This window comes from Pseudomonas sp. R3.Fl, from assembly GCF_023516765.1.
In the GTDB taxonomy this organism is placed as follows: Bacteria; Pseudomonadota; Gammaproteobacteria; order Pseudomonadales; family Pseudomonadaceae; genus Pseudomonas; species Pseudomonas citronellolis.
This window is the reverse complement of sequence record NZ_JAMGSO010000001.1, coordinates 3,817,501-3,872,607: the sequence shown is the minus strand read 5'-3', so window position 1 is coordinate 3,872,607 and position 55,107 is coordinate 3,817,501. Positions and strand designations below refer to the sequence as shown.

The 55,107-nt window shown below is 67.7% G+C and carries 50 protein-coding genes and 2 rRNA genes (2 of these 52 cut by a window edge); 23 read left to right on the top strand and 29 right to left on the bottom strand.

Features of this window, described 5'->3' with window-relative positions:
* The 3 genes in view from M8R19_RS17050 to M8R19_RS17040 are tightly spaced (at most 57 nt apart) and all read left to right on the top strand, a layout consistent with a single transcriptional unit that may run on beyond the window.
* Window positions 1-2,130: the 3' portion of a phosphomannomutase/phosphoglucomutase gene (locus M8R19_RS17050; protein ID WP_249918397.1), read on the top strand. The gene continues 477 nt to the left of window position 1, outside the view; the window shows 2,130 of its 2,607 coding nt (coding positions 478-2,607); its start codon lies off the left edge, out of view; its stop codon occupies window positions 2,128-2,130.
* A gap of 25 nt (window positions 2,131-2,155) precedes the next feature.
* Complete coding sequence (gene argB / locus M8R19_RS17045) at window positions 2,156-3,064, top strand: acetylglutamate kinase (RefSeq protein WP_043315009.1); 909 nt, start codon at window positions 2,156-2,158, stop codon at window positions 3,062-3,064.
* A 57-nt stretch (window positions 3,065-3,121) separates the two neighbouring features.
* Entirely contained in the window at window positions 3,122-3,565 is a 444-nt protein-coding gene (locus M8R19_RS17040; RefSeq protein WP_249918396.1) for an acyl-CoA thioesterase, read from the top strand.
* Window positions 3,566-3,569: 4 nt separating this feature from the next.
* On the opposite strand, the gene M8R19_RS17035 is transcribed toward M8R19_RS17040, so the two are convergent.
* Together M8R19_RS17035 and pyrE are read right to left on the bottom strand one after the other, a co-directional pair.
* Window positions 3,570-4,208: a DUF4124 domain-containing protein gene (locus M8R19_RS17035; RefSeq protein WP_249918395.1), complete on the bottom strand. Its 639-nt coding sequence runs from the start codon at window positions 4,206-4,208 to the stop codon at window positions 3,570-3,572.
* A 19-nt stretch (window positions 4,209-4,227) separates the two neighbouring features.
* The gene (pyrE, locus tag M8R19_RS17030; RefSeq protein WP_249918394.1) at window positions 4,228-4,869 is read right to left on the bottom strand and encodes an orotate phosphoribosyltransferase; all 642 of its coding nucleotides are present in this window, start codon (window positions 4,867-4,869) and stop codon (window positions 4,228-4,230) included.
* Between the two features lie 81 nt (window positions 4,870-4,950).
* On the opposite strand from pyrE, the gene crc reads away from it, so the two are divergent.
* On the top strand, window positions 4,951-5,730 hold the full coding sequence (gene crc, locus M8R19_RS17025; RefSeq protein ID WP_009614136.1) for a catabolite repression control protein Crc: 780 nt from the start codon (window positions 4,951-4,953) through the stop codon (window positions 5,728-5,730).
* A gap of 276 nt (window positions 5,731-6,006) precedes the next feature.
* Here crc and M8R19_RS17020 read toward each other — a convergent pair whose 3' ends face one another.
* Both M8R19_RS17020 and rph read right to left on the bottom strand, forming a co-directional pair.
* Window positions 6,007-6,369: a DUF4870 domain-containing protein gene (locus M8R19_RS17020; protein ID WP_116425190.1), complete on the bottom strand. Its 363-nt coding sequence runs from the start codon at window positions 6,367-6,369 to the stop codon at window positions 6,007-6,009.
* 16 nt (window positions 6,370-6,385) lie between these two features.
* Window positions 6,386-7,105, bottom strand: coding sequence for a ribonuclease PH (gene rph, locus M8R19_RS17015; protein ID WP_116425191.1), 720 nt, complete (start codon window positions 7,103-7,105; stop codon window positions 6,386-6,388).
* 164 nt (window positions 7,106-7,269) lie between these two features.
* Between rph and M8R19_RS17010 the strand changes: the two genes are divergently transcribed.
* From M8R19_RS17010 to M8R19_RS16985, 6 genes are all read left to right on the top strand, one after another.
* The gene (locus M8R19_RS17010; RefSeq protein ID WP_249918393.1) at window positions 7,270-8,133 is read left to right on the top strand and encodes a YicC/YloC family endoribonuclease; all 864 of its coding nucleotides are present in this window, start codon (window positions 7,270-7,272) and stop codon (window positions 8,131-8,133) included.
* 41 nt (window positions 8,134-8,174) lie between these two features.
* Window positions 8,175-8,795: a guanylate kinase gene (gene gmk, locus M8R19_RS17005; protein ID WP_009614143.1), complete on the top strand. Its 621-nt coding sequence runs from the start codon at window positions 8,175-8,177 to the stop codon at window positions 8,793-8,795.
* 89 nt (window positions 8,796-8,884) lie between these two features.
* Window positions 8,885-9,151, top strand: coding sequence for a DNA-directed RNA polymerase subunit omega (gene rpoZ, locus M8R19_RS17000; RefSeq protein WP_009614145.1), 267 nt, complete (start codon window positions 8,885-8,887; stop codon window positions 9,149-9,151).
* 54 nt (window positions 9,152-9,205) lie between these two features.
* Window positions 9,206-11,317: a bifunctional GTP diphosphokinase/guanosine-3',5'-bis pyrophosphate 3'-pyrophosphohydrolase gene (gene spoT / locus M8R19_RS16995; RefSeq protein WP_043268111.1), complete on the top strand. Its 2,112-nt coding sequence runs from the start codon at window positions 9,206-9,208 to the stop codon at window positions 11,315-11,317.
* A 24-nt stretch (window positions 11,318-11,341) separates the two neighbouring features.
* Window positions 11,342-11,722: a deaminase RidA gene (gene ridA / locus M8R19_RS16990; RefSeq protein WP_009614149.1), complete on the top strand. Its 381-nt coding sequence runs from the start codon at window positions 11,342-11,344 to the stop codon at window positions 11,720-11,722.
* Window positions 11,723-11,793: 71 nt separating this feature from the next.
* A complete protein-coding gene (locus M8R19_RS16985; RefSeq protein WP_064584880.1) occupies window positions 11,794-12,525 on the top strand; it encodes a hypothetical protein in 732 nt (243 codons plus the stop codon).
* A gap of 28 nt (window positions 12,526-12,553) precedes the next feature.
* Here the strand turns inward: M8R19_RS16985 and M8R19_RS16980 are convergent, their stop codons facing one another.
* From M8R19_RS16980 to M8R19_RS16970, 3 genes are all read right to left on the bottom strand, one after another.
* Entirely contained in the window at window positions 12,554-13,177 is a 624-nt protein-coding gene (locus M8R19_RS16980) for a LysE family translocator (protein WP_249918392.1), read from the bottom strand.
* 67 nt (window positions 13,178-13,244) lie between these two features.
* Window positions 13,245-14,045, bottom strand: a complete 801-nt coding sequence (locus M8R19_RS16975; RefSeq protein WP_249918391.1) for a helix-turn-helix transcriptional regulator — start codon at window positions 14,043-14,045, stop codon at window positions 13,245-13,247.
* A gap of 1 nt (window position 14,046) precedes the next feature.
* Window positions 14,047-14,904: an NAD-dependent epimerase/dehydratase family protein gene (locus tag M8R19_RS16970; protein WP_249918390.1), complete on the bottom strand. Its 858-nt coding sequence runs from the start codon at window positions 14,902-14,904 to the stop codon at window positions 14,047-14,049.
* A gap of 94 nt (window positions 14,905-14,998) precedes the next feature.
* Here M8R19_RS16970 and M8R19_RS16965 point away from each other — a divergent pair, with 94 nt between their 5' ends.
* From M8R19_RS16965 to M8R19_RS16955, 3 genes are all read left to right on the top strand, one after another.
* Window positions 14,999-15,931, top strand: a complete 933-nt coding sequence (locus tag M8R19_RS16965) for a hydrogen peroxide-inducible genes activator (RefSeq protein WP_009614159.1) — start codon at window positions 14,999-15,001, stop codon at window positions 15,929-15,931.
* Window positions 15,928-18,003 carry an ATP-dependent DNA helicase RecG gene (gene recG, locus M8R19_RS16960; RefSeq protein ID WP_249918389.1) on the top strand — a complete coding sequence of 692 codons (2,076 nt, stop codon included), beginning with the start codon at window positions 15,928-15,930 and terminating at the stop codon, window positions 18,001-18,003. Before M8R19_RS16965 ends, recG begins: the two co-directional genes overlap by 4 nt.
* A 93-nt stretch (window positions 18,004-18,096) precedes the next feature.
* The gene (locus M8R19_RS16955) at window positions 18,097-19,497 is read left to right on the top strand and encodes an aminoacyl-tRNA deacylase and HDOD domain-containing protein (protein ID WP_249918388.1); all 1,401 of its coding nucleotides are present in this window, start codon (window positions 18,097-18,099) and stop codon (window positions 19,495-19,497) included.
* 626 nt (window positions 19,498-20,123) lie between these two features.
* On the opposite strand, the gene M8R19_RS16950 is transcribed toward M8R19_RS16955, so the two are convergent.
* The 10 genes from M8R19_RS16950 to glcD all read right to left on the bottom strand — a co-directional run bounded on the left by M8R19_RS16950 (window position 20,124) and on the right by glcD (window position 29,744).
* A complete protein-coding gene (locus M8R19_RS16950; protein WP_043268101.1) occupies window positions 20,124-20,528 on the bottom strand; it encodes a helicase in 405 nt (134 codons plus the stop codon).
* A gap of 136 nt (window positions 20,529-20,664) precedes the next feature.
* Window positions 20,665-20,937 (bottom strand): HU family DNA-binding protein, encoded by a 273-nt coding sequence (locus tag M8R19_RS16945; protein ID WP_009614168.1) that lies wholly within the window; start codon window positions 20,935-20,937, stop codon window positions 20,665-20,667.
* 197 nt (window positions 20,938-21,134) lie between these two features.
* On the bottom strand, window positions 21,135-22,289 hold the full coding sequence (locus M8R19_RS16940) for an NAD(P)/FAD-dependent oxidoreductase (RefSeq protein WP_249918387.1): 1,155 nt from the start codon (window positions 22,287-22,289) through the stop codon (window positions 21,135-21,137).
* A 71-nt stretch (window positions 22,290-22,360) separates the two neighbouring features.
* Window positions 22,361-22,528: a rubredoxin gene (locus tag M8R19_RS16935; protein WP_009614171.1), complete on the bottom strand. Its 168-nt coding sequence runs from the start codon at window positions 22,526-22,528 to the stop codon at window positions 22,361-22,363.
* A gap of 174 nt (window positions 22,529-22,702) precedes the next feature.
* A complete protein-coding gene (locus M8R19_RS16930; protein WP_009614173.1) occupies window positions 22,703-22,870 on the bottom strand; it encodes a rubredoxin in 168 nt (55 codons plus the stop codon).
* A gap of 441 nt (window positions 22,871-23,311) precedes the next feature.
* A complete protein-coding gene (locus M8R19_RS16925) occupies window positions 23,312-25,489 on the bottom strand; it encodes a malate synthase G (RefSeq protein ID WP_249918386.1) in 2,178 nt (725 codons plus the stop codon).
* A 30-nt stretch (window positions 25,490-25,519) separates the two neighbouring features.
* Window positions 25,520-25,921, bottom strand: a complete 402-nt coding sequence (locus M8R19_RS16920; RefSeq protein ID WP_009614175.1) for a heme-binding protein — start codon at window positions 25,919-25,921, stop codon at window positions 25,520-25,522.
* 4 nt (window positions 25,922-25,925) lie between these two features.
* A complete protein-coding gene (gene glcF, locus M8R19_RS16915; protein ID WP_116425199.1) occupies window positions 25,926-27,152 on the bottom strand; it encodes a glycolate oxidase subunit GlcF in 1,227 nt (408 codons plus the stop codon).
* 13 nt (window positions 27,153-27,165) lie between these two features.
* The gene (glcE, locus tag M8R19_RS16910; protein ID WP_249918385.1) at window positions 27,166-28,245 is read right to left on the bottom strand and encodes a glycolate oxidase subunit GlcE; all 1,080 of its coding nucleotides are present in this window, start codon (window positions 28,243-28,245) and stop codon (window positions 27,166-27,168) included.
* Complete coding sequence (gene glcD / locus M8R19_RS16905) at window positions 28,245-29,744, bottom strand: glycolate oxidase subunit GlcD (RefSeq protein WP_249918384.1); 1,500 nt, start codon at window positions 29,742-29,744, stop codon at window positions 28,245-28,247. Before glcD ends, glcE begins: the two co-directional genes overlap by 1 nt.
* A 251-nt stretch (window positions 29,745-29,995) precedes the next feature.
* On the opposite strand from glcD, the gene glcC reads away from it, so the two are divergent.
* The 3 genes from glcC to ubiA all read left to right on the top strand — a co-directional run bounded on the left by glcC (window position 29,996) and on the right by ubiA (window position 32,331).
* Complete coding sequence (gene glcC / locus M8R19_RS16900; RefSeq protein WP_249918383.1) at window positions 29,996-30,769, top strand: transcriptional regulator GlcC; 774 nt, start codon at window positions 29,996-29,998, stop codon at window positions 30,767-30,769.
* A gap of 112 nt (window positions 30,770-30,881) precedes the next feature.
* Window positions 30,882-31,412 (top strand): chorismate lyase, encoded by a 531-nt coding sequence (locus M8R19_RS16895; RefSeq protein ID WP_083426820.1) that lies wholly within the window; start codon window positions 30,882-30,884, stop codon window positions 31,410-31,412.
* Window positions 31,413-31,440: 28 nt separating this feature from the next.
* The gene (gene ubiA / locus M8R19_RS16890) at window positions 31,441-32,331 is read left to right on the top strand and encodes a 4-hydroxybenzoate octaprenyltransferase (RefSeq protein ID WP_074983279.1); all 891 of its coding nucleotides are present in this window, start codon (window positions 31,441-31,443) and stop codon (window positions 32,329-32,331) included.
* Between the two features lie 204 nt (window positions 32,332-32,535).
* Here ubiA and M8R19_RS16885 read toward each other — a convergent pair whose 3' ends face one another.
* The gene (locus tag M8R19_RS16885; protein ID WP_074983281.1) at window positions 32,536-32,901 is read right to left on the bottom strand and encodes a COG4315 family predicted lipoprotein; all 366 of its coding nucleotides are present in this window, start codon (window positions 32,899-32,901) and stop codon (window positions 32,536-32,538) included.
* A 246-nt stretch (window positions 32,902-33,147) separates the two neighbouring features.
* Between M8R19_RS16885 and phoB the strand changes: the two genes are divergently transcribed.
* From phoB to M8R19_RS16855, 6 genes are all read left to right on the top strand, one after another.
* Window positions 33,148-33,837, top strand: coding sequence for a phosphate regulon transcriptional regulator PhoB (gene phoB, locus M8R19_RS16880; protein ID WP_009614187.1), 690 nt, complete (start codon window positions 33,148-33,150; stop codon window positions 33,835-33,837).
* Window positions 33,838-33,876: 39 nt separating this feature from the next.
* A complete protein-coding gene (gene phoR, locus M8R19_RS16875; protein WP_249918382.1) occupies window positions 33,877-35,172 on the top strand; it encodes a phosphate regulon sensor histidine kinase PhoR in 1,296 nt (431 codons plus the stop codon).
* A gap of 70 nt (window positions 35,173-35,242) precedes the next feature.
* Window positions 35,243-36,583 (top strand): hemolysin family protein, encoded by a 1,341-nt coding sequence (locus M8R19_RS16870; RefSeq protein WP_074983286.1) that lies wholly within the window; start codon window positions 35,243-35,245, stop codon window positions 36,581-36,583.
* A gap of 578 nt (window positions 36,584-37,161) precedes the next feature.
* Window positions 37,162-38,475 carry a C4-dicarboxylate transporter DctA gene (locus M8R19_RS16865; RefSeq protein ID WP_249918381.1) on the top strand — a complete coding sequence of 438 codons (1,314 nt, stop codon included), beginning with the start codon at window positions 37,162-37,164 and terminating at the stop codon, window positions 38,473-38,475.
* A 65-nt stretch (window positions 38,476-38,540) separates the two neighbouring features.
* Window positions 38,541-39,242 (top strand): FadR/GntR family transcriptional regulator, encoded by a 702-nt coding sequence (locus M8R19_RS16860; protein WP_249918380.1) that lies wholly within the window; start codon window positions 38,541-38,543, stop codon window positions 39,240-39,242.
* Window positions 39,239-39,943, top strand: a complete 705-nt coding sequence (locus M8R19_RS16855) for a GntR family transcriptional regulator (RefSeq protein WP_116425206.1) — start codon at window positions 39,239-39,241, stop codon at window positions 39,941-39,943. Before M8R19_RS16860 ends, M8R19_RS16855 begins: the two co-directional genes overlap by 4 nt.
* On the opposite strand, the gene M8R19_RS16850 is transcribed toward M8R19_RS16855, so the two are convergent.
* The 4 genes from M8R19_RS16850 to M8R19_RS16835 all read right to left on the bottom strand — a co-directional run bounded on the left by M8R19_RS16850 (window position 39,933) and on the right by M8R19_RS16835 (window position 44,427).
* Window positions 39,933-40,829 (bottom strand): peptidoglycan DD-metalloendopeptidase family protein, encoded by an 897-nt coding sequence (locus tag M8R19_RS16850; protein ID WP_074983298.1) that lies wholly within the window; start codon window positions 40,827-40,829, stop codon window positions 39,933-39,935. The two genes, M8R19_RS16855 and M8R19_RS16850, sit on opposite strands and share 11 nt — an antisense overlap.
* A 92-nt stretch (window positions 40,830-40,921) precedes the next feature.
* Window positions 40,922-41,827 carry a response regulator gene (locus tag M8R19_RS16845; RefSeq protein ID WP_249918379.1) on the bottom strand — a complete coding sequence of 302 codons (906 nt, stop codon included), beginning with the start codon at window positions 41,825-41,827 and terminating at the stop codon, window positions 40,922-40,924.
* Between the two features lie 89 nt (window positions 41,828-41,916).
* A complete protein-coding gene (locus M8R19_RS16840; RefSeq protein ID WP_249918378.1) occupies window positions 41,917-43,227 on the bottom strand; it encodes an MFS transporter in 1,311 nt (436 codons plus the stop codon).
* Window positions 43,228-43,251: 24 nt separating this feature from the next.
* Window positions 43,252-44,427: a M20 aminoacylase family protein gene (locus M8R19_RS16835; protein WP_116425209.1), complete on the bottom strand. Its 1,176-nt coding sequence runs from the start codon at window positions 44,425-44,427 to the stop codon at window positions 43,252-43,254.
* Window positions 44,428-44,583: 156 nt separating this feature from the next.
* On the opposite strand from M8R19_RS16835, the gene M8R19_RS16830 reads away from it, so the two are divergent.
* On the top strand, window positions 44,584-45,534 hold the full coding sequence (locus M8R19_RS16830) for a LysR family transcriptional regulator (RefSeq protein ID WP_074983308.1): 951 nt from the start codon (window positions 44,584-44,586) through the stop codon (window positions 45,532-45,534).
* A 268-nt stretch (window positions 45,535-45,802) separates the two neighbouring features.
* Here M8R19_RS16830 and phoU read toward each other — a convergent pair whose 3' ends face one another.
* From phoU to M8R19_RS16795, 7 genes are all read right to left on the bottom strand, one after another.
* A complete protein-coding gene (gene phoU, locus M8R19_RS16825; protein ID WP_009614205.1) occupies window positions 45,803-46,531 on the bottom strand; it encodes a phosphate signaling complex protein PhoU in 729 nt (242 codons plus the stop codon).
* 74 nt (window positions 46,532-46,605) lie between these two features.
* Window positions 46,606-47,442, bottom strand: coding sequence for a phosphate ABC transporter ATP-binding protein PstB (gene pstB, locus M8R19_RS16820; protein ID WP_009614208.1), 837 nt, complete (start codon window positions 47,440-47,442; stop codon window positions 46,606-46,608).
* A 55-nt stretch (window positions 47,443-47,497) separates the two neighbouring features.
* A complete protein-coding gene (gene pstA, locus M8R19_RS16815; RefSeq protein WP_249918377.1) occupies window positions 47,498-49,174 on the bottom strand; it encodes a phosphate ABC transporter permease PstA in 1,677 nt (558 codons plus the stop codon).
* A gap of 26 nt (window positions 49,175-49,200) precedes the next feature.
* Window positions 49,201-51,177, bottom strand: coding sequence for an ABC transporter permease subunit (locus tag M8R19_RS16810; RefSeq protein ID WP_502943066.1), 1,977 nt, complete (start codon window positions 51,175-51,177; stop codon window positions 49,201-49,203).
* 440 nt (window positions 51,178-51,617) lie between these two features.
* Entirely contained in the window at window positions 51,618-52,589 is a 972-nt protein-coding gene (locus M8R19_RS16805) for a phosphate ABC transporter substrate-binding protein PstS (RefSeq protein ID WP_009614214.1), read from the bottom strand.
* 542 nt (window positions 52,590-53,131) lie between these two features.
* Window positions 53,132-53,247, bottom strand: a 5S ribosomal RNA gene (rrf, locus tag M8R19_RS16800).
* Between the two features lie 131 nt (window positions 53,248-53,378).
* A 23S ribosomal RNA gene (locus M8R19_RS16795) occupies window positions 53,379-55,107 on the bottom strand; it runs 1,161 nt beyond the window's last position.

The following is a 55,107-nucleotide window of genomic DNA, read 5'->3' as shown; positions in this document are numbered from 1 at the left end:
GAGAGCGGGCAGAACGTCGCCCCCGAGGCCTACCGCGTCGGCCAGCGCTGGCTGCTCTACAGCGCCACCGCGCTGCGCGGCCCGGACAACGCCATCCAGGGCAGCCTGATGCTGGTCTTCGACCTGCAGCGCCTGCTCAAGGCCCTGCCGGACATGCCCGCCGACACCGGCCAGCTGCAGCTGGCCCAGCAGTTCGGCAGCTCGCCGGCGCAGGTCCTGCTGCAACGCGGCGAGGCCGGCAACGCCGCGCCGCTGAACCTGGCCAGCGGCAACCCGAACTGGAAACTCAGCTTCACCCCCGGCCCGGCCCTGACCGCCGCGCTGTATCCGCCGGCGCTGTTGGGCTGCGCCGCACTGCTGGCGCTGGCCGGCGCGCTGCTCGGCGTGTACCTCGCGCAGAGCGCCCTGCAACGGCGCCTGCGCCAGGACGCCCAGGCCATCGGTCAGTACTTGCAGGAACTCGGTGGCCAGCGCACTGCCAAAGCACCTGAAGTCGGCCTCGCCGCACTGCAACCGCTGGCCCAGGCGCTGGCGCGGCAGCCCAGGCGAAAGGCCGAGCCCCCGGCCCCCGCCAGCCCCGCACCGGCCCCCGAGCCCCGCCCAGTGGCGGCGAAGATCGACAAGCCGGCCAGCGCCGAGACGCAGCTGGTCGACCCACTGTTCCAGAACACCGACATTCTGGACATCGACATTCTTGATGAAGACCAGGACCTCCTGGGATTGGAGCAAACCCCCGCCATGAGCACGCCCAAAGCCCCGCAACTGCCCGCCAGCATCTTCCGCGCCTACGATATCCGCGGCGTGGTCGGCGACACCCTGACCGCCGAGACCGCCTACTGGGTGGGCCGCGCCATCGGTTCCGAGAGCCTGGCCCGCGGCGAGCCCTGCGTCAGCGTCGGCCGCGACGGCCGCCTGTCGGGCCCGGAGCTGGTCCAGCAACTGATCCAGGGCCTGCTCGACTGCGGCTGCCAGGTCACCGACATCGGCATGGTGCCGACCCCGGTGCTGTACTACGCGGCCAACGTCCTGGAAGGCAAGTCGGGCGTGATGCTCACCGGCAGCCACAACCCGCCGAACTACAACGGCTTCAAGATCGTCGTCGCCGGCGAGACCCTGGCCAACGAGCAGATCCAGGCCCTGCGCGAGCGCATCGAGAACAACGACCTCGCCAGCGGCGTGGGCAACGTGCAGCAGGTGGACATCCTGCCGCGCTACTTCCAGCAGATCCGTGACGACATCGCCTTGGCCAAGCCGCTGAAAGTGGTGGTGGACTGCGGCAACGGCGTCGCCGGCGTGATCGCCCCGCAACTGATCGAGGCCCTGGGCTGCACCGTCATCCCGCTGTACTGCGACGTCGACGGTACCTTCCCCAACCACCACCCGGACCCGGGCAAGCCGGAGAACCTCGAAGACCTGATCGCCAAGGTCAGGGAAACCGGCGCCGACCTCGGCCTGGCCTTCGACGGCGACGGCGACCGCGTGGGCGTGGTGACCAACGAAGGCACCATCATCTACCCCGACCGCCTGCTGATGCTGTTCGCCAAGGACGTGGTCTCGCGCAACCCGGGCGCCGACATCATCTTCGACGTCAAGTGCACCCGCCGCCTGATCTCCCTCATCAGCGGTTATGGCGGCCGCCCGGTGATGTGGAAGACCGGCCACTCGCTGATCAAGAAGAAGATGAAGGAAACCGGCGCGCTGCTGGCCGGCGAGATGAGCGGCCACATCTTCTTCAAGGAGCGCTGGTACGGCTTCGACGACGGCATCTACAGCGCCGCCCGTCTGCTGGAGATCATCAGCCTCGACAAACGCGACAGCGAGCATGTGTTCTCGGCCTTCCCGCTGGACGTCTCAACACCGGAAATCAACATCACCGTCACAGACGAGAGCAAGTTCGCCCTGATCGAAGCGCTGCAGCGCGACGGCCAGTGGGGCGAGGCCAACCTCACCACCCTCGACGGCGTGCGTGTCGATTATCCCAAGGGCTGGGGCCTGGTACGCGCCTCCAACACCACGCCGGTGCTGGTGCTGCGCTTCGAGGCGGATTCCGAAGCCGAACTGGAACGCATCAAGGACGTGTTCCGCAACCAGCTCAAGGCGGTCGACCCCGCCCTGACCATCCCCTTCTGACCTGACCATGCCGGAGCCCAGCACCATGTCCCAGAGCCGCGATGACGCAGCCCAGGTAGCCCGCGTCCTTGCCGAAGCGCTTCCCTACATCCGCCGTTTCGTCGGCAAGACGCTGGTCATCAAGTACGGCGGCAACGCCATGGAGACCGACGAGCTGAAGAACAGCTTCGCCCGCGACGTGGTGCTGATGAAGGCGGTCGGCATCAACCCGGTGGTGGTGCACGGCGGCGGCCCGCAGATCGGCGACCTGCTCAACCGCCTGTCCATCGAGAGCCACTTCATCGACGGCATGCGCGTCACCGACGCGCAGACCATGGACGTGGTGGAGATGGTCCTCGGCGGCCAGGTGAACAAGGACATCGTCAACCTGATCAACCGCCACGGCGGCAGCGCCATCGGCCTGACCGGCAAGGACGCCGAGCTGATCCGCGCGAAGAAGCTCACCGTCACCCGCCAGACGCCGGAGATGACCAAGCCGGAAATCATCGACATCGGCCACGTCGGCGAGGTCACCGGGGTCAACACCGAGCTGCTGAACATGCTGGTCAGGGGCGACTTCATCCCGGTGATCGCGCCCATCGGCGTGGGCGCCAACGGCGAGTCGTACAACATCAACGCAGACCTGGTGGCCGGCAAGGTGGCCGAGGCACTGAAGGCCGAGAAGCTGATGCTGCTGACCAACATCGCCGGCCTGATGGACAAGCAGGGCCAGGTGCTCACCGGCCTGACCACCGAGCAGGTCGACAGCCTGATCGCCGACGGCACCATCTACGGCGGCATGCTGCCGAAGATCCGCTGCGCCCTGGAAGCGGTACAGGGCGGCGTGACCAGCGCGCACATCATCGATGGCCGCGTGCCCAACGCCGTGCTGCTGGAAATCTTCACCGACAGCGGCGTCGGCACCCTGATCAGCAACCGCAAGCCGCGTCACTGAGCACTACCCGCCACGGCGCCCGCCGTGGCGGTTCCCCTCTGCCTCCCGGAGGCCGCAATGCCTTCAGCCTTTCCCGAACGCCATGAATTCCGCTTCTTCCACGGCCTGCGCGTGCGCTGGTCGGAAGTCGACCCGCAGGGCATCGTCTTCAACGGCAACTACCTGACCTACGCGGACGTCGCCACCACCGAGTACTACCGCAACCTGGAGATCCGCTACCCGGCCGACCTGCTGCGCGGCGGCGGCGACCTGTTCGCGGTGAAGAGCAGCCTGGAGTACTTCGCCCCGGCGCGCTACGACGACTGGCTGGACATGGGCGTGCGCGTCGCGCGCCTTGGGCGCAGCAGCCTGACCTTCCAGGTGGCGATCTGGTGCGAGGAGCAGCCGCTGACCCTCGGCGAGCTGATCTACGCCTACGCCAACGACCAGCGGCAGAGCCAGCCCCTGCCGGACTGGCTGCGCGAACGCATCGCGGCTTTCGAGCGCCTGCCCGCCGCCTGACGCTCTAGCGGGAAGCGCCGAGCAATTGCGCCAGGCGCGCGCGGTCGGCGTCGAAGGAGGTCTTGGCCTGGGCGCGCAGCTGCTGGTAGTGGGCGATGTCGCGCAGCAGGCGCTGCTCCTCGTCCTTCAGGTTGGCCAACTGCTCGACCAACTGCTGTGGCACCTGGCGCCCGGCGCGCTCGGCGTCGGCGGCCTGGGCCTGCAGGTTGCCCTGCTGCGTCTTCAGCGACTGCAGGTTGCCCCGGGCCACGCTGCTCAGGCCATCCAGCTCGGACAGCTTGCGCTCGCGGGCGCGGTCGACGTCCTCGACGCTGGTGTACAGGCGCAGCAGCTGGGCATCGGAACTGGCCTGGGCGGCAGCGGCCTTGCGCTGCTGGATTTCCTCCGCGGTCGGCGCCGGCGGCACCACGCGGATCACCCGCCCCTGCTCGTTGAGCACTTCGTAGCCCTTGCCGATGTACTGCGACGGCACGCCCAGGCGGTCGATGACGGTCACACCCTTGTCGTTGACGTAGCGGTACATCTCGACGGCGCCGCCGGACGAGGGATTGCCGGCGGCATTCGCCGCCAGCGCCGGCCCGGCCAGCCCGAAGACCAGCCACCCCATCAATGCACCACGGCGAAAAGCACCCTGCTTGGCCATGCCGGACACCCTGTTCTGGTTAGATTCCGTACTGCGCGCGATAGGCCTCGACCGCCGGCAGGTGACGCTTGAGCTCGGCGTCGCCGGCCAGGTATTCGAGGACCTGCTCCAGGGACACGATGCTGACCACCGGCATGCCGAAGTCGCGCTCCACTTCCTGGATCGCCGACAGCTCGCCCTTGCCGCGCTCCTGGCGGTTCAGCGCGATCAGCGTGCCGGCGGCCTTGGCGCCCTGGGCCTCGATGATCTGCATGACCTCGCGGATCGCGGTGCCGGCGGTGATCACGTCGTCGACGATCAGCACCCGGCCGGCCAGCGGCGCGCCCACCAGAGTGCCGCCTTCGCCGTGGTCCTTGGCTTCCTTGCGGTTGAAGCACCAGGGCAGGTCGCGCCCGTGCTGCTCGGCCAGGGCCACCGCTGTAGCGGCCGCCAGGGGGATTCCTTTATAGGCCGGGCCGAACAGGACATCGAAATCGATGCCGCTGTCGACGACCGCGGCGGCGTAGAAGCGCCCCAGCTTGGCCAATGCCAGGCCACTGTTGAACAGGCCGGCATTGAAGAAATAGGGGCTGGTGCGCCCGGACTTGAGAGTGAATTCGCCGAAGCGCAGTACGCCGCGCTCGATGGCGAAACGGATGAAATCGCGTTGATATGCCTGCATGGGAGAGAACCGGCCGGTATGAATTTAGCTAAACCGTTTGAGCTCGGGTATCATACACACACGTGATTTTGGGGGCCATTTATGCGGATCATCAGTGTGAACGTGAATGGTATTCAGGCTGCAGCCGAGCGGGGATTGCTCAGCTGGTTGCAAGCCCAGAATGCCGACGTGATCTGCTTGCAGGATACCCGCGCCTCCGCTTTCGATCTGGACGACCCGTCCTACCAGCTGGACGGCTACTTCCTGTACGCCTGCGACGCCGAAGTGCCCAGCCAGGGTGGCGTCGCAATCTATAGTCGTCTGCAACCCAAGGCCGTCATAAGCGGGCTGGGTTTCGAGATGGCCGATCGTTACGGGCGCTACCTGCAAGCCGATTTCGATAAGGTGAGTATTGCCAGCATTCTTCTGCCGAGCGGGCAGGAGGGTGACGAGAACCTGAACCAGAAGTTCAAGTTCATGGAAGACTTCGCCGCCTACCTGAACAAGCAGCGCCGCAAGCGCCGCGAGTACATCTATTGTGGGTCGCTGTACCTGGCCCACAACAAGCTGGACGTGAAGAACTGGCGCGAATGCCAGCAGATGCCAGGCTTCCTCGCGCCCGAGCGCGGCTGGATGGACGAGGTGTTCGGCAACATGGGCTACGTCGATGCCCTGCGCGAGGTCAATCGCGAAGGCGACCAGTACAGCTGGTGGCCGGACAGCGAGCAGGCCGAGATGCTGAACCTGGGCTGGCGCTTCGACTACCAGATCCTCACCCCGGGTCTGCGCCGCTTCGTGCGCAGCGCCAAGCTGCCACGGCAGCCGCGCTTCTCGCGCCACGCGCCGCTGATCATCGACTACGACTGGACATTGAGCATCTGACGGCAGCCCGCGCCCTCCCGGCCGATCGCCGGCCTTGCCGGCGGGATCGCGGACAAAGTCCGCTCCTACGGGGATATGTTGTACCGCATGACCAAGGCGCCCGGCACGGCGGCGTATAACCGCGAACGGTTATACGCCCTACGGCCCTGGGTTCCCGCGTTCGCGGGAACCCAATAGACACGCTCCTACGCCACCCCACCCGCGCCATTCCCCTGTAGGCGCGCGCCCTGCGCGCGAATCGCGGGCAGGGCCCGCTCCTACAAAGAGCGCTTTCGCCTACTTCAACGGCCGCCAGGTGAACGGATAGCGGTAGTCACGACCCTCGTTGGCCTTGACCCCGGCGATCACGGTCAGCACCAGGGCGCCGGCGCAGACCAGCGCCAGCAGCAGGAAGCCGATCACCAGCAGGCAGAGGAAGAAGCTGACCAGCATCGCCAGGCTGACGGTGATCTGGAAGTTCAGCGCCTCCTTGCCCTGGCTGTCGACGAAGGGATCGGACTCGCGCTTGATCTGCCAGACGATCAGCGGGCCCAGCAGGTTGCCGAAGGGGAAGACCAGGCCGAGGAAGGCGGAGAAGTGGCAGAACATCGCCCACTGCCGGGCTTCCTGGCTCGGCCTCGTTTGCAGTTCGTCGTTCATCCCCGCCCCTCCCGCGTCAGTCGGCCAGCGCGGCGCGCTGCAGTTCGAACAGTTCCTGCATGCCCTGCTGCGCCAGCTCCAGCATGGCGTTCAGCTCGGCCGGCTTGAACGGCTCGCCCTCGGCGGTGCCCTGCACCTCGATGAAGCCGCCGGCGTCGGTCATCACCACGTTCAGGTCGGTCTCGGCGGCCGAGTCCTCCAGGTAATCCAGGTCAAGCACCGGCACGCCCTGGTAGATGCCCACGGAGACCGCGGCGACCATCTGCTTGAGCGGGTTGCCCTTGAGCGCGCCGCGCTTCTTCAGCACCGCCAGGGCGTCGATCAGCGCCACGGTGGCGCCGGTGATGGACGCGGTGCGGGTGCCGCCGTCGGCCTGGATCACGTCGCAGTCGATGTACAGGGTGTTCTCGCCCAGCTTGGTCAGGTCCAGCGCGGCGCGCAGCGAACGGCCGATCAGACGCTGGATTTCCAGGGTGCGGCCGCCCTGCTTGCCGCGGCTGGCCTCGCGCGCATTCCGCTCGCCGGTGGAGCGCGGCAGCATGCCGTACTCGGCGGTCAGCCAGCCCTGCCCCTGGCCCTTGAGGAAGCGCGGCACGCCGCTCTCGGCGCTCACGGTGCAGATCACCTTGGTGTCGCCGAACTCCACCAGAACCGAACCCTCGGCATGCTTGGTGTAGTGGCGGGTGATGCGGATCGGGCGCAACTGGTCGGCGGCGCGGCCACTGGGACGGTTCATCGAGACTTCCTATGCGAGATTGGATCGGATACTGGCCGCCATTATAGAGGCCCCGGCAGTCCGGCAACCACCGCCGGCGTGCGGCGGCCGGCCCCGCTGGGGTACAATTGCCGGTTCACGATGACATTTCATCGCTTTCAGCCGAATCACAGCGAGGTAGCCCCATGGTTCACAGCATGACCGCCTTCGCCCGCGTCGAACGGGCCGGGACCAATGGGACCCTGAGCTGGGAACTGCGCTCGGTGAACCACCGCTACCTGGAACCCAACCTGCGCCTGCCGGAAACCTTCCGCGACCTCGAAGGGCCGGTGCGCGAGGCGCTGCGCCAGGGCCTGTCGCGCGGCAAGGTGGAATGCACCCTGCGTTTCAACGAGGACACCGCCGGCAAGCCGCTGCAGGTCGACCGCGAGCGCGCCGCGCAGCTGGTGGCCGCCGCCGAGGGCGTGGCCGCGCTGATCAAGCAGCCGGCGCCGATCGACCCGCTGGCCGTGCTGGCCTGGCCGGGCGTGCTGGTGGGCGACGCCGCCGACCCGCAGGCGCTCAACGCCGAAGCCATGGCCGCCTTCAACCAGGCGCTGGACGAGCTCAAGGCCGGCCGTGCCCGCGAAGGCGCGGAACTGGCGCGGATCATCGACGAACGCCTGGGCGCCATGCAGGAAGAAGTGGCCAACCTGCGCGAACTGGTGCCGCAGATGCTCGGCAACCAGCGGCAGAAGATCCTCGACCGCTTCGCCGAACTGAAGCTGGAAGCCGACCCGCAGCGCCTGGAGCAGGAAATGGTCCTGCTGGCGCAGAAGAGCGACGTCGCCGAGGAACTCGACCGCCTGAGCACCCATGTCGCCGAGGTGCGCCGCGTGCTCAAGGCCGGTGGCGCCGCCGGCCGCCGCCTGGATTTCCTCATGCAGGAACTCAACCGCGAGGCCAACACACTCGGCTCCAAGGCCTTCGACCCGCGCTCGACCCAGGCCGCGGTGAACCTCAAGGTGCTCATCGAACAGATGCGCGAGCAGGTCCAGAATATCGAGTGAGCCGCACGCTCGCTTTCCACCCATAGCCCCAGGATTCAGTCATGTCCGGCACCCTCTACATCGTTTCCGCGCCTTCCGGCGCCGGCAAGACCAGCCTGGTGAAGTCGCTGCTCGAAGCCATGCCCAGCGTGCGCGTCTCGGTCTCCCACACCACCCGCGGCATGCGCCCGGGCGAGGTGGACGGGGTGAACTACCACTTCGTCGGCCGCGACACCTTCACCGCCATGCTCGAACGCGACGAATTCCTCGAGCACGCCGAAGTCTTCGGCAACCTCTACGGCACCTCGCAGCGCTGGGTGGAAAAGACCCTCGCCGAAGGCCTCGACCTGATCCTCGAGATCGACTGGCAGGGCGCCCAGCAGGTGCGCCGGCTGATGCCCCACGCGCAGTCGATCTTCATCCTGCCGCCGAGCCAGCACGCCCTGCGCCAGCGCCTGACCAACCGTGGCCAGGACAGCGACGAGGTGATCGAGCGGCGCATGCGCGAGGCAGTCAACGAAATGAGCCACTACGTCGAATACGATCATCTGGTGATCAACGACGATTTCGCCCATGCTCTGGAAGACCTCAAGTCGATCTTCCGTGCCCGCCAGCTGCGCCAGGACGCCCAGCAGAAGCGCCACGAGCGGTTGCTAGAGGAGTTGTTGCAGCCGTCGGCATAACAAACGGCCCTTCCATAAAGATTGGCGATTTTTTAGACTATTCAGTCCGCCCGGAAACCCGGGCTCCATTTTCCGCAACGAGGAACACCATGGCCCGCGTCACCGTCGAAGACTGCCTGGACAACGTCGATAACCGTTTCGAGCTGGTCATGCTCGCCACCAAGCGCGCGCGCCAGCTGGCCACCGGCGGCAAGGAGCCGAAGGTAGCCTGGGAAAACGACAAGCCCACCGTGGTCGCCCTGCGCGAGATCGCTTCCGGCCTGGTCGATGCTGAAGTCGTTCAGCAGGAGGACGTGGTTGAAGAAGAACCGCTGTTCGCCGCCTTCGAAGACGAGGCCAACAACGAGGCCCTGTAATTCGATGACCGGCCGACGACCACAGGCGCCGTCCACTCGGCAGGGGGTGATGCCTTGCCGAGCATAGACGCCTTCGCCGACCGGCTCTCGAGCTATCTCGGTCCGGACCAGGTCAACCTGGTCCGCCGTGCCTACTACTACGCCGAGCAGGCCCACGACGGGCAGCGCCGCCGCAGCGGCGAGGCCTACGTCACCCATCCGCTCGCCGTCGCCAACATCCTCGCCGACATGCACATGGACCATCAGAGCCTGATGGCGGCCATGCTGCACGACGTGATCGAGGACACCGGCATCGCCAAGGAAGCGCTCACCGCGCAGTTCGGCGAAACCGTCTCGGAATTGGTGGACGGGGTCAGCAAGCTGACCCAGATGAACTTCGAGTCCAAGGCCGAGGCCCAGGCCGAGAACTTCCAGAAGATGGCCATGGCCATGGCCCGCGACATCCGCGTGATCCTGGTCAAGCTGGCCGACCGCCTGCACAACATGCGCACCCTGGAAGTGCTGTCCGGCGAGAAGCGCCGGCGCATCGCCAAGGAAACCCTGGAAATCTACGCACCCATCGCCAACCGCCTGGGCATGCACAGCATGCGCGTGGAATTCGAGGACCTGGGCTTCAAGGCCATGCACCCGATGCGCTCCGAGCGCATCCGCCAGGCGGTGAAGAAGGCCCGCGGCAACCGTCGCGAGATCGTCGGCAAGATCCAGGAATCGCTGGTCAACTGCCTCGCCCGCGAGGGCATGGAAGGCCAGGTGCTGGGCCGCGAGAAGCACCTGTTCAGCATCTACAAGAAGATGCGCGGCAAGCGCAAGGCGTTCAACGAGATCATGGACGTCTACGCCTTCCGCATCATCGTCGACAAGGTCGACACCTGCTACCGCGTGCTCGGCGCCGTGCACAACCTGTACAAGCCGTTCCCCGGTCGCTTCAAGGACTACATCGCGATTCCCAAGGCCAACGGCTACCAGTCGCTGCACACCACCCTGTTCGGCATGCACGGCGTGCCCATCGAGATCCAGATCCGCACCCGCGAGATGGAAGAGATGGCCAACCACGGCATCGCTGCGCACTGGCTGTACAAGTCCAACGAGGACGAGGTGCAGAAAGGCACCCACGCCCGCGCCCGCCAGTGGGTCAAGGGCATCCTCGAACTGCAGCAGCGCGCCGGCAACTCGCTGGAATTCATCGAGAACGTGAAGATCGACCTGTTCCCGGACGAGGTCTACATCTTCACGCCCAAGGGCCGCATCATGGAGCTGCCCAAGGGCTCCACGGCAGTCGACTTCGCCTACGCGGTGCACACCGACGTGGGCAACAGCTGCATCGCCTGCCGCATCAACCGCCGCCTGGCGCCGCTGTCCGAACCGCTGCAGAGCGGCCAGACGGTGGAGATCGTCACCGCGCCGGGCACCCGGCCGAACCCGGCCTGGCTCAACTTCGTTGTCACCGGCAAGGCGCGCACGCACATCCGCCACGCCCTCAAGCAGCAGCGCCGCTCCGAGTCCATCAGCCTTGGCGAGCGCCTGCTGAACAAGACCCTCGCCGGCTTCGACAGCCACCTGGAGAAGATCCCCGCCGAACGCATCCAGGGCGTGCTCAACGAGTACCGCATGGAAGTCTTCGAGGACCTGCTCGAAGAAATCGGCCTGGGCAACCGCATGGCCTACGTGGTCGCCCGCCGCCTGCTCTCCAGCGAAGGCGACGCCGCCGCCACCAACGCCGAAGGGCCGCTGGCGATCCGCGGCACCGAGGGCCTGGTGCTGAGCTATGCCAAGTGCTGCACGCCGATCCCCGGCGACCCCATCGTCGGCCACCTGTCGGCCGGCAAGGGCATGGTGGTGCACCTGGAAAGCTGCAGGAACATCAGCGAAATCCGCAACAACCCGGAAAAATGCATCCAGCTCAGCTGGGCCAAGGATGTCACCGGCGAGTTCAACGTCGAGCTGCGCGTCGAGCTGGAACACCAGCGCGGCCTGATCGCCCTGCTGGCGACCAGCGTCAACGCCGCCGACGGCAACATCGAGAAGATCAGCATGGACGAGCGCGACGGTCGCGTCAGCGTGGTCCAATTGGTGGTCAGCGTGCACGACCGCGTGCACCTGGCCCGCGTCATCAAGAAGCTGCGCGCGCTCAAGGGGGTGGTCCGGATCACCCGCGTGCGCAGCTGATCCCACCCCTCGCAAGGAGTCGACATGACCAAGACCGTTATCCACACCGACAAGGCCCCCGCGGCCATCGGCACCTACTCCCAGGCGATCAAGGCCGGCAACACCGTCTACGTCTCCGGGCAGATCCCGCTGAACCCGCAGACCATGGAACTGGTCGAGGGCTTCGAGGAGCAGGTCGTCCAGGTGTTCGAGAACCTCAAGGCGGTGATCGAGGCTTCCGGCGGCTACCTGCACGACGTGGCCAAGCTGAACATCTTCCTCACCGACCTGTCGCACTTCGCCAAGGTCAACGAGATCATGGGCCGCTACTTCACCCAGCCCTACCCGGCGCGCGCCGCCATCGGCGTGGCCGCCCTGCCCAAGGGCGCCCAGGTCGAGATGGACGCCATCGTCGTCCTGGAGTAATCCTCTCCTCCCGAACGGGGCCCTCGCGGCCCCGTTCGTTTTTCCCCCGTTCGTCCGCAAGGAGCACCCGCATGCGTCGCGCCCTCGTCCTGAGCGCCCTGCTTGGCCTGCTGACCGGCTGCGCCGGCACCCCCGATCCGTCCGGCACCTGGATCAACCAGGCCGCCATCGACGCCGCCAGCAAGAGCGGCAAGCTGCGCGAGGCGCTACTGGCCTACGGGCCCAACCTGGAATGGCGGCTCGACACCAAGAGCCAGCAGGCGACCTACAGCAACGGCTTCGAACAGGGTGAAGGCCAGCTGAGCCAGGACCCGGCGGACAAGAAGCACTGGCAGGTGGCCTTCTACGGCAGCAAGCAGGAAGAGCTGGCGGTGGATGGCAAGCAACTGGTGCAGGTGGGCAGCGAGAACTGGCCGGAGCAGCGCTTCGCCCGTCCCGAACAGCAGGGCCCGGCGCCCATCGGCGCCAGCTTCCAGCGCGCCCTGTACGGCAGCTTCCTCAAGGGCACCTGGGTGATCCAGGAAGGCCCGGGCCAGGGCAGCAAGGTGACCTTCCAGGCCGACGGCCGCGTGGAGGGCATGCCCAGCGCCGACCGCTACGCCCTGTGCCTGGCCGGCGACTGCGCGGCCATGAGCGGCGACAGCGACAGCATCTGGCTGCAACAGGGCCGCCAGGGTCGCGAATACCTGTTCCAGCGCGAGGACGACAAGCTGGAACTCTTCGAAGCGGTGAACCGCGCCCAGGCCGACGAGATGCCCGAATACGCCCCGGGCAAGCGCGTCTGGCTGCTGGAACGCGACTGAGCCGCCGGCGCCGCCCCGCGCGGCGCCTTCAGCGCACGCCCAGCCAGAGCAACCAGCCGCCCAGCGCCAGCAGCAGGGCGCCGCAGGTACGATCCAGCGCGCGCACCCGGCGTTGTAGCCAGCCGCGCCAGCGCCGCCGATCGAGCAGGCGCACCAGGGCCAGGTCCCAGAACAGCACCACCGCGCCCATCCACAGCACGCAGGCGCCGAGCGCCCAACCCGGCAGGTGGAAGGGCCCGAGCACGCCGAACAGCCCGGTATAGAAGATCGGCAGCTTGGGATTCAGGCTGCTGGCCAGGAAGCCTTCGCGCAGGCCGTGGAAGAAACCTCCCGCGCGCTGCCCGACGGTTTCGCCGGGAATCTCCAGCTCGCGCCGCGCCAGCACGGCCTGGGCGCCGAGCCAGACGAAGTAGGCCCCGCCCAGCAGTTGCACTACCCGCAGGCCGTGGTTCGCCAGGTCGGGCAGCTGGCCGAGGACCAGCAGCACCAGCCCCATGCTCGCCAAGTTGGCCAGGGCGATACCGCTGGCGCAGCCATCGGCGTGGCGGCGACCACGCAGCAAGGCGGCGCGGATCAGCAGGAAGAAGTCCGGCCCCGGCGACAGCAGGGCGGCGAAATGGGTGCTGGCGACCAGCGCGAAAGCGGCGAACATGGCGTTCTCCCGGAAGTGGCGGGAGGCCAGTCTGGCCAGGTGGCGCGGCGGCGGTCTTGTAGGAAACTCAGGTGCGCGTGGCGCTGCGGAAACGCCCCGGGGTCACGCCGGTGAAGCGGCGGAAGGTGCCGGAGAAATGCGCCTGGTCGCAGAAGCCCAGCTCCAACGCCGCCTCGATGGGCGTGGCGCCCTCCACCAGCAGGCGCTTGGCCTCGCGCACCCGGCGCTGCAGCAGGTAGGTGTGCGGCGGCACGCCGTAGGCGCGGCGGAAGCTCTCGATCAGGTGACGCGGGTGGCGCTGCACCAGGGCGGCCAGTTGCTCCAGGCTCACCGCCTCGCGGTAATGGCTTTCCAGGTAGTCGCACAGCCGCGCGGTGACGCCGCCGTCGCGGCTCGCCGAAGCCGCCGGGCGCATGCCGCCGTGGCGCACGAAGACCAGTTCCAGCAATGCCAGCAGCTCGCTTTCCAGGCCCAGCGCATCGTTGCGCTCGAACTCGCCGGCCACCCGCGCCAGGGCTTGCGCGACCAAGCCATCGTCGCCTGGGTTCAATTCCTGGAAGCCGCGCGGCAACTGCTTGCGGCCCAGCAACGGCAGCAACCGCGACTCCTCGATGTAGAGCATGCGGTAGACCAGCCGCTCGCTCTCGGCGTTGCCGGTGTGCGGCTCCTCCGGGTTCATCAGCGACAGGGTGCCGGCCGGCAGCACGTGGCGGGCGCCGCGACACTGGTAGCCGCCGGCGCCGTGGAGGATGGCGCCGATGGCGAAGGCGTCATGGCTGTGGCGGCCGAACGGCTGGCCGGAGAAGTCCGCGTGGAACAGCTCCACCCCGGGCAGCCAGGGGCGCGCCAGCAGCCGGTTGGCGTCCACCTCAGTCCTCGCGCCCGGCGAGGATGGCGGCGTAGCCCTCGCGGTAGCTGGGGTAGCGCGGCACCCAGCCCAGCGCCCTGGCGCGGGCGTTGCTGCAGCGCTTGCTGCCGGCGCGGCGCACGCTCTGCTCGTCCGCCCAGTGGCTGACGCCCATGAGCCCCCGCAGGTAGCCCACCACCTCGGCCAGCGGCGCCGGCGCGTCGTCCACGCCGATATAGCAGTCTTCCAGCGGCTTGCCCTCGGCATCGGCGCGCAGCAGGCAGGCCAGCAGCCCGGCGGCGTCCTCGGCGTGGATGCGGTTGGCGTACAGCGGCGGCTCGACGGCCACCCGGTAGCCTTCGCGCACCTGCTTGAGCAGCCACTCGCGGCCGGGGCCGTAGATGCCGGTCAGGCGCACCACGCTGGCGGGGATGCCGCTGTCCAGCGCCACGCGCTCGGCATCGAGCATGATCCGCCCGGAATACTGCCGGGCCTCGGCGGGCGAGGTCTCGTCGATCCACTCGCCGTTCGCCTGGGCGTAGACGCCACTGCTGGAGACGAACAGCACACGCTTGGGCCGCTGCCCGCGCTGCTGCAGCCAGCCGAGGCAGTGGCGCAGGCCCTCGACGTAGGCGGCGCGGTAGCCGGCCTCGTCGTGCTGGGTCGCGGCGGCGGCGTACACCAGGTAGTCCAGTTCACCCTCGGGCCAGGCCGGCGGGCACTCGGCTCTGCCCAGGTCGCCGGCCACCGGCAGGATGCCCGCGGGCAGCGCGGCGGTATCACGGCGCAGCCCATACACGCGCCAACCTTCAGCGGCCAACTGGCGGCCGAGGCGGCTGCCGACGTCGCCGCAACCGGCGATCAGAACATTCGCAGGCATCTTCGCCTCCTAAAGACAGGGCCCCGGAGTTTAGCGCGGTTGGTTCGCAACCGCGCAGCCGCTATGCTTGGCCCAACTCAACGGATTAGTCGCCATGACCCTCACCGAACTGCGCTACATCGTCACGCTCGCCCAGGAGCAGCATTTCGGCCGCGCCGCCGAGCGCTGCCACGTCAGCCAGCCGACCCTGTCGGTCGGCGTGAAGAAGCTGGAGGACGAGCTCGGCGTGCTGATCTTCGAGCGCAGCAAGAGCGCGGTGCGCCTGACCCCGGTGGGCGAAGGCATCGTGGCCCAGGCGCAGAAGGTGCTGGAGCAGGCCCAGGGCATCCGCGAGCTGGCCCAGGCCGGCAAGAACCAGCTGACCTCGCCGCTGAAGGTCGGCGCCATCTACACCATCGGCCCCTACCTGTTCCCGCACCTGATTCCGCAGTTGCACCGGGTGGCGCCGCAGATGCCGCTGTACATCGAAGAGAACTTCACCCACATCCTGCGCGACAAGCTGCGCACCGGCGAGCTGGACGCGATCATCATCGCCCTGCCGTTCCAGGAGGCCGACGTCCTCACCCTGCCGCTGTTCGACGAGCCCTTCTACGTGCTGATGCCGGCCGACCACCCGTGGACCGCCCGGCAGACCATCGACGCCGAGATGCTCAACGACAAGAGCCTGCTGCTGCTCGGCGAGGGCCACTGCTTCCGCGACCAGGTGCTGGAAGCCTGCCCGACCACCCGCAGGGGCGAGGAAAACCGCCACACCACCGTGGAATCCAGCTCGCTGGAGACCATCCGCCACATGGTCGCCTCCGGCCTGGGCGTGTCGGTGCTGCCGTTCTCGGCGGTGGACAGCCACCACTACGCTCCCGGGGTGATCGAGATCCGCCCGTTCACCCCGCCGGCGCCGCTGCGCACCGTGGCCATCGCCTGGCGCGCCAGCTTCCCGCGGCCGCGCGCCATCGAGGTGCTGGCCGACTCCATCCGCCTGTGCTCGGTGGCCCGGCCGACCGCCAAGGGCGACGCCCAACCGGCATGACCGAGCTGGCCAACGTCCCGGTCACGACGCTCAAGGGCGTCGGCGCCGCGCTGGAGGAAAAGCTGGCGCGGGTGGGCCTGGAAAACCTCCAGGACATCCTCTTCCACCTGCCGCTGCGCTACCAGGACCGCACCCGCGTCACCCCCATAGGCGCGCTGCGCCCGGGCCAGGACGCGGTGGTCGAGGGCGTGGTCTCCGGCGCCGACGTGGTCATGGGCAAGCGCCGCAGCCTGCTGGTGCGCCTGCAGGACGGCAGCGGCACCCTGAGCCTGCGCTTCTACCACTTCAGCCAGGCGCAGAAGGAAGGCCTCAAGCGCGGCACCCACCTGCGCTGCTACGGCGAGGCCCGCCCCGGCGCCTCGGGCCTTGAGATCTACCACCCCGAGTACCGCGCGCTGAACGACGCTGCGCCGGCCCCGGTGGAACAGACTCTGACGCCCATCTACCCGACCACCGAAGGCCTCACCCAGCAGCGCCTGCGCACCCTCAGCCAGCAGGCCCTGGCGCGCCTGGGGCCAAACAGCCTGCCCGACTGGCTGCCCGAGGAACTGGCCCGCGACTACCGCCTGGCGCCCCTCGACGAAGCCATCCGCTACCTGCACCGGCCGCCGCCGGACGCCAACCTCGAGGAACTCGCCGAGGGCCGCCACTGGGCCCAGCACCGCCTGGCCTTCGAGGAACTGCTGACGCACCAGCTGTCGCTGCAGCGCCTGCGCGAGAGCCTGCGCGCCCAGCACGCGCCCGAACTGCCGCCGGCGAAGAAACTGCCGCAGCGCTTCCTGGCCAACCTCGGCTTCGCCCCCACCGGCGCGCAGCAGCGCGTGGGCGCGGAGATCGCCTACGACCTGGCGCAGCCCGAACCCATGCTGCGCCTGGTGCAGGGCGACGTCGGCGCCGGCAAGACAGTGGTCGCCGCCCTGGCCGCGCTGCAGGCCCTGGAGGCCGGCTACCAGGTGGCGCTGATGGCGCCCACGGAAATCCTCGCCGAACAGCACTACCTCAACTTCAGCAAATGGATGCAGCCGCTGGGCATCGAAGTCGCCTGGCTGGCCGGCAAGCTCAAGGGCAAGGCACGCGCCGCCGCGCTGGAGCAGATCGCCGCCGGCGTGCCCATGGTGGTCGGCACCCACGCGCTGTTCCAGGACGAGGTGAAGTTCAAGCGCCTGGCCCTGGTGATCATCGACGAGCAGCACCGCTTCGGCGTGCAGCAACGCCTGGCCCTGCGCCAGAAGGGCATCGACGGCCGGCTCTGCCCGCACCAGTTGATCATGACCGCCACGCCCATCCCGCGGACCCTGGCGATGAGCGCCTACGCCGACCTGGACACCTCGATCCTCGACGAGCTGCCGCCCGGGCGTACCCCGGTGAACACCGTGCTGGTCGCCGACAGCCGGCGCATCGAAGTGATCGAGCGCGTCCGCGCCGCCTGCCGCGAAGGCCGCCAGGCCTACTGGGTGTGCACGCTGATCGAAGAGTCCGAGGAACTCACCTGCCAGGCTGCCGAGACCACCTACGAGGAGCTCGCCTCGGCCCTGGGCGAATTGCGCGTGGGCCTGATCCACGGGCGCATGAAGCCGGCGGAGAAGGCCACGGTGATGGAGGCCTTCAAGGAAGGCCTGCTGCAACTGCTGGTGGCGACCACGGTGATCGAGGTCGGCGTCGACGTGCCCAACGCCAGCCTGATGATCATCGAGAACCCCGAGCGCCTCGGCCTGGCCCAGCTGCACCAGCTGCGCGGGCGCGTCGGCCGCGGCAGCGCGGCGAGCCACTGCGTGCTGCTCTACCACCCGCCGCTGTCGCAGATCGGCCGCGAGCGCCTGGCGATCATGCGCGAGACCTGCGACGGCTTCGTCATCGCCGAGCGCGACCTGGAGCTGCGCGGTCCCGGCGAGATGCTCGGGACGCGGCAGACCGGTCTGCTACAGTTCAAGGTCGCGGACCTGATGCGCGACGCCGACCTGCTGCCGGCGGTGCGCGACGCCGCCCAGGCTCTGCTGGCGCGCTGGCCGCAGCACGTCGGCCCGCTGCTGGAGCGTTGGCTCCGACATGGCCAGCAATACGGCCAAGTGTGACCTGCTTCAATTTCACCGGTCGGATGACTGGCCAGTCACGAATAGCCGCTGGGTATACTCCCGGCTGCAGTTGCTAACCGGATCACAAAGCCCATGAGCGAAGCCGCACTCGCCGAAGCCCTCCCCGCCCCGTCGGTCATTCTCCAGCTGCTCGGCCGCCTCGGCGTGCCCTGCCGCGAACTGCCCGACGACGACCAACTGCCCAGCGCCCGCCGCGTGCAGGCGAGCCTGCTGGAAGACTCGGTGGGCACCCTGCTGGTGCTCTTCCCGCAGAACCAGCTGCTGGACCTCAACCGCCTGACCGAGCTGACCGGGCGCAAGCTGCTGGCGATCAAGCCGGAGCGCCTGGAGCGCATGCTCGGCAAGCACCAGCTCAGCCGCCTGCCGGCGCTGCCGCCGCTGACCAGCTCGCCCTGCCTGTACGACGAGCGCCTGCTGCAGGAGCCGCAGCTGCTGATCGAATCCGGCAACCCCGGCACCCTGCTGGAGATCGCTACCGGCGACTTCCGCCAGGTGCTGGAGAAGGCCAGCGCGGCGCGCTTCGGCGTGCCCCTGGAGCAGATCCGGCCGAACCTCGACCGCCCCAACGACGACCGCGCCGAGATCACCCAGGCGGTGCAGGCCTTCACCGCGCGGCGCATCCAGCAACGCCTGGAAGAGACCATCGAGATTCCGCCGCTGCCCAAGACCGCGCAGAAGATCATCAAGCTGCGGGTGGACCCCAACGCCACCGTGGACGACATCACCGGCGTGGTCGAGACCGACCCGGCGCTGGCCGCCCAGGTGGTCAGCTGGGCCGCCTCGCCCTACTACGCCGCGCCCGGCAAGATCCGCTCGGTGGAAGACGCCATCGTCCGCGTGCTGGGCTTCGACCTGGTGATCAACCTGGCCCTCGGCCTGGCCCTGGGCAAGACCTTGAGCCTGCCCAAGGACCAGCCGCAGCACGCCACGCCCTACTGGCAGCAGGCGATCTACACCGCCGCGGTGATCGAGGGCCTGACCCGCGCCGTGCCCCGCGCCGAGCGTCCGGAAGCCGGCCTGACCTACCTCGGCGGGCTGCTGCACAGCATCGGCTACCTGGTCCTGGCGCACATCTTCCCGCCGCACTTCTCGCTGATCTGCCGCCACCTGGAGGTCAACCCGCACGTGCCGCACAACCTCATCGAGCAGCACCTGCTGGGCATCACCCGCGAGCAGATCGGCGCCTGGCTGATGCGCGCCTGGGACATGCCGGAAGAGATCTACACCGCGCTGCGCTTCCAGCACGACCCGGACTACGCCGGCCCCAACGCTGCCTACGCCAACCTGGTGTGCCTGGCCACCCGCCTGCTGCGCCAGAACGGCATCGGCAGCGGCCCGCAACAGGGCGTGCCGCAAGCCCTGCTCGACCGCCTGGACATCCCCCGGGAAAGGGCCGAAGACGCGGTGCACAAGGTGCTGGACGCCGAGGCCGTGCTGCGCGAGCTGGCTTCGCAGATGAACAGCCCGCACTGATCTGGCTGCGGACAGACCTGTAGGAGCGCGCCCTGCGCGCGAAATCGCGGGCAGGGCCCACTCCTACAGGAGAATGCCGCGGGTGGCGCAGCGTAGGAGCGGATCTCATCCACGAATCGCGCCGATATGTCCGGCTATCGCGGACAAGGTCCGCTCCTACAGGGGGAATGCCGCGCCTCGCGGTGAACCGTAGGAGTAGGAGCGAGCTTGCTCGCGAATAAACCCCGCTGCGGAATCCGTTCGCGAGCAAGCTCGCTCCTACAAGACCACACACTCCCCGTCTTAGATGACTCCGCCCGCGATTTCGCGCGCAGGGCGCGTTCCTATATGGGGACGATGTGGGTGGCGCAGCGTAGGAGCGGATCTCATCCGCGAATCGCGCCGATATGTCCGGCTATCGCGGACAAGGTCCGCTCCTACAGGGGGAATGCCGTGCATCCCAGCGAACTGTAGGAGCGCGCCCTGCGCGCGAAATCGCGGGCAGGGCCCGCTCCTACGGGGGAATGGCGTGGGTGGCGCAGCGTAGGAGCGGATCTCATCCGCGAGTCGCGCCGATATGTCCGGCTATCGCGGACAAGGTCCGCTCCTACAGGGGGAATGCCGTGCCTCGCGGGACAAGGGCCGCCTCAGGCCGCTTCCTTCTCCACCGCCTTGGCCGCGGCCTTCTTCTTCGGCTTGAGGTACTTCACCAGGCCCTGGAACCAGATCACCAGCGCCGGGTTGCCCTGGATCTGGATGTCCTTGTTCTGGATGCCCTGCATGAAGGCCAGTTGCGGGTTCTTCGAGGTCAGGGTGGCGAAGCCGTAGGCGCTGTCGCGGAAGCCGATGGCGAAGGCCGGCTGCGGGTGCACGCCGCGGCGGGCGCTGACGCGTTGGTCGCGGACGATGTAGTGGCGGGCGACCTTGCCGTCCAGGCTGTGCAGCTGGAACACCAGGTCCTTGCCTTCGAGCTGCTGGCGGAAGGCCGGGTTATCGCGCGAGGACTTGGCCATCATACGGCCGAGGAACCACAACAGAAGACGGAATTTCATGCACAGACCTCGGCGTTCGGGACAAATGACTGCGCATTGTAGCGATTCGCCGAAAGGACTACATCCGTACTTTCGAAGGGAAATGTAACTGCGGGGGTAGCCCGGAGCCGCTCTGGCTCCGGGGCTGGGAACAGCCTTAGTTGACGGCGTCCTTCAGGGCCTTGCCCGGCTTGAAGGCAACGGTGTTGCTGGCCTTGATCTTCACCGGCTGGCCGGTCTGCGGGTTCTTGCCGGTGCGGGCGCCACGGTGGCGCTGGATGAAGGTGCCGAAACCAACGAGGGTGACACTGTCTTTGCGGTTCAGCGCGCCGGTGATCTCATCCAGCAGCGCGTTCAGCACCTTGTTGGCTTGTTCTTTGGTGAGGTCGGCCTTCTCGGCGATCGCGGCGGCGAGTTCTGGTTTACGCATAGATGCCTCTTTGACGGTTTGTTGTTTTTGTGTCCGTGCTGTCTTCCCAACAGCGCCTAAGGCACCGCGGCCCAGGCCCTACAGGCTCTAGGCTGCGGCAGACGGGGGGAGGATGGCACGCCGCAGGCTGGTACGCCAGTATCGTCTGACAATTTGCGGATACATTCCCACGACGAAAACGCCATAAAGGATGCCTTTCAGGCCAGAAGTGCCGGCAACTCCTTGTTCAGCGAGAGTTTTTCACTGACCGCCGCGCCGGTCAGGGCGTAGCCGAGCAAGCGACCGGCGGTATCCCGGCACAGCACCTTGAGGTCCGCGCCAGAGCCTTCCACGAGCCATTGGCCATCGCTGCCGCGGGGCGGCGGCGAGACCACCAGCGGGCACACCGGAGTCTTCACCGTGACCGGCATGGGGCCGTAGGACACCGCTGTCGGCTTGCCCGCCAGTGTCTGGGCCAGGGCGCGGGCGCAGCTCATCAGCGGCATCACGTAGAGCAGGTTGAGGCCGTCGACCTCGGCGCAATCGCCCAGGGCGTAGATGTTGGCGTGGGAGGTGCGCAGCTCGCGGTTCACCACCACGCCGCGGTTGACCTCCAGGCCCGACTCGGTGGCCAGGTCGATGCGCGGGCGCAGGCCGACGGCCGAGACCACCAGGTCGCAGGGGATCACCTGGCCATCCGACAGGTGCGCTTCCAGGCTCTCGCCGGCGCGCTCCAGGCGGTTGAGCACCGGGCCCAGGTGGAAGCGCACGCCCAGGCCTTCCAGGCCGGCCTGCACGGCCGCCGCGGCGGCGGGGTGCAGCAGGCCGGGCATGACCTGCTCGCAGGGAGCGACCACGTCGATCTGGTAGCCGCCGGCGGACAGGTCGTTGGCGAACTCGCAGCCGATCAGGCCGGCGCCCAGCAGTAGCACGCGGCGCTTGCCGGCGGCGGCGGCGCGGAAGCGCGCGTAGTCCTCCAGGTCGTTGATCGGGAAGATGGCGTCCAGGGCGTCGCCCTGCACCGGCACGCGGATCGTCTCGGCGCCCCAGGCCAGCACCAGGTCGCGGTACTCGACCTGCTCCTCGCCGATCCAGATGCGCTTGTGCCCCGGGTCGATGCCGGTAACGCGGGTGTGGGTGAGGATGCGCGCCTTCAGTTGCTCGGCCATGGCGCCCGGCTCGGCCATGGCCAGGCCGTCGGCGTCCTTGTCCTTGGAGAAGCCGGTGGAGAGCATCGGCTTGGAATAGGAGCGGCCGTCGTCGGCGGTGATCAGCAGCAGCGGGCTTTCCGCGTCCAGCTTGCGCCATTCGCGCGCCAGGTTGTAGCCGGCCAGGCCGGTGCCGATGATCACCAGCGGTGCGTTCTCGCTCATTGGATTCTCCACATCGAACGGGACCGAGCGGCTTGGCCGGCTCGGTGGAATTCAGGGTTTCGCGGGGCCTGTCAGGCGATTTCGATCATTTCGAAGTCGATCTTGCCCACGCCGCAGTCGGGGCAGACCCAGTCGGCGGGAATGTCTTCCCAGCGGGTACCGGGGGCGATGCCCTCCTCGGGCAGGCCGAGGGCCTCGTCGTAGATGAAGCCACAGACCACGCATTGCCACTTGCGCATCGTCGAACCTCCTGCGGGTTGCCAGGGCAACCTAGCGCACTTTTCCGCCCCCCGCCAAGGGCAGGGTTGCCGGCGCCCGGCGGCAGCCCGGCCAAGCGCGCGAAGCGCTCAAGCACGGGGCCGGACACGAAAACGGCGGCCATCGGCCGCCGCTCGCAGGGATGCCGGGACGGCTCAGCCGATTTCGATCATCTCGAAGTCCAGCTTGCCGACGCCGCAGTCCGGGCACAGCCAGTCCTCGGGCACGTCTTCCCAGCGGGTGCCCGCTGCGATGCCTTCTTCCGGCCAGCCTTGGGATTCGTCATAGATGAGTCCGCAGACTACGCATTGCCACTTTTTCATTGTCTACCCCTCGGGCGGGTTACCACGGTTGCGGCCGCACGCTAACGCAATTCCCGGCGTGCGCCAAGACGCCATCGGGCGGTTGGGCGGGCGTTGGGGGCCAACCAAAGGTGGGTGGTGCGTGGGTGGGGGGGTTGGCTTTTCGTAGGAGCGAGCTTGCTCGCGAACGGAGTTTTGCCGGCGGGGATCGGTGCGCGTCCTGAAGAGCCCCTCTCCCCAGCCCTCTCCCTGAAGGGAGAGGGGGCTTGTCCGTGCCGAGAAAGGATTTGGTATTAGCCGGGTACCCGGTACAAGCCGGCTAACACCGAAACATCAGCGCACTCCGAACGGTCCCCTCTCCCTTCAGGGAGAGGGTTAGGGAGAGGGAGCGGAGTCACAGCAGGACACCGAAGCCTCAGGTGAGCACCGTTCGCGAGCAAGCTCGCTCCTACAGAGGCGAACTCAGTGCTGCGCCTTGTACCGCAAGCGCCAGGCATGCAGCAGCGGCTCGGTATAGCCACTGGGCTGCTCGCGCCCCTTGAACACCAGGTCACTGGCCGCCTGGAAGGCCGCCGAACCCTGGTAGTCCGCAGCCATCGGGCGGTAGGCCGGATCACCCGCGTTCTGCTGGTCGACCACCTTGGCCATGCGCTCCAGGGTCTCGCGCACCTGGGCCTCGCCGACCACGCCGTGGTGCAGCCAGTTGGCGATGTGCTGGCTGGAGATGCGCAGCGTTGCGCGGTCCTCCATCAGGCCGACGTCATGGATGTCCGGCACCTTGGAGCAGCCGACGCCCTGTTCGACCCAGCGCACCACGTAGCCGAGGATGCCCTGGCAGTTGTTGTCCAGCTCTTCCTGGCGCGCTTCGGCGCTCCAGTCGGCGGACGCGGCCACTGGAATTGTCAGCAGGTCGTCGAGCAGTTCGTCGCGCACGCTGGCCAGGTCGACCTTCTGCAGCTCGCCCTGTACCGCCTGCACGTCCACCTGGTGGTAGTGCAGCGCGTGCAGGGTGGCGGCGGTGGGCGACGGCACCCAGGCGGTGGTGGCGCCGGATTTCGGGTGGCCGATCTTCTGTTCCAGCATGGCCGCCATCAGGTCCGGCATGGCCCACATGCCCTTGCCGATCTGCGCCCGGCCGCGCAGGCCGCAGGCCAGGCCGACCAGCACGTTGTTGCGCTCGTAGGCGGCGATCCACTTCGTGCCCTTCATGTCGCCCTTGCGCAGCATCGGGCCGGCCTCCATCGCGCTGTGCATTTCGTCGCCGGTGCGGTCGAGGAAGCCGGTGTTGATGAACACCACCCGCGCCGCGGCGGCGCCGATGCAGGCCTGGAGGTTGACGCTGGTGCGCCGCTCCTCGTCCATGATGCCCATCTTCAGGGTATGGCGCGGCAGGCCGAGGACTTCCTCGACGCGGCCGAACAGTTCGTCGGCGAAGGCCACTTCGGCGGGGCCGTGCATCTTCGGCTTGACGATGTAGACGCTGCCGGTGCGCGAGTTGCCCTTGCGTTGCAGGTCGTGGATCGCCACCAGGCCGGTGAGCACCGCGTCCATGATCCCTTCGGGGATTTCCGCGCCGCTCTCGTCGAGGATCGCCGGGGTGGTCATCAGGTGGCCGACGTTGCGGATGAACAGCAGCGAGCGGCCGTGCAGGGTCAGGCTGGAGCCGTCGGCGGCGGTGTACTGGCGGTCCGCGCTCATGCGCCGAACGAAGCTCTGGCCACCCTTCTCCACCGCTTCGCTGAGGTCGCCCTTCATCAGGCCGAGCAGGTTGCGGTAGACCAGGGTCTTGTCCTCGGCATCCACCGCAGCTACCGAATCCTCGCAGTCGAGGATGGTGCTCAGCGCGGCCTCGACCAGCACGTCCTTCACCCCGGCGGCGTCGGTCTGGCCGATGGGGCTGGTGGGGTCGATCTGGATCTCGAAGTGCAGGCCGTTGTTCTTCAGCAGCACGGCCTTGGGCGACAGCAGCTCACCCTGGTAGCCGACGAATTTCGCCGGCTCGGCCAGGCCGGTGACGCTGTCGTCCTCCAGGGTCACGCGCAGCTGGCCCTGCTCGATGCGGTAGGCGCTGGCGTCGGCGTGGCTGCCCTGGGCCAGCGGCGCGGCCTGGTCGAGGAAGGCGCGGGCGAAGGCGATGACCTTCTCGCCGCGGCGCGGGTTGTAGCCCTTGCCCTTCTCGGCGCCGTCGTCCTCGCTGATGGCGTCGGTGCCGTAGAGCGCGTCGTACAGCGAGCCCCAGCGGGCGTTGGCGGCGTTCAGCGCGTAGCGGGCGTTCATCACCGGCACCACCAACTGCGGGCCGGCCTGCTGGGTGATCTCGCTGTCGACGTTGGCGGTCGTGGCCTGCACCGAGGCAGGCGCCGGCAGCAGGTAGCCGATGGATTCGAGGAAGGCGCGGTAGGCCGGCATGTCCTGGATCGGGCCCGGGTGGGCGCGGTGCCAGGTGTCCAGCTCGGTCTGCAGGCGGTCGCGCTCGGCGAGCAGCCCGCGGTTCTTCGGCGCCAGCTCGTGGACCAGGGCGTCGAAGCCCTTCCAGAAGGCCTCGGCCTGCACGCCGGTGCCCGGCAGGGCTTCTTCCTCGATGAAGCGTTGCAGCACGTCGGCGACCTGCAGGCGCTGACGGGTGATTCGTTGGGTCATCGCAAGGTTCTCCTGTGTTTCGTCGAGTGCTTAGAGCGCGGCCACGCCGGCCTTGGCCACCTGGGCATCCTGCGCGGCCTGCACGCCGGAGACGCCCACCGCGCCGATCACCTGGCCGTCATGGATGACCGGCACGCCGCCTTCCAGGGTGCCTTGCAGCACCGGTGCGGAGAGGAAGGCGGTGCGGCCGTTGTTGATCATTTCCTCGTACAGGCGCGTTTCGCGGCGGCCCAGGGCGGCGCTGCGGGCCTTCTCGGTGGCGATGTAGGCGCCGACCGGCGCGCAGCCGTCGAGGCGCTCCAGGGCCAGCGGGTGGCCGCCGTCGTCCACTACCACTATGGCCACCGCCCATTGGTTGGCCTGGGCCTCGGCGCGGGCGGCGGCGAGGATGCGGGTGACTTCCTGCTGGGTGAGTACGGCTTTGCTTTGCATGGCGTCAGTTTCCGGTGCTGAGGGCGTGGTCGACCAGTTCGATCCAGTGCCGGACGGGGGTGCGTCCGGCGCCGTCGAGGTGGGTCTGGCAGCCGATGTTGGCGGTAGCGATCAGGTCGGGCCGACCGCTTTCCAGGGCGTCCAGCTTGTTGTCGCGCAGCTTGTGCGAGAGCTCCGGCTGGGTCAGTGAATAGGTGCCGGCCGAGCCGCAGCAGAGGTGGCTGTCCGGTACCGCGGTGAGGTTGAAGCCCAGGCGCTTGAGCACCGCCTCGACGGCGCCGCCGAGCTTCTGCGCGTGCTGCAGGGTGCAGGGGCAGTGGAAGGCGAGGGTCTGGTCGCAGTTCAGGCCGAGGCTTTCCAGCGGTTCGGCGCGGATCACTTCCACCAGGTCCTTGGCCAGCTCGCTGACGCGCCTGGCCTTGGCCGCGTACTGCGGGTCGTCGCGCAGCAGGTAGCCGTATTCCTTGACGAAGGCGCCGCAGCCGCTGGCGGTCTGCACGATGGCCTCGGCGCCGTTCTCGATGGCCGGCCACCAGGCGTCGATGTTGCGCCGGGCGCGGTCGAGGCCGGTGCCCTGGGCGTTGAGGTGGTAGTCCACGGCGCCGCAGCAGCCGGCCTGGGCCGCCGAGGTGATGCTGATGCCGAGGCGGTCCAGCACCCGCGCGGTGGCCGAATTGGTGTTGGGCGACAGCGCCGGCTGCACGCAGCCTTCGAGCATCAGCACGCGGCGCTTGTGGCGCTCCGCCGGGCGCACGCCGGCCGGGGCGATGGCCCGCGGCAGGTGGCTGCGCAGGGCCACGGGAAGGATCGGCCGCAGCGCCTCGCCGGTGTTCACCAGCGCCTTGAACAGCGCCGGGCGCGGCACTATGGCGCGCAGGCCGCCGCGCAGCAGGCGCTCGCCCAGCGAGCGCGGCACGCGCACTTCGATGGCGGCGCGGCCGATGTCCAGCAGCTTGTGGTACTCCACGCCGGAGGGGCAGGTGGTTTCGCAGTTGCGGCAGGTCAGGCAGCGGTCCAGGTGTTCCTGGGTTTTCTCGCTGACCTGGTCCTGTTCGAGGAACTGTTTGATCAGGTAGATGCGCCCGCGCGGGCCGTCCAGCTCGTCGCCCAGCTCCTGGTAGGTCGGGCAGGTGGCGTTGCAGAAGCCGCAGTGCACGCAACTGCGCAGGATGCGTTCGGCTTCCTCGGCGTGGGCCAGGCGTTTGGCCGCTTCGCTCAGGTTGGTCTGCATAGGTCTATCCGCGTCAGAAGTCGGCGTACATGCGCCCGGGGTTGAAGATGCCCTGCGGGTCGAGCTGGCGCTTCAGCGAGCGGTGCAGCTTGAGCAGGGGCGCCGGCAGCGGGTGCAGCGGCTCGTCGACGTGGCCCGGGGTGAAGCAGCTGGCGTGGCCGCCGACGGCGCTCACGGCCTGGCGGATTTCCGTGGCGCTGGCCTCGGACTTCAGCCAGCGCTGCGCGCCGCCCCAGTCCAGCAGCTGCTCGCCGGGCAGCGCCAGCGGCGCGCTGAGTGCCGGCAGCGACAGGCGCCAGAGCGGCCGCGGGTCGCGGAAGAAGTCCAGGCGCTGTTCGCGCAGGTCGTCCCACCAGGCGTCGTCCAGGGCGTCGCCGCCGATACGGTCGCAGGCGGCGCGCACCGAACCTTCGTTGCCTTCGAAGCGCAGGTACAGGTGCTCGCCGTCGTGGGCAGCGGCGCTCAGCGGCAGCGGCTGCTGGCCCCATTCGCCGAGGCGCAGCAGGGCGCGCTCCAGGGGGATTGCCTGGCGCAGGCTGATGCGGCAGCGCGGCTTGGGCAGGACCTTGAACGAGGCCTCGGTGATGACGCCCAGGCAACCGAAGCTGCCGGCCAGCAGGCGCGACAGGTCGTAGCCGGCGACGTTCTTCATCACTTCGCCGCCGAAACGCAGGTGGGTGCCCAGGCCGCTGATCAGCCGGGTGCCGAGGACGAAGTCGCGCACCGCGCCAGCCCAGGGCCGGCGCGGGCCGGACAGACCGGCGGCGAGCATGCCGCCGACCGTGGCGCTCTCGGTGAAACAGGGCGCCTCGCAGGCGAGCATCTGCCCGGCGCTGTCCAGCGCGGCGTTCAGCTCGCGCAGCGGGGTGCCGGCGCGGGCGGTGATCACCAGTTCGGTGGGGTCGTAGGAGACGATGCCGGTGTGCCCGGCCACGTCCAGCGGGCGGGCCTCCACCCAGCGGCCGAGGAAGGCCTTGCTGGAGCCGCCGCGGATGGCCAGTGCGGTCTTTTCCGCCAGGGCCTGGCGCACCTGTTCGAGCAGCTCGGCGCTGCGGTCGTGGCCGGCCAGGGGATCGAAGTGCTGTTTGTCCATCAGAAGCGCTCCAGTTCCGGGAACGGCAGTTGGCCGTGGTGGATGTGCATGGCGCCGAATTCGGCGCAGCGGTGCAGGGTCGGGATGTTCTTGCCCGGGTTGAGCAGGCCCTGCGGGTCGAAGGCGGCCTTCACCGCGTGGAACAGCGTCAGCTCGTCGCTGTTGAACTGGGCGCACATTTGGTTGATCTTCTCGCGGCCCACGCCGTGCTCGCCGGTGATGCTGCCGCCCACCGCCACGCAGAGTTCGAGGATCTTCCCGCCGAGGGCCTCGGCGCGTTCCAGTTCGCCGGGGACGTTGGCATCGAAGAGGATCAGCGGGTGCATGTTGCCGTCGCCGGCGTGGAACACGTTGGCCACCCGCAGGCCGTACTCCTCGGACAGCTCGGTGATGCCGTTGAGCACCCGCGGCAGCTCGCGGCGCGGGATAGTGCCGTCCATGCAGTAGTAGTCCGGGGAGATGCGCCCCACCGCCGGGAAGGCGTTCTTGCGCCCGGCCCAGAACTTGGCGCGCTCCTCCTCATCGCGGGCCAGGCGCACGTCGGTGGCGCCGGCCTTGCGCAGCACGGCGTCGACGCGCTCGCAGTCCTCGTGCACGTCGGACTCCACGCCGTCCAGCTCGCACAGCAGGATGGCCGCGGCGTCCACCGGATAGCCGGCGTGGATGAAGTCCTCGGCGGCGCGGATCGACAGGTTGTCCATCATCTCCAGGCCGCCGGGAATGATGCCCTCGGCGATGATGTCGCCCACCGCGCGGCCGGCCTTCTCGACGTCGTCGAAGCTGGCCATCAGCACCTTGGCCACCTGCGGCTTGGGCAGCAGCTTGACGGTCACCTCGACCACCACGCCGAGCATGCCTTCGGAGCCGGTGAACAGCGCCAGCAGGTCGAAGCCGGGGCTGTCGAGTGCGTCGGAGCCCAGGGTCAGGCGCTCGCCGTCGACGGTGATGATTTCCACCTTGAGCAGGTTGTGCACGGTCAGCCCGTACTTCAGGCAGTGCACGCCGCCGGCGTTCTCGGCGACGTTGCCGCCGATGGAACAGGCGATCTGCGAGGACGGGTCCGGCGCGTAGTACAGGCCGTGGGGCGCGGCGGCCAGGGAGATGGCCAGGTTGCGCACGCCGGGCTGCACCCGGGCGTAGCGGCCTTCGGGGTTCACTTCGAGGATGCGCTTGAAGCGCGCCATCACCAGCAGCACGCCCTGCTCCAGCGGCAGCGCGCCGCCGGACAACCCGGTGCCGGCGCCGCGGGCGACCACTGGCACCTGCATGCGGTGGCACAGGCGCAGCAGGCTCTGCACCTGCTCGACGTGTTCGGGCAGCACCACCAGCATCGGCGTGCTGCGGTAGGCGGAGAGGCCGTCGCACTCGTAGGGGCGCAGGTCCTCGGCCTCGTGGAGGATCTCCAGGTCCGGCAGCGCGGCGCGCAGTTCGGCGAGCAGCGCGGCCTTGTCCACCTTCGGCAGTGCGCCGTCGAGGCGCTCATCGTAGAGGATGTTCATCGGGTCTCACACGGTGGTTTTTCTTATGGGTGGCGCCGCCCGGCGGGCCGGGCGGCTGCTGGACTGACGGGTCTCAGGTCGGCGCAGACTGGACCGCCGGGCGGGGCTGCGTCCAGTTGCCGCAGTACTGGTCCTACCAGTTTAGTCCCTAGACTTTCGGCCAAGATGCCGCTCGGCGGCCTTATCAAAGCGCTCCGAGTGTTCTACAGTGGCGCCAGACATTCGAACTGGTAGGACCAGTTGGAGGACGAATGGAAGGCGAAAGCACGGCCACCCGCGCCCGGGTGGCCGACCAGGTGGCCGAGCGCATCGAGCGGCTGATCGTCGACGGCGTGCTCAAGGTCGGCCAGGCGCTGCCCTCGGAGCGGCGCCTGGTGGACAAGCTCGGCTGCTCGCGCTCGGCGCTGCGCGAGGGCCTGCGCATCCTCCGCGGGCGCGGCATCATCGACACCGAGCAAGGCCGCGGCTCCTTCGTCGCCGACCTCAGCCGGGCCAACGACGCCACGCCGCTGATGCACCTGTTCGCCTCGCAGCCGCGCACCCTCTACGACCTGCTGGAGGTACGCGCCCTGCTGGAAGGCGAATCCGCGCGCCTGGCCGCGCTGCGCGCCACCGATGCCGACCTGATCCTGCTCAAGCGCCGCTACGAGGAAATGCTCCTGGCGCAGAGCGAGACGCCGCCGCTGGACCCGCGCGAACACGCCCGCCGCGACCACGCCTTCCACCGCGCCATCAGCGAGGCCTCGCACAACCCGGTGCTGGTGCACACCCTGCAGTCGCTCAGCGAACTGATGCTCAGCACCGTGTTCGCCTCGGTGAACAACCTCTACCACCGGCCGGTGCAGAAGCGGCAGATCGACCGCCAGCACACGCGCCTGTACAACGCCATCGTCGAGCGCCTGCCGGACCAGGCCCAGCGCGCCGCCCGCGAACATATCCACAGCATCCGCGACAACCTGCGCGAGATCGAGCAGGAGGAGCAGCGCCTGGTCCGCGCCACCATGCGCCTGCAGGGCTGGGAATGAGCCGCGGGCGGGGCTCGGGGCGATAGGTCGCAGGCTAACGATCGGCGTTCCGTGGTACCCTGCGGCGGTCCTACGTCAGCGTTGAATTCCCGTGTCCGACCTTTCCGTACCTCTGCCGAACTGGCTCAACGAAGACCAGTTGCCGGCCAACGTCGAGCCCGCCGTACACGACTGGCTGTTCGACCAGGGCTCCCTGACCCGCCGCCTCACCGCCCTCGCCGAAGGCGCCTTCAGCGTCGAGCCGCTGCTGGAGGGCTGGCAGGTGCTGCGCGACGACGAATGCAAGGCGCTGGGCGTGCCCAGCCACAGCCAGGGCTGGGTGCGCGAGGTCTACCTGCGCGGCCACGGCCAGCCGTGGGTCTTCGCCCGCAGCGTGGCGGCCCGCTCGGCCCTGGAGGCCTCGGGCTTCGACCTGGCGCAGCTCGGCAGCCGTTCCCTGGGCGAGCTGCTGTTCAGCGACAGCGCCTTCCGCCGCGACGTCATCGAGGTGTGCCTGTACCCCGCGCCCTTCCTGCCCCTGGAGGTGCGCCGCGCGCTGCTCTGGGGCCGCCGCTCGTGCTTCCGCCGCGACCGCCTGGGCGTGCTGGTGGCCGAGGTGTTCCTGCCGCGCCTGTGGCGCGCAGCCGGAGTCGAGGCCGTATAATCCCTCCGGTCGACCGCCGGAGCCCGCCATGTTCGCCGCCCTGATCAAACCCCTCGCCCGCCTGCACCCCCGCGCCTGGGACTTCATCCAGCTGACGCGCATGGACAAGCCCATCGGCATCTACCTGCTGCTGTGGCCGACGCTGTGGGCGCTGTGGATGGCCAGCGGCGGCCTGCCCAGCCTGAAGAACCTGGTGATCTTCGTCCTCGGCACCGTGCTGATGCGCGCCGCCGGCTGCGTGATCAACGACTTCGCCGACCGCGACTTCGACGGCCACGTGGCGCGCACCAAGGCCCGTCCCCTGGCCACCGGCAAGATCAGCGTGAGCGAGGCCTGGATCGCCTTCTTCGCCCTGCTGGCCAGCAGCTTCGTGCTGGTGCTGTGCACCAACGAGCAGACCATCTGGCTGTCCTTCGGCGGCGCCGCCATCGCCGCGCTCTACCCCTTCATGAAGCGCTACACCTACTACCCGCAGGTGGTGCTGGGCGCGGCCTTCTCCTGGGGCATCCCCATGGCCTTCACCGCCGCCAGCGGCACGCTGCCGGCCGCGGCCTGGCTGCTGTTCTTCGCCAACGTGCTGTGGACGGTGGCCTACGACACCTACTACGCCATGACCGACCGCGAGGACGACCTGAAGATCGGGGTGAAATCCACTGCCATCCTCTTCGGCGACGCCGACCGGGTGATCAACCTGACGCTGCAGGGCCTGATGCTCCTGCTGCTGGTGCTGGCCGCCGGCAAGCTGCACATGGGCCTGTGGTTCTACGCCGGCCTGGTGGTGGCCGCCGGCTGCTTCGCCTGGGAATTCCACTCCACCCGCGACCGCGACCCGCAGGCCTGCTTCAAGGCCTTCCTGCACAACCACTGGGCGGGCCTGGCGATCTTCGTCGGCACCGTGGTGGATTACGCGCTGCGCTGAGAAGCCATCCCCGTAGGATGTAGGGCGTATAACCGTTCGCGGTTATACGCCGTTTGACCTTCGCCATCGGCTCGCTCGATGGCAAGCCCGGGTTCGCTCTTGCCTTCTCCCGGGCTCGGCCAAGGCGTTGCCGGGAATAACGGTGTAGCGGCGTATAACCGCGAACGGTTATACGCCCTACGCCGGCCCGACCAGGGTGTGCGGTTATGGTTTGGCGATGTGCCAGGCGTTCATCTTGCCGTCGCCCTTCACTTCGCCCGCGGCCTTGTCCTGGACGAAGGTGTACAGCGGCTTGCCCTTGTAGGCCCACTGCTGGGTGCCGTCGTCGCGGGTGATCACGCTCCAGTCGCCGCTGGCCATGGCGCCGGTCTCGGCGGCCAGGGGCGGCCAGTTCTGCGCGCACTTGTCGTTGCACACCGACTTGCCGCCGCTGTCCTTGTCGAAGGTGTACAGCGTCATGCCCTTGGCATCGACCAGCATGCCGTCCTTGGTCATCGCCGGTTCCGCCGCCTGCGCGGCCAGGGCCGGCAGCGCCAGGCCCAGGGCCAGCGCCAGGTGTTTGCAGTTCATCGTGAATCTCCTCTTCTGAGGTAGGACTCGCAAGGAAGGCGCGGCGGGAACGGCGGCAGGTCGGGCAGGCCGTCACAACGGCCCCGGTGGCGCGCATGGGGCCGCCCGGAACAGGGCGGTCACGACAGCATAGTAGAGCGCCCCGTTCCCCGCCGGGCGCCTGCCTCGGCTAACATGCCCGCGTCACATCGCTGTAATAATTCCGTTATCTAATGCGGCGCAGTACAGAATTCCCGAGGCAAGACCATGGTTGGCAAGACAATCCTCATCGTTGACGACGAAGCGCCGATCCGCGAGATGATCGCCGTGGCCCTGGAGATGGCCGGCTACGAATGCCTGGAGGCGGAAAACGCCCAGCAGGCCCACGCCACCATCGTCGACCGCAAGCCGGACCTGATCCTGCTCGACTGGATGCTGCCGGGCACTTCCGGCATCGAGCTGGCGCGGCGCCTGAAGCGCGACGAGATGACCCAGGGCATCCCGATCATCATGCTCACCGCCAAGGGCGAGGAGGACAACAAGATCCAGGGTCTTGAGGTCGGCGCCGACGACTACATCACCAAGCCCTTCTCGCCGCGCGAGTTGGTGGCCCGGCTCAAGGCCGTGCTGCGCCGCACCGGCGCCGGCGACAGCGAGACGCCGATCGAGGTCGGCGGCCTGCTGCTCGACCCCATCAGCCACCGCGTCACCATCGACGGCAAGCCGGCCGAGATGGGCCCCACCGAGTACCGCCTGCTGCAGTTCTTCATGACCCACCAGGAGCGCGCCTACACCCGCGGCCAGTTGCTGGACCAGGTGTGGGGCGGCAACGTCTACGTGGAGGAGCGCACCGTCGACGTGCACATCCGCCGCCTGCGCAAGGCCCTGGGCGAGGTCTACGAGAACCTGGTGCAGACGGTCCGCGGAACCGGCTATCGTTTCTCCACCAAGAGCTGACCGCGCCCCCGCGCCTGATATTCACAAGGAAAGGACCTGGTGAACCAAGACTGGCGTGGCGCCCTGATCCGCCATCTGCTGCTGTTGATAGTCGCCGCCGCGCTGATCGGCGTGGTGAGCGGGCAATACGGTTGGGCCCTGGCAGGCTGCCTGGGCGTCTACCTCGGCTGGACCCTCTGGCAGGTGCTGCGCCTGCACAAATGGCTGAAGAACCACCGCGAGGACGAACCGCCGCCGGACGGCTACGGCCTGTGGGGCGAGGTGTTCGACAGCATCTACCACCTGCAGCGGCGCAACCAGCGCGCCCGCGGGCGCCTGCAGGCGGTGATCGACCGCATGCAGGAATCCACCGCGGCGCTGCGCGATGCGGTGGTCATGCTCGACGCCGACGGCAACCTGGAGTGGTGGAACCTCGCCGCCGAACGCCTGCTCGGCCTGAAGAGCCCGCAGGACGGCGGCCAGGCGGTGACCAACCTGATCCGCAACCCGCGCTTCAAGGAATACTTCGCCCGCGGCGACTACCAGGAGCCGCTGGACATGCCCTCGCCGGTGGACGACAAGCTGCTGCTGCAGTTCCAGATCACCCTCTACGGCAACGGCGAGCACCTGATGCTGGTCCGCGACGTCACCCGCGTGCAGCGCCTGGAGCAGATGCGCAAGGACTTCGTCGCGAACGTCTCCCACGAACTGCGCACGCCGCTGACGGTGATCGCCGGCTACCTGGAGACCTTCCTCGACAACGCCGAGAACATCAACCCGCGCTGGGCCCGCGCCCTGCAGCAGATGCAGCAGCAGGCCGCGCGCATGCAGGGCCTGCTCAACGACCTGCTGCTGCTGGCCAAGCTGGAAGCCACCGACTACCCGGCGGACAACAAGCCGGTGGCGGTGGACCTGATGCTGCTGGCCATCCGCAACGACGCCCAGGCGCTGTCCGGCGCCCGCGAGCACCGCATCAGCCTGGAGGCCGACCCCAGGGTGAAGCTCAAGGGCAGCGAGGCCGAGCTGCGCAGCGCCTTCTCCAACCTGGTGTTCAACTCGGTCAAGTACACCCCCGAGGGCGGCGAGATCCGCATCCGCTGGTGGGGCGACGAGCAGGGCGCGCACCTGTCGGTGCAGGACAGCGGCATCGGCATCGACCCCAAGCACCTGCCGCGCCTGACCGAGCGCTTCTACCGCGTGGATTCCAGCCGCAACGCCAGCACCGGCGGCACCGGCCTGGGCCTGGCCATCGTCAAGCACGTGCTGATCCGCCACCGCGCCACCCTGGACATCAGCAGCGTGCTGGGCAAGGGCAGCAGCTTCGTCTGCCACTTCCCGCGGCAGCAGGTCGCCTGAACCAACGTCGTCTTGCCACGGCCGCACGCTGCCGCCATGCTTACTCGCTCATTCATCAGCCAACAGAACCATGGACCCTTCCCCCAGTAGCGAATTGCTGACCTATTTCGCCGATTTCGGCCTCGTACTCTTCGCCCTTCTCCTCGTCCTGCTCAACGGCTTCTTCGTCGCCGCCGAGTTCGCCATGGTCAAGCTGCGCGCCACCCGCGTGGAGACCATCGCCAAGCAGCACGGCTGGCGCGGCAGCATCCTGCGCAAGGTGCACAACCAGCTCGACGCCTACCTCTCCGCCTGCCAGTTGGGCATCACCCTGGCCTCCCTGGGCCTGGGCTGGGTCGGCGAGCCGGCCTTCGCCGAGCTGCTGGAGCCGCTGCTGGCCGCGGTGGGCGTGCACTCCGAGGAAGTCATCCGCGGCGTGTCCTTCTTCAGCGCCTTCTTCATCATCTCCTACCTGCACATCGTGGTCGGCGAGCTGGCGCCCAAGAGCTGGGCGATCCGCAAGCCGGAGCTGCTGTCGCTGTGGACCGCGGTGCCGCTGTACCTGTTCTACTGGGCGATGTACCCAGCCATCTGGCTGCTCAACGCCAGCGCCAACGCCATCCTCAAGATCGCCGGCCAGGGCGAGCCGGGCCCGCACCACGAGCACCACTACAGCCGCGAGGAGCTCAAGCTGATCCTGCACTCCAGCCGCGGCCAGGACCCCAGCGACCAGGGCATGCGCGTGCTGGCCTCGGCGGTGGAGCTGGGCGAGCTGGAAGTGGTGGACTGGGCCAACTCCCGCGAAGACCTGGTCTACCTGGAGCGCCACGCGCCGCTGGCCGACGTGCTGGCGACCATCCGCCGGCACAAGTACAGCCGCTACCCGGTGTTCGACGCCGAGAAGGGCGAGTTCACCGGCCTGCTGCACATCAAGGACCTGCTGCTGGAACTGGCGACCACCGACAGCCAGCCGGAAACCATCGACCTGGACGAGCTGGCCCACCCGCTGGAGCTGGTGACCAAGCACATGCCGCTGTCGCGCCTGCTGGAGCAGTTCCGCCAGGGCGGCGCGCACTTCGCCCTGGTGGAGGAAGCCGACCACAAGGTGATCGGCTACCTGACCATGGAAGACGTGCTGGAAGTGCTGGTCGGCGACATCCAGGACGAGCACCGCAAGACCGAGCGCGGCATCCTCGCCTACCAGCCGGGCAAGCTGCTGGTGCGCGGCGACACCCCGCTGTTCAAGGTGGAGCGCCTGCTGGGCATCGACCTCGACCACATCGAGGCGGACACCCTCGCCGGCCTGATCTACGAGACCTTGAAGCGCGTGCCGGAAGAGGAAGAAGTGCTGGAAGCCGAAGGCCTGCGCATCATCGTGAAGAAGATGAAGGGCCCGAAGATCGTCCTGGCCAAGGTGGTCAAGCTGGACTGACGCGGCTGCAAGCTGCGCCGAAGCGTTCTTCGTACCGCATGGCACCGCGTCTGTTCGCGAGCAAGCTCGCTCCTACACCGCCTCCCGGTCTGACCGGTCATGCAGGGCCCTGGAAAGCACGGTGTAGGAGCAACCGTCTTGTCCACTGCACCGGGGCGCTTTTCGTAGGATGGGTTGAGCTTGCGAAACCCATGCGGCGGCGGTGATGGGTATCGCTTCGCTCAACCCATCCTACGGGTGTTGTGTTTGCCGGAAGGTGTAGGAGCGGACTCCGTCCGCGATTGGGATACCCAACGCACCGGCCTGACCAGTTGCGTTCCCCCCACAGACCCTCTCCCATCGCCAACTAAAAAATCCCCACCCCCAGCACCTCGTTGGAAGCTCCGTCCTAGAGCTTCCACGTCCTGCTCAAAGGCCACTCCCCAAAACCACTCGTCGTCCCATCCCCGCATTCGCTCTTGCCAGCGGCGCTACATGGGCATAAGTTTAACTGGTCTGACCGGTAATACCAGAACAATAACTGCGCGCCTCAGCCCTCCCCCGTGGATGCGGACGGGCGCAGACAACGGAGACCCCCAATGCTCATCCACCGCTGTTCCCGCTCGATCTTCCTGCAAGTGGTGCTCGGCCTGGCCCTCGGCGTGCTGTTCGGTGTCGGCCTGCCGGAGCTTTCGTCCCAGCTCAAGCCCCTGGGCGACGGCTTCATCAAGCTGATCAAGATGCTCATCGCGCTCATCGTGTTCTGCGTGGTGGTCAACGGCATCTCCGGCGCCGGCGACCTGAAGAAGGTCGGGCGCATCGGTCTAAAGTCGGTGGTCTACTTCGAGATCCTCACCACCATCGCCCTCCTCCTCGGCCTGCTGGTGGCCTACGGCAGCGGCCTGGGCAGCGGCGCCAACATCGACCTGAACGGCCTCTCCGCCGGCGATGCCGCGACCTACACCGCGCACACCAAGGACATCCACGGGCCGGTGGACTTCATCATGGGGCTGATCCCCTCCTCGGTGTTCAGCGCCTTCGCCAACAACGACATCCTCCAGGTGCTGGTGTTCGCCGTGCTGTTCGGCAGCGCCCTGAACCTGGTGGGCGAACAGGCCAGCGGCGTGGCGCGGCTGATCAACGAGTTCAGCCACGTGGTCTTCCGCATCATGGGCATGATTGTGCGCCTGGCGCCGCTGGGTGTGTTCGGCGCCGTGGCCTTCACCACCAGCCGCTACGGCCTGGAGTCGCTGAGCCACCTGGGCGCCCTGGTGCTGGTGTTCTACCTCACCTGCATCCTCTTCGTGTGCCTGGTGCTGGGCACCGTGCTGCGCCTGAGCGGCGTGCGCCTGCGGCCGTTCCTGCGCTACTTCCGCGAGGAACTGCTGATCGTCCTTGGCACCGCTTCTTCCGACGCCGTGCTGCCGCAGGTGATGCGCAAGCTGGAAAACATGGGCATCCGCAGCTCCACCGTGGGCCTGGTGATCCCCACCGGCTACTCCTTCAACCTCGACGGCTTCTCCATCTACCTGACCCTGGCGGTGGTGTTCATCGCCCACGCCACCGGCACGCCGCTGGCCATCAGTGACCTGCTGACCATCCTGCTGGTGTCGCTGGTGACCTCCAAGGGCGCCCACGGCATCCCCGGCTCGGCCCTGGTGATTCTCGCCGCCACCCTCGCCGCGGTGCCGGCCATCCCCGCCGCGGGCCTGGTGCTGGTGCTCTCGGTGGACTGGTTCATGGGCATCGGCCGGGCGCTGACCAACCTGATCGGCAACTGCGTCGCCACCGTGGTCATCGCCCGCTGGGAAAACGACATCGACCTGCAACGCACACGTTCGGTACTCAACGGCGAACCCGGGGCGAACAAGACCCTGGTCGCCACGCCCGGCAAGGGCGAACTGCGCGGCTGATGACAGCCGCCGCGCGCGCCGCTCCAATAGGCGCGGCGCGCGCCTTAACTGCCTCAGGAGCAACCATGTTTTCCTCATCCAAACTGGTCAATTCAGTGGTTCAGAAACTGCTCGAGACCATAGAGCAAGGGCGCTGGGCGGCCGGCCAGATGCTGCCGGGCCAGCGCGAGCTGGCCGAGCAGCTGGAAATCAGCCGGCCCAGCCTGCGCGAGGCCATCACCGTGCTGGAGACCCTTGGCGTGGTGCGCTCGCTGCCCGGCAAGGGCGTGATGGTGCTGGAGCGTGACGATAACGCCCTGCGCGAGATCCGCGCCCCGGCCACGGCCACCCTGGAAGACGTGCTGCAACTGCGCTACGCCCTGGAACCCTTCATCGCCGGGCTGGTGGCGCAGAGCATCGACGGCGATTCCCTCGGCCGCCTGCGCCTGCTGCTGCTGGACATGCGCGAAGCGGTGGAGGATGGCCGCAGCGCCGCCGTGGTCGAGGCCTACAACGGCTTCCACCGCAAGCTGGTGGCGCTGACCTCCAACCCGATCTTCCTCAGCGTCTCGCAGCAGATCGCCGGCGCCCTGGAGCAGAGCGACCACCTCATCCAGCGCAACGCCGCCCATGCCGAGGAACTGCTGGCCGAGCACGAGGCCATCGTCCGCGCCATCCGCCAGCACGACAGCGAAGGCGCCAGCCAGGCCATGCGCCAGCACATCCTCAACGAAGGCCTGCGCCTGAACCTGGCGCTGCGTGTGCCGGAAGCGGGGACGGGACGATGAACGCCGGCGAAACGGGCCCGCGCCGCCGGGGCCAGGCCCAGCGGATCTACGAGGACCTGCATGCCGCCATCCTCTCGCGGCGCCTGCGGCCGGCCGCGCCGCTCAGCCAGGAAACCCTCGGGCGGATCTTCCACGCCGGCCCCAGCAGCGTGCGCCGCGCCCTGCAGCGCCTGGCCCGGGAAGGCGCGGTAGAACTGGCGCCACGGCGCATCGCCAGCGTCGCCCGCCCCGACCCGCAACGCCTGCGCCAACTGCTGGAAACCCGCCTGCTGCTGGAAAGCGACATGCTCCGGCGCCTGGCCGGAAGGCTGGACGGCCAGCACCTGGCGGAACTGCGGGAAATGCTCGCCGCCCAGCGCCGCTGCCTGGCGTCGGGAGACGCGCTGGGCGCGCAGGAATGGGCCCAGAACCTGCACCTGCGCCTGGCCCAGCTGTCAGCCAATCCCCTGTTGCCCGACCTGCTGGGCCCGCTGCTGGAGCGCCTGGCCGTGAGCATCGCCCTGGGCCGCGGCCAAGCCCACACCGCAGACAGTTGCCGGCAACAGGCCGAGATGCTCGAAGCCCTGGGTGAGGGCGATGCGGAACGCGCCTGCGCCTGCCTGGAAAGCTACCTGCGCGGCGTGGGCGAGCGCCTGCGCTTCGCCCCGCCGCCGACCACCGACCTGCGCGCGGCCTTCGCCGGGAAGCTGGCTATTCCTTGACCACCGCGAAGTTCGGCAGGGTGCCCACCGGCTGGGCGAAGTCATAGGGGATGGATTCCAGCGCCAGGCCAACGTTGCGCTGCACCACGAAGTGCAGGTGCGGGCCGCTGCTGTTGCCGGTGTTGCCCGAGCGCGCCAGGGGCGTGCCGACGCCGACGCGCTGGCCCTCGCTGACCAGCACCGAGCCGCGCATCAGGTGCAGGTAGACGCCCATGGTGCCGTCGTCGTGGAGGATGCGCACGAAGTTGCCGGAGGGGTTGTTGCCGCGCCCGCTCTGGGCGTTCTCCACCTTCACCACGGTGCCACCGCGTGCGGCCACGATGGGCGTGCCCTCGGGCATGGCGATGTCCAGCGCGTAGCGGCTCTTGGGGGTGAAGTGGCTGTACTTGCCGTTGGCGCCCTGGGTCAGGCGGAAGGGTCCGCCACGCCAGGGCAGCGGATAGTCGTAGGCCACCGGTTGCAGGCGCGGGTCGCCCAGGGCGTAGCGCAGCTTGGGCTTGTACTGCATCGGCCGCGACGCATCGCGCGGGCTCAGCGTGGCCAGGCGGATGGCGCTGCGCGGCGCCAGCACCCAGCGGATCGGCCGCTCCGGCACGCCCACGGCGTTCTGCGCGGCGCTCACGCTCAGCTCCACTTCCACCGGGGCGTAGAGGTCGTTGCGCACCTGCAGGGTTTCGAAGCCGTCGTGCCTGAGCGTCTGCAGCTTCACCTGCTGCTCCAGGTGCTCGACCATGCGGTCGCGGAAGACGAACACCTGCGCACCCGCCACGGCCTTGTCCGTGTAGGTGACCACGCCATTGGCGTCGACGTACTTGTAGATGGTCACGGCCGCAGCCGGCCCCGCAGCCATCCATAGACTGCAGAGGAAGAAAAAGCGCCCTAGCATGTCGACTCTGGTTATAGGTATTCGACGCCAGCAAGACTAGCAGCCGCGGCCGGCAGCGGCGAGCCGCCGGCCGTCGGGCTGTGAAGCAGGCCTCAGGCGCCGGGGACGTAGTGCTTCTGGGTGCTGCCGCGGGCGATCAGGCGCGACAGGTAGTCGAGCTTCTGCGGGTCGCGGTCGACGAAGCGCAGCAACAGCAGCAGCCACTCGCTGTCGGGCTTGGGTTCCAGCGCCGCCACCGAGTGCAGGTAGCCGTTCAGGCGTGCCACCTCGTTGTCTTCCTCCAGGTCGAGCACCGCGGTTTCCAGCACCTGCGGCAGCACCTGGCCGCGCTTCACCACCAACTGCGCCTCCTTCAGGCTGAGCCCGCGGATCACGCAGGGCAGGCTGGCATTGGGCAGGCGCAACTGCCCCTGGCCCTTGCCCTGGGCGCCACTGCGCGCAGGCGCGGGGGCCGGCGCGGCAGCGGGAGCAGGACGGGCGGGCGCCGGGGCCGCGGCTGGAGCGGCCCCGGCGCGCACCACCTCGGCCTTGCCGCCGGTGAGGGCGGCGAGGGAGTCGTTCGGCGGGCCGCTGGCCAGGCTGCGCTGCGGCGCCGAGGCCAGCAGCGCATCGAGCTTGCCGGCGCGGCTCAGGGCCTTGCGCACCTTGCTCACCAGTTGGTCATTGGAGAAGGGCTTGCCGATGTAGTCCGACACCCCGGCCTGGATGGCCTGGACCACGTTCTCCTTGTCGCCGCGGCTGGTCACCATGATGAAGGGAACGTCCTTCAGCGGCGCCTGGGCGCGGCACCAGCCGAGCAGTTCGATGCCGGACATCTCCGGCATCTCCCAGTCGCAGAGGATCAGGTCGACCGCGTGGCGGGCGAGGTGCTGCTGGGCCTTGCGGCCGTTCACCGCCTCCTCGATGCGCAACCCCGGAAAATGGTCGCGCAATCCCTTCTTCACCAGGTCGCGGATGAAAGGTGCATCATCCACCACCAGAACACTGACCTTGCTCATCGTCGACTCCCTGGAACGCCAAGGCGAAGGATAGCCTCGGGCACTGGCAGGATGCCATGCCGACGTGACCGGTCGGACACATCCGTCAATCAATCCAGCGTTCGCCCTACGGTTTCCGGAGCCATCCGCAACCCGGCCAGGCATAGCAGGATGGCGCCCACCAGGTACCAGGCCGGCGCGTTCGGGCTGCCGGTGAGGTCGATCAGCCCGGCGGCGAAGAACTGCGCGAAACCGCCGAACAGCGCGACGCCGACGCAGTAGGTGACCGACAGGCCGGTGGCGCGGATCGCCGCCGGGAACAGCTCTGGCAGGATCGCCAGGGACGCCACCATGCCGTACGTCAGCGGGATGTTGAGCAACCCCACGATCAGCAACAGCAGGCCGATGCTGGGCCATTGGTTGAGCAGCAGGAACGCCGGGTAGGTCGCCAGCAGCAGGATCGGCAGCGGCCAGAAGATCGAGCGGCGCCGGCCGATGCGGTCGCTCAGGCGCCCGGCGTGGGGCGCCAGCAGCAGCGACGGCAGGCTGCTCACCACCGCGGCCCAGGTGGCGACGCCCAGCGGCATGCCCAGCACGCTGATGGCGTGGTTGGCCAGGTAGAACTGGGTGATGTAGACCGGCACCGAGACGCCGATCACCAGCAGTACGCCGGTGACCAGCTGCCGCGGATGCCGGCACAGCAGCGCCAGGCCACCTTCCCGCGCCTGCCGGCTGTCGCCCTGGGCGGCGGCCGGCAGGGTTTCCTCCAGGCGATGGCGGATGTATTCGCTGACCGGGATGGCCAGGATGCCCACCGCGAAGACCGCCCGCCAGCCCCAGCTGTCCATGGCCTCGGGGCTCAGCAGGTTGCTCAGCGTCAGCACCACCAGCGCGCCCATGATGGTGCCCAGGCTCTGGCTGAACACCTGCCAGCTGCAGTAGTAGGCCCGCGAGCCCGAGCCGGCGTATTCCATCAGGATGGTGGTGGCGGTGCCCACCTGCCCGCCGACGGCGAAGCCCTGCAGCAGGCGCGCGACTATGATCACCAGCGGCCCGACCAGCCCGGCCTGGGCATAGGTCGGCGCCACGGTGAACAGCAGCGCGCCCAGGGCCATCAGCCACAGCGTCAGGCGCATGGCCGCCTTGCGCCCGGCGCGGTCGGCGTACAGGCCTATCAGCAGGCCGCCGAGCGGGCGCATGATGAAGCCGGTGCCGAACACCGCGAAGGACAGCATCAGCGAAGTCAGCGGGTTTTCCCCGAAGGGGAAGAACAGCCGCGCCATCAGCGTGGCGAGCAGGCTGTAGACGAGGAAGTCGTAGAACTCCAGGGCGTTGCCCAGGCACACCGCGGCAATGGCGCGGGTGCGCCCGGCACGGGCAGGTTCGGCACTCGCAGCGAAGGATGTCGTTCTTGTTGTCATGCTGGGATTCCCCGCGGGAAGGATTCAGGCCAGGAAGCGCTGCGCCAGGCGGACCCAGAAGGTCGCGCCCAGCGGCAGGATGCGGTCGTTGAAGTCGTACCCGGGGTTGTGCACCGCGCAGCCGCCCTCGCCGTCGCCATTGCCGATCATCAGGTAGCAGCCGGGCGCCTGTTCCAGCCAGAAGGCGAAGTCCTCGCTGGCGTGGATGGGCCGCGGCTCGGGCTCCAGGCCCTCGTCGCCGAGCCAGCCGAGGACCAGCTCGCGGACCAGCCCCGCGCAACCGGGGTCGTTGACCAGCACCGGGTAGCCGTCCGCCGCCACCAGGACTTCGGCGCGGGCGCCGAAACTGGCGGCCTGCTGCTGCGCCAGTTCATGGATGCGCCGCAGCAGCAGCTCGCGCACCTGCGGGCTCAGCGCACGCACACTCAGGCGTAGTTCGGCGCTGTCGGGAATTACGTTGCTGGCGTCGCCGGCGAGGAAGGCGCCCACGGTCAGCACCGCCGCCTCGGACGGCGGCACGTTGCGCGACACCAGGCTCTGCAGGGCGCTGACCAGCGCGGCGCCGGCCAGGATCGGGTCCACCGTCTGCTCGGGCATGGCGCCGTGGCCGCCGCGGCCGTGGATGAGGATGGTCACGTCGTCGGCCGAAGCCATGCACGGCCCGGGCATGACCATGAAGCGCCCCTCGGCCAGGCCGGGCAGGTTGTGCATGGCGAACAGGGCGTCACAGGGGAAGCGTTGCAGCAGGCCTTCGTCGAGCATGCGCTTGGCCCCGGAGCCGCCATGGCCCTCCTCGGCGGGCTGGAAGAACAGGTGCAGGGTGCCGCGCCAGCTGCGCTCGCGAGCCAGTTCGCAGGCCGCGGCCAGGAGCATGGCGGTGTGCCCGTCGTGGCCGCAGGCGTGCATCTTGCCGGGCACCCGGCTGCTCCAGGGCAGCCCGCTCTGCTCGTGGATCGGCAGCGCATCCAGCTCGGCGCGCAGGCCCAGCACCGGGCCGGGGCCGTTGCGCAGCGTGGCGATCACCCCGGTGCCGGCCATCTCGGCGATCTCGTAGCCCCAGGCGCGCAGCCGTTCGATGACCCGCTCGCGGGTGGAGTACTCTTCGAAGCCCAGTTCGGGTTCGGCGTGGATGGCCCGGCGCAGTTCGACCATTTCCGGGACGATGGCGGCTATGCCCGGCGCTATGCAGGCTCTGTTCATCGGCTCGCTCCTGTTTTTCTTGTGGGATTGGACTGGATCGATGCCCGTGACCGGCCGGTATGCTGGGCGTGGATTACCCTAGCGTCGGCGCCGCATGCGCATAAGCCAAAAAAATGTTGTCGTGACGATCTCCGGTGTTCGGAGGGGAGGCGAGCGTTGAAACTGCATCAGTTGCAGGCCCTGGTAGCGGTGGCCGACGGCGGCGGCATCCGCGCCGCGGCCCGTGGCCTGGGCCTCAGCCAGGCCGCGGTGACCCGCGCCCTGCGCGAGCTGGAGGAGGAACAGGGGCTGCCGCTGCTAATGCGCCACGCCGGCGGCGCCCGGCTGACTACCGCCGGGCAGGTGCTGCTGCCCCGCGCCCGGCAGATCGCCACCCAGCTCGACAGCGCCCGCCAGGAACTGGCCGCCCTGCGCGGCGAAGGCGCGGCGACGCTGTGCGTCGGCGTCACTCCCTGGTTCGGCCAGACCTTGCTGGGCAATGCCCTGCAGGCCTTCCGCAGGGACATGCCGCAGGTCCATCTGGAGCTGTACGAGGGGCTGCAGGCGGTGATCCTGCCGCTGCTGCGCACGGGCCGCATGCAGTTCGCCCTGGGCCCGGCGGGCATCCTCCAGGGCGCGGAATTCGTGCATCAGCCGCTGGCGCACTACCGCATGCAGGTGGTGGCCCGCAACGGCCACCCGCTAGCCGCGGCGCGCTCGCTGAGGCAGTTGCTGGAGCACGACTGGACGATGAACTTCACCGCCGACCGCTACGCCGAGACCACCCATGAACTGTTCGGCCAGCATGGCCTGCAGATCGCCCGCGAACGCATCGTCTGCGCCCATTCCGCAGGCATGCTCAGCAGCCTGATCGTCGACGCCGGCCTGCTCGGCTACGCGCCGCAGCCGATGATGCTCTGCGAGCCGCTGCGCAGCGGCGCACGGGCCCTGGCGCTGGAGGAGCCATTACCGGACGGGGACATCAGCATCATCCGCCTGCGCGACCAGGGGCTGGACGCGACCTCCCGGCATTTCATCCATTGCCTGCAGCAGGCGCTGAAAGACAACAGCCGCGCCCGCGATCCCGCGGGCCGGCAGCTGGCGGAGATGGTGAGGTTGAATTTCTGAGCGGGCCAAGACCGCGGCGCTCCTACGCTATCCCCATACCTGTAGGAGCGGGCCCTGCCCGCGAATCGCGCGCAGGGCGCGCTCCTACAAGGGCCTACCACGATGGCGTTGGCGTTTCGGCGAGCACGGCTTTTTCGTAGGAGCGAGCTTGCTCGCGAACAAACTCCGCGACGGGGCTCATTCGCGAGCAAGCTCGCTCCTACGAAGAGCACCTCGGCGCTGTCGTGGGGCGGATAACGCCTAGTGCGTTATCCGCTCTACAGGAGCGTCAGCTATCGGACTTGCCCTGCACTTCTTCCTTCATGCGCGTCAGGCCGATGTGGCGGACGTCGGTGCCGCGCACCAGGTAGATCACCAGTTCGGCGATGTTGCGCGCGTGGTCGCCGATGCGTTCCAGCGAGCGCAGGGCCCAGATGACGTTGAGCACCCGGGAGATGGCCCGCGGGTCTTCCATCATGTAGGTCACCAGTTCGCGCAGGGCGGTCTTGTACTCGCGGTCGACGGTCTTGTCGTACTGCGCCACCGACAGCGCCAGGTCGGCGTCGAAGCGGGCGAAGGCGTCCAGCGCCTCCTGCACCATCTTGCGCACCTGGCCACCGATGTGGCGCACCTCGACGTAGCCGCGCGGCGACTCGCCTTCCTCGCACAGCTGGATGGCGCGACGGGCGATCTTCGAGGCTTCGTCGCCGATGCGCTCGAGGTCGATCACCGACTTGGAGATGCTGATGATCAGGCGCAGGTCGGAGGCCGCCGGCTGGCGGCGGGCGAGGATGCGCAGGCATTCCTCGTCGATGTTGCGCTCCATCTGGTTGATCTGGTCGTCGATCTCGCGCACCTGCTGGGCCAGGCCCGAGTCGGCGTCGATCAGCGCGGTGACCGCGTCGTTGACCTGTTTCTCCACCAGCCCGCCCATGGCCAGGAGGTGGCTGCGCACGTCTTCCAGCTCGGCGTTGAACTGCTGGGAGATGTGATGGCTGAGACTTTCTTTGTTGATCATGTGGTTTCGCTCCGCGAAAGCTGCAGGCTACGCGCCGAAGGTTGCAGATTTATGATGCGACCGCCGCCTGGCCCTCAGCCGTAGCGCCCGGTGATGTAGTCCTCGGTCTGCTTCTTCGCCGGGTTGGTGAAGAGTGTGTCGGTGTCGCCGAACTCGATCAGCTTGCCCATGTACATGAACGCCGTGTAGTCGGAGACCCGCGCGGCCTGCTGCATGTTGTGGGTGACTATCACGATGGTGAACTTGGATTTCAGTTCGTAGATCAGTTCCTCGATCTTCAGCGTGGAGATCGGGTCCAGCGCCGAGCAGGGCTCGTCGAGCAGCAGCACTTCCGGCTCCACCGCGATGGTCCGGGCGATCACCAGGCGCTGCTGCTGTCCGCCGGACAGGCCCAGGGCCGACTCGTGCAGGCGGTCCTTCACCTCCTCCCACAGCGCGGCGCCCTTGAGCGCCCATTCCACCGCCTCGTCGAGGGTGCGCTTCTTGTTCACGCCCTGGATGCGCAGGCCGTAGACCACGTTCTCGTAGATGGTCTTGGGGAAGGGGTTGGGCTTCTGGAACACCATGCCGACGCGGCGGCGCAGCTCGGCCACGTCCACGCCGCGGGCGAAGATGTCGTGGCCGTCGAGGCGGATCTCGCCTTCCACGCGGCAGTCGTCGACCAGGTCGTTCATGCGGTTGAAGCAGCGCAGCAGGGTCGACTTGCCGCAGCCGGACGGGCCGATGAAGGCGGTCACGCGCTGCTTGGGGATCTGCATGGCGACGTCGAACAGCGCCTGCTTCTGGCCGTAGAACAGGTTCAGGCCGGGCACTTCCAGGGCCACGGTTTCCTTGTCCAGGCGCATGCCCTCGCGGATCGGCCGGCCGAGGGCGGCGAGGTCGATGCCATGGCGATGGGGTTCTTGTTGCATCTCGTCTCTCCCGTTGGAGGCTCGGGCCGCCGCCTGCGCAGGCAGCGGCCGCGGATCAGTTTTCCAGCGCCTTGTACTTCTCGCGCAGGCGGTTGCGGATGGCGATGGCGGAGAAGTTCAGCAGGGCGATCACCAGCACCAACAGCAGCGCGGTGGCGTACACCAGCGGCCGCGCGGCCTCGACGTTGGGGCTCTGGAAGCCGACGTCGTAGATGTGGAAGCCCAGGTGCATGATCTTCTGGTCCAGGTGCACGTAGGGGTAGTTGCCGTCCACCGGCAGCGACGGCGCCAGTTTCACCACGCCCACCAGCATCAGCGGCGCCACTTCGCCGGCGGCGCGCGCCACGGCGAGGATCAGGCCGGTCATCATGGCCGGGCTGGCCATGGGCAGGACGATCTTCCACAGCGTCTCGGCCTTGGTCGCGCCCAGGGCCAGGGAGCCCTCGCGGATCGCCCGCGGGATGCGCGACAGGCCTTCCTCGGTGGCCACGATCACCACCGGCACGGCGAGGATCGCCAGGGTCAGCGAGGCCCAGAACAGCCCCGGGGTGCCGAAGGTCGGCGCCGGCAGCGCCTCGGGGAAGAACAGCCGGTCGATCGAGCCGCCCAGCACGTAGACGAAGAAGCCCAGGCCGAACACGCCATAGACGATGGCCGGCACCCCGGCGAGGTTGTTCACGGCGATGCGGATCACCCGCGTCAGCAGGCCCTGGCGCGCGTACTCGCGCAGGTAGACCGCAGCGATGACGCCGAACGGGGTGACGATCACCGCCATCACCAGGGTCATCATCACGGTGCCGAAGATCGCCGGGAAGATGCCGCCCTCGGTGTTGGCCTCGCGCGGGTCCTCGCTGAGGAACTCCCAGAGTTTCTTGAAGTAGAACGACAGCTTGGCGCCGAAGCCCATGGCGTTGGGCTGGTAGGCGTGGACCAGCTTGCCGAGGCTGATCTCGGTCTCGCGGCCGCCGGCCTCGCGCATCACCACGCTGTCGCGGTTGAACTGCTGGCGCAGCTCGCCCAGCCGGTCTTCGTACTCGCGGTAGCGTCCCTGCAGCTCGGCGCGGGCGGCGGCGAGGTCGGCCTGGGCGGTGGCATCCAGCTCGCCGTGCAGTTGCAGGCGGCGCTCCTTCAGGCGCAGGCGCTCCAGCTCGTGGTTGATGCTGCCGATGTCCTTCTTCTCCAGCTGGTAGAGCTGGTCGTACAGCCCATCCACCCGCCGCAGACGTTCCTGCAGCTCGGGCATGGCGGCGGCGCCCTGGGCCACCGCCTGGCCGTCCTGCTTCACGCTGACCAGGTAGCCGTAGAAGTTGCCCCACTCGCGGCGCTCCAGGGTCACCAGCTCCTGCGGCCAGCGCTGCTCGGCGAGCCAGTCGCCGATCACCCAGGAGAAGTCGCTGCCGTAGAGGTCGCGGTTGCCCAGCTTGAGCAGCTCGCGGGTCATGAATTCGGGGCCTTCGGCGGGCACCGGCAGGCCAGCGCCGCGCAGGCGTTCGCGCGGCACTTCCTCGACCTGCACTTCTTCGCCGATCAGCACCTTCGCTTCCTGCCCGGGCACGCTGTAGCGCGCCTCCAGCACGTCGGCCGGCCAGAAGTGGCCGAGGCCGCGCACGGCGATGACGGCCAGCAGGCCGAGGGTCATGATCACCGCGATGGAAACCGCGCCGGCGTTCATCCACACCCAGGGAGACCCGCTGGCGAACCAGGCCTTCAGCGTTTCCTGTTTCTGTTTCACGTGAAAAGTGCCTCTTCAGACGCCGGTCAGAGCGACGCGTATTTCTTCCGCAGCCGCTGACGGATCAGCTCGGCCAGGGTGTTCATCACGAAGGTGAAGGTCAGCAGCACCAGCGCCGAGAGGAACAGCACGCGGTAGTGGGTGCCGCCCACCTCCGACTCGGGCATTTCCACCGCCACGTTCGCCGCCAGGGTGCGCATGCCCTGGAAGATGTTCATGTCCATGATCGGGGTGTTGCCGGTGGCCATCAGCACGATCATGGTCTCGCCCACGGCGCGGCCCATGCCGATCATCAGCGCCGAGAAGATGCCCGGGCTGGCGGTCAGGATCACCACGCGGGTCAGCGTCTGCCAGGGCGTGGCGCCCAGGGCCAGGGAGCCGTAGGTGAGGCTGCGGGGCACGCTGAAGATGGCGTCCTCGGCGATGGAGAAGATGTTCGGGATCACCGCGAAGCCCATCGCCAGGCCGACGATCAGGGCGTTGCGCTGGTCGTAGGTGATGCCCAGGTCGTGGCTTATCCACAGGCGCATGTCGCCGCCGAAGAAGGCGGTTTCCAGGTGCGGGCTGAGCCACAGGGCGAAGGCGCCGACGCCGAGCACCACGGGAATGAGGATGGCCGCTTCCCAGCCGTTCGGCAGCGCCAGGCGAATGCGTTCGGGCAGGCGGCTCCAGAGCAGGCCGGCGAGCAGGATGCCCAGCGGGGTGAGTAGCAGCAGGCTGAAGATGCCCGGCAGGTGGCCTTCGACGTAGGGCGCGAGGAACAGGCCGGCGAAGAAGCCGAGGATCACCGTGGGCAACGCTTCCATCAGCTCGATCACCGGCTTGACCTTGCGGCGCATCGCCGGGGCCATGAAGTAGGCGGTGTAGACGGCCGCGGCGATGGCCAGCGGGGCGGCCAGGATCATTGCGTAGAAGGCCGCCTTGAGGGTGCCGAAGGTCAGCGGCGCCAGGCTCAGCTTGGGCTCGAAGTCGGTGGTGGCGGCGGTGGACTGCCAGACGTATTGCGGCTTGTCGTAGCTTTCGTACCAGACCTTGCCCCAGAGCGCGCTCCAGGAAACCTCCGGGTGCGGGTTGCTCAGGTCGAAGCCGCGCAGTTGGCCACCCTGCTCCAGCAACAGGCGGTTGGCCCGCGGCGACAGGGCCAGCACGCCGTTGCCCGGCGCCACTTGCTGCTCCAGCAAAGTGCGGTGCGCGGTGCTGTGGAACACACCGAGCTCGCCGGCGCTGTCCAGGGCGACGAAGCCCTTGCGGCGCTGCTCGGGAACGATGGCGGTGATCGGCTTGCTGCCCAGCTGGAAGTCGCGCACGTGCGCCAGGCGCGGTTCGCCGTCGGTGTCGCGGGCCATGAACCACTGGCTGATGCCGCCGTCGGAGTTGCCGATCATCAGCGAGATGCCGCCCAGCAACTGGGCGCTGGCGGTGACCTCGCGGTTGGCATGGTCGAGCAGCTTGTAGCGGCCGTTGAGCTGGCGGGTGCGCAGGTCGAAGACGTCGGCCTGGGCGCGGCCGTTGATGACGTACAGCCACTGCTTGCGCGGGTCCAGGTAGATGGCCTTCACCGGGTCGGCGATCTGCGGCAGGTTCACGGCCTCCTGCTCCAGGGTGGTCTCGCCGGTGAGCATGTTCTCCTGGCTGGTCAGGCTCAGCAGCAACATCTGGCTGCCGGTAGAGGCGGCCAGCAGCAGGCCGTCGTCGTCCGAGGCCAGGGCCACGTGCTCCAGCGCGCGGCCTTGCGGGTCAAGGCTGATGGGCGCCTCGCCATAGGGGTAGTCGATCTGCGGGGTGATGGTCTTGCGGTTGTCCGGGTAGGTGACCTTGTAGGCATGACGGAACACCAGAACCTGGCCGTTGGACAGGCCCAGCGCCACCATCGGGTGCCCCGGCTGGTCCTCGGCGATGGAGACCACCTGGCTGCCGGCCGGCAGCTTGAGCGCCTGGCGGCTGAGTTCGGCGCCGCTGTCCAGGTCGAAGAACAGCACCTGGCCATCGGCGGCCACGCGCATGGCCACTTGGTTCTGCTCCTCGATGCTCAGCAGCAGGGGCGCCTGTACTTCCTTCAGCCAGGCCGGGGCGAGGGGCGCGCGGGCATCCAGCTCGGCGCCGCGGAACAGGGGCAGCACCACATAGGCCAGGTAGAAGAAGATGAGGGTGATGGCCACCAGCACGGACAGGCCGCCGACCAGCACGTACCAGCGCGTCAGGCGGTCCTTGAGGGCACGCATGCGGCGTTTGCGACGCAGGGTCGGGGTATTGAAATCGATCCGCTCGGGGGTGGAATTGCTCATCGACGAAGTGGCCAGGTCATTCATGGGGGCGACACGCTTGCGGCAGTCTATGACAGAAACATGACACAGAGATGACGAGACGAAGCCCGTCGGCAGTTGCCTGCCAACGGGCTGGGTCACCTACCGCTCAGCCCATGGACGGCTGGCGGGGGCGCTACCTAGAGTCCCAGTTCCTTGACCGCCTTCGCCGCGACCTTGGCCGGCAGCGGGATGTAGCCGTCCTTGACCACGACTTCCTGGCCTGTCTTGGACAGCACCATCTTCAGGAATTGGGCTTCCAGCGGGTCCAGCGGCTTGTTCGGCGCCTTGTTCACGTAGACGTAGAGGAAGCGCGCCAGCGGGTAGGTGCCGTTCAGGGCGTTCTGCTCGTTGTCCTCGACGTAGGGGTCGCCCTGCTTCTTGGCCAGGGCCACGGTCTTCACGCTGGCGGTCTTGTAGCCGATGCCGGAGTAGCCGATGCCGTTGAGCGACTGGCTGATCGACTGCACCACCGAGGCGGAGCCCGGCTGCTCGTTGACGTTGGGCTTGAAGTCACCCTTGCACAGGGCCTCTTCCTTGAAATAGCCGTAGGTGCCGGACACCGAGTTGCGGCCGAACAGCTGCACCGGCTTGTTGGCCCAATCGCCGCCCAGGCCCAGGTCGCTCCAGGTCTTCACGTCCTGCTTGGCGCCGCACAGGCGGGTGGCCGAGAAGATGGCGTCGACCTGCTGCATGGTCAGGCCCTTGATGGGGTTGTCCTTGTGCACGAAGACGGCCAGGGCGTCGACCGCGACGGGCACGGCGGTGGGCTTGTAGCCGTACTTCTGCTCGAAGGCCTGCAGCTCGACATCCTTCATCTTGCGGCTCATCGGGCCGAGGTTGGCGGTGCCCTCGGTGAGCGCCGGCGGGGCGGTGGAGGAGCCGGCGGCCTGGATCTGCACGTTCACGCTCGGGTACAGGCGCTTGTACTCCTCGGCCCAGAGGGTCATGAGGTTGGCCAGGGTATCGGAGCCCACGCTGGAGAGATTGCCCGAGACGCCGCTGGTCTTCTGGTAGTCCGGCAGCGCTGGGTCGATCGCGGCGAAAGCGCTGGCAGCGCCCACGCCGGCGGCGGCGAAGGTCAGCGCCGCCATCAAACGCTTGAGTTTCATGCCTTGCTCCTTGGGGAAAGGCCGACTGGCTGGAATTCGGCGCCGCTCTCATGGGGCGCGAGCAGACTCTATGAAAGCAATGTGACAGCCAGATGAAAACCGACGGGCTCGAAGAAGAAATGTGACGGTATTTATTACGAAATATTTCAGCCGCAACGAGCGCAGAAGAAACGCCCTCGTAGGATGGCGTTGAGCGAAGCGAAACCCATCGCCATGGCCGCATGGGTTTCGCCGGGGTCCGAACCCGCCTGTAGGAGCGAGCACCTCGGCACAGCCCGTAGACAATTGCTTCCACGGGCGTAGGAGACACACCCTCGTAGGATGGCGTTGAGCGCAGCGAAACCCATCGCCATGGCCGCATGGGTTTCGCCGGGGTCCGAACCCCCCTGTAGGAGCGGGCCCTGCCCGCGATATCGCGCGCAGGGCGCGCTCCTACAAGGGGAATGCAATGGCGCGGGTATCTACTCCCATCGCCCCGGCTTTTCCGCGCGCCAAAGCAAAACCCCCGACCAGCCAGGCTGATCAGGGGTTTTGGGATAGGTGCTTGACGATGACCTACTCTCACATGGGGAAACCCCACACTACCATCGGCGATGCGTCGTTTCACTGCTGAGTTCGGGATGGGATCAGGTGGTTCCAACGCTCTATGGTCGTCAAGCAATTCTTTCGGATGCTCGTGGCTTGCGCACACGCTCACCCAGATTCGGGTATGTGACAGGTATTTGCGGTTCTCACGAACTTTCGGTTCGTCGACTTCACCGTCTAACACACAAATTGTTTGGGTGTTATATGGTCAAGCCTCACGGGCAATTAGTATCGGTTAGCTCAACGCCTCACAGCGCTTACACACCCGACCTATCAACGTCGTAGTCTTCGACGGCCCTTCAGGGGAATCAAGTTCCCAGTGAGATCTCATCTTGAGGCTAGTTTCCCGCTTAGATGCTTTCAGCGGTTATCTATTCCGAACATAGCTACCCGGCAGTGCCACTGGCGTGACAACCGGAACACCAGAGGTTCGTCCACTCCGGTCCTCTCGTACTAGGAGCAGCCCCTCTCAAATCTCAAACGTCCACGGCAGATAGGGACCGAACTGTCTCACGACGTTCTAAACCCAGCTCGCGTACCACTTTAAATGGCGAACAGCCATACCCTTGGGACCGGCTTCAGCCCCAGGATGTGATGAGCCGACATCGAGGTGCCAAACACCGCCGTCGATATGAACTCTTGGGCGGTATCAGCCTGTTATCCCCGGAGTACCTTTTATCCGTTGAGCGATGGCCCTTCCATACAGAACCACCGGATCACTAAGACCTACTTTCGTACCTGCTCGACGTGTCTGTCTCGCAGTCAAGCGCGCTTTTGCCTTTATACTCTGCGACCGATTTCCGACCGGTCTGAGCGCACCTTCGTACTCCTCCGTTACTCTTTAGGAGGAGACCGCCCCAGTCAAACTGCCCACCATACACTGTCCTCGATCCGGATAACGGATCAGAGTTAGAACCTCAAGCATGCCAGGGTGGTATTTCAAGGTTGGCTCCACGCGAACTGGCGTCCACGCTTCAAAGCCTCCCACCTATCCTACACAAGCAGGCTCAAAGTCCAGTGCAAAGCTACAGTAAAGGTTCACGGGGTCTTTCCGTCTAGCCGCGGATACACTGCATCTTCACAGCGATTTCAATTTCACTGAGTCTCGGGTGGAGACAGCGCCGCCATCGTTACGCCATTCGTGCAGGTCGGAACTTACCCGACAAGGAATTTCGCTACCTTAGGACCGTTATAGTTACGGCCGCCGTTTACCGGGGCTTCGATCAAGAGCTTCGCTTTCGCTAACCCCATCAATTAACCTTCCGGCACCGGGCAGGCGTCACACCCTATACGTCCACTTTCGTGTTTGCAGAGTGCTGTGTTTTTAATAAACAGTCGCAGCGGCCTGGTATCTTCGACCGGCGTGGGCTTACGCAGTAAATACTTCACCCTCACCGGCGCACCTTCTCCCGAAGTTACGGTGCCATTTTGCCTAGTTCCTTCACCCGAGTTCTCTCAAGCGCCTTGGTATTCTCTACCCGACCACCTGTGTCGGTTTCGGGTACGGTTCCTAGTTACCTGAAGCTTAGAAGCTTTTCCTGGAAGCATGGCATCAACCACTTCGCTCTCTAAAAGAAAGCTCGTCATCAGCTCTCGGCCTTGAACACCCGGATTTGCCTAAGTGTCCAGCCTACAACCTTAAACTTGGACAACCAACGCCAAGCTGGCCTAGCCTTCTCCGTCCCTCCATCGCAGTAACTAGAAGTACAGGAATATTAACCTGTTTCCCATCGACTACGCATTTCTGCCTCGCCTTAGGGGCCGACTAACCCTGCGTCGATTAACGTTGCGCAGGAACCCTTGGTCTTTCGGCGTGGGAGTTTTTCACTCCCATTGTCGTTACTCATGTCAGCATTCGCACTTCTGATACCTCCAGCAAGCTTCTCAACTCACCTTCACAGGCTTACAGAACGCTCCTCTACCGCGCATCTTG

What these genes read in the sequence shown, in the direction of transcription:
- glcE (WP_249918385.1), bottom strand. Translation starts at nt 28,245, where the DNA reads ATGGACAAACAGCACTTCGATCCCCTGGCCGGCCACGACCGCAGCGCC.
- ridA (WP_009614149.1), top strand. Translation starts at nt 11,342, where the DNA reads ATGACCAAGACCGTTATCCACACCGACAAGGCCCCCGCGGCCATCGGC.
- M8R19_RS16810 (WP_502943066.1), bottom strand. Translation starts at nt 51,177, where the DNA reads ATGCGCGTGGCCGCCGATGGCCAGGTGCTGTTCTTCGACCTGGACAGC.
- M8R19_RS16950 (WP_043268101.1), bottom strand. Translation starts at nt 20,528, where the DNA reads ATGAAATTCCGTCTTCTGTTGTGGTTCCTCGGCCGTATGATGGCCAAG.
- M8R19_RS16920 (WP_009614175.1), bottom strand. Translation starts at nt 25,921, where the DNA reads ATGCAAAGCAAAGCCGTACTCACCCAGCAGGAAGTCACCCGCATCCTC.
- M8R19_RS16870 (WP_074983286.1), top strand. Translation starts at nt 35,243, where the DNA reads ATGGACCCTTCCCCCAGTAGCGAATTGCTGACCTATTTCGCCGATTTC.
- M8R19_RS17020 (WP_116425190.1), bottom strand. Translation starts at nt 6,369, where the DNA reads ATGAACGACGAACTGCAAACGAGGCCGAGCCAGGAAGCCCGGCAGTGG.
- phoU (WP_009614205.1), bottom strand. Translation starts at nt 46,531, where the DNA reads ATGATCAACAAAGAAAGTCTCAGCCATCACATCTCCCAGCAGTTCAAC.
- gmk (WP_009614143.1), top strand. Translation starts at nt 8,175, where the DNA reads ATGTCCGGCACCCTCTACATCGTTTCCGCGCCTTCCGGCGCCGGCAAG.
- M8R19_RS16840 (WP_249918378.1), bottom strand. Translation starts at nt 43,227, where the DNA reads ATGACAACAAGAACGACATCCTTCGCTGCGAGTGCCGAACCTGCCCGT.
- pyrE (WP_249918394.1), bottom strand. Translation starts at nt 4,869, where the DNA reads ATGCAGGCATATCAACGCGATTTCATCCGTTTCGCCATCGAGCGCGGC.
- M8R19_RS16955 (WP_249918388.1), top strand. Translation starts at nt 18,097, where the DNA reads ATGAGCGAAGCCGCACTCGCCGAAGCCCTCCCCGCCCCGTCGGTCATT.
- ubiA (WP_074983279.1), top strand. Translation starts at nt 31,441, where the DNA reads ATGTTCGCCGCCCTGATCAAACCCCTCGCCCGCCTGCACCCCCGCGCC.
- M8R19_RS16845 (WP_249918379.1), bottom strand. Translation starts at nt 41,827, where the DNA reads ATGAGCAAGGTCAGTGTTCTGGTGGTGGATGATGCACCTTTCATCCGC.
- M8R19_RS16860 (WP_249918380.1), top strand. Translation starts at nt 38,541, where the DNA reads ATGTTTTCCTCATCCAAACTGGTCAATTCAGTGGTTCAGAAACTGCTC.
- M8R19_RS17035 (WP_249918395.1), bottom strand. Translation starts at nt 4,208, where the DNA reads ATGGCCAAGCAGGGTGCTTTTCGCCGTGGTGCATTGATGGGGTGGCTG.
- M8R19_RS16930 (WP_009614173.1), bottom strand. Translation starts at nt 22,870, where the DNA reads ATGAAAAAGTGGCAATGCGTAGTCTGCGGACTCATCTATGACGAATCC.
- M8R19_RS16855 (WP_116425206.1), top strand. Translation starts at nt 39,239, where the DNA reads ATGAACGCCGGCGAAACGGGCCCGCGCCGCCGGGGCCAGGCCCAGCGG.
- recG (WP_249918389.1), top strand. Translation starts at nt 15,928, where the DNA reads ATGACCGAGCTGGCCAACGTCCCGGTCACGACGCTCAAGGGCGTCGGC.
- M8R19_RS16970 (WP_249918390.1), bottom strand. Translation starts at nt 14,904, where the DNA reads ATGCCTGCGAATGTTCTGATCGCCGGTTGCGGCGACGTCGGCAGCCGC.
- crc (WP_009614136.1), top strand. Translation starts at nt 4,951, where the DNA reads ATGCGGATCATCAGTGTGAACGTGAATGGTATTCAGGCTGCAGCCGAG.
- M8R19_RS16940 (WP_249918387.1), bottom strand. Translation starts at nt 22,289, where the DNA reads ATGAGCGAGAACGCACCGCTGGTGATCATCGGCACCGGCCTGGCCGGC.
- M8R19_RS16850 (WP_074983298.1), bottom strand. Translation starts at nt 40,829, where the DNA reads ATGCTAGGGCGCTTTTTCTTCCTCTGCAGTCTATGGATGGCTGCGGGG.
- glcC (WP_249918383.1), top strand. Translation starts at nt 29,996, where the DNA reads ATGGAAGGCGAAAGCACGGCCACCCGCGCCCGGGTGGCCGACCAGGTG.
- argB (WP_043315009.1), top strand. Translation starts at nt 2,156, where the DNA reads ATGTCCCAGAGCCGCGATGACGCAGCCCAGGTAGCCCGCGTCCTTGCC.
- M8R19_RS16925 (WP_249918386.1), bottom strand. Translation starts at nt 25,489, where the DNA reads ATGACCCAACGAATCACCCGTCAGCGCCTGCAGGTCGCCGACGTGCTG.
- M8R19_RS16945 (WP_009614168.1), bottom strand. Translation starts at nt 20,937, where the DNA reads ATGCGTAAACCAGAACTCGCCGCCGCGATCGCCGAGAAGGCCGACCTC.
- rph (WP_116425191.1), bottom strand. Translation starts at nt 7,105, where the DNA reads ATGAACCGTCCCAGTGGCCGCGCCGCCGACCAGTTGCGCCCGATCCGC.
- glcF (WP_116425199.1), bottom strand. Translation starts at nt 27,152, where the DNA reads ATGCAGACCAACCTGAGCGAAGCGGCCAAACGCCTGGCCCACGCCGAG.
- M8R19_RS16980 (WP_249918392.1), bottom strand. Translation starts at nt 13,177, where the DNA reads ATGTTCGCCGCTTTCGCGCTGGTCGCCAGCACCCATTTCGCCGCCCTG.
- M8R19_RS16965 (WP_009614159.1), top strand. Translation starts at nt 14,999, where the DNA reads ATGACCCTCACCGAACTGCGCTACATCGTCACGCTCGCCCAGGAGCAG.
- M8R19_RS16865 (WP_249918381.1), top strand. Translation starts at nt 37,162, where the DNA reads ATGCTCATCCACCGCTGTTCCCGCTCGATCTTCCTGCAAGTGGTGCTC.
- M8R19_RS17010 (WP_249918393.1), top strand. Translation starts at nt 7,270, where the DNA reads ATGGTTCACAGCATGACCGCCTTCGCCCGCGTCGAACGGGCCGGGACC.
- M8R19_RS16985 (WP_064584880.1), top strand. Translation starts at nt 11,794, where the DNA reads ATGCGTCGCGCCCTCGTCCTGAGCGCCCTGCTTGGCCTGCTGACCGGC.
- M8R19_RS17040 (WP_249918396.1), top strand. Translation starts at nt 3,122, where the DNA reads ATGCCTTCAGCCTTTCCCGAACGCCATGAATTCCGCTTCTTCCACGGC.
- glcD (WP_249918384.1), bottom strand. Translation starts at nt 29,744, where the DNA reads ATGAACATCCTCTACGATGAGCGCCTCGACGGCGCACTGCCGAAGGTG.
- M8R19_RS16885 (WP_074983281.1), bottom strand. Translation starts at nt 32,901, where the DNA reads ATGAACTGCAAACACCTGGCGCTGGCCCTGGGCCTGGCGCTGCCGGCC.
- M8R19_RS16805 (WP_009614214.1), bottom strand. Translation starts at nt 52,589, where the DNA reads ATGAAACTCAAGCGTTTGATGGCGGCGCTGACCTTCGCCGCCGCCGGC.
- rpoZ (WP_009614145.1), top strand. Translation starts at nt 8,885, where the DNA reads ATGGCCCGCGTCACCGTCGAAGACTGCCTGGACAACGTCGATAACCGT.
- pstB (WP_009614208.1), bottom strand. Translation starts at nt 47,442, where the DNA reads ATGCAACAAGAACCCCATCGCCATGGCATCGACCTCGCCGCCCTCGGC.
- M8R19_RS16935 (WP_009614171.1), bottom strand. Translation starts at nt 22,528, where the DNA reads ATGCGCAAGTGGCAATGCGTGGTCTGTGGCTTCATCTACGACGAGGCC.
- M8R19_RS16835 (WP_116425209.1), bottom strand. Translation starts at nt 44,427, where the DNA reads ATGAACAGAGCCTGCATAGCGCCGGGCATAGCCGCCATCGTCCCGGAA.
- phoB (WP_009614187.1), top strand. Translation starts at nt 33,148, where the DNA reads ATGGTTGGCAAGACAATCCTCATCGTTGACGACGAAGCGCCGATCCGC.